Origin of the sequence: Pseudomonas sp. GM60, assembly GCF_000282415.1 — a bacterium.
Taxonomy (GTDB): Bacteria; Pseudomonadota; Gammaproteobacteria; order Pseudomonadales; family Pseudomonadaceae; genus Aquipseudomonas; species Aquipseudomonas migulae.
Map to the genome: position 1 here is coordinate 1 of NZ_AKJI01000078.1, position 55,290 is coordinate 55,290.

Below are 55,290 nucleotides of genomic sequence, written 5' to 3' on the forward strand. Positions count from 1 at the left end.
AACGAAAGGGGCAAGAGCGCTTTGGTTACTTTGGGGCTTTTCCAAAGTGACTCGCCGTAAGGGCGAAACCAATAGCCGCCGTTACCGCAGAAACGGATATGCCCCCTGAAAAATATCGCAGCCAATTCACGCTCTATCGGTGTCTCTCCCCGAATACCAGAGCGCCAGTGTACAATTACGTTCTTAAACCCCAGTCGATTATGCGAAGGATTTTCCGGATGTTGCCGCGCTTTCCTGCCGTCACCCGCTGCCTGACTCTTGCCGCCCTTTGTGTGGCAGGCCCCGTAGCAGCATTGGAGCTACCCCTGCCACCGCCCGGTGAAGACATCATCGGCCAGGTGCAAGTGATCAAGGCCAAGTACGAAGACACCTTCGCCGACCTTGGCACCACCTACGATCTGGGCTACTCGGAAATGGTCGCGGCCAACCCTGGCGTCGATCCATGGTTGCCGGGTGCCGGCACCGAGATCGTGCTGCCGACGCGCTTCATCCTGCCGCCAGGCCCACGTGAAGGCATCGTCATCAACCTGGCTGAATACCGCCTCTACTACTTCCCGAAAGGCCGAAACGTGGTCTACACCTTCCCGCTGGGTATCGGTCGTGAAGGCTGGGGTTCGCCGATTGCCCACACCAGCATCGTTGCGAAGACGCCGAACCCGACCTGGACGCCTCCAGCGTCGATCAAGGCCGAGCACGCCGCTGACGGCGATCCGCTGCCGAACGTCGTGCCGGCCGGCCCGGACAACCCGCTGGGCCCGTTCAAGTTCACCCTGGGCACACCAGGCTACCTGATCCACGGTTCGAACAAGAAGTTCGGCATCGGCATGCGCACCAGCCACGGCTGCTTCCGCATGTTCAACAACAACGTGCTGCAAATGGCAGGCATGGTGCCGGTCGGCACGTCGGTGCGCATTCTCAACGACCCGTACAAGTTCGGTGTAAGTGGCGGCAAGGTGTATCTGGAAGCGCACACGCCGCTGGACGACAAGGGCAACCCGTCGGTCGTCGACAAGCACACGGCTGTGATCAACGCGATGCTCAAGCGCGAAGACATCACCAACAACCTGCGCATGAACTGGGATGTGGTGCGTGATGTGGTTGCCGCTGAAGATGGCCTGCCGGTGGAAATCGCCGTGCCGAATACTTCTGCGCCGATGGTGACGAGTGCACCGATCGATCCGTTGCAGTAAGGCTTGAACAGAACCCGCCGGCGCTGAGAGCGTCGGCGGGTTTTTTATTGCCTGGACAAACGCCGGGCAATAAAAAAGCCGACCCAAAAAATGGGTCGGCTTGATAACAACCCCGAAGGATTATTACTTGCGGCTAGCTTTTTCCAGCATGCGCAGAGCACGCTCGTTAGCTTCGTCAGCAGTCTGTTGTGCTTTTTGAGCAGCAGCCAGAGCTTCATCAGCTTTACGGTAAGCTTCGTCTGCACGAGCCTGGGAGCGAGCAGCTGCGTCTTCAGTAGCGGTCAGACGTGCTTCGGTTTCTTTCGATACGCTGCTGCAACCGGTAGCCAGAACTGCGGCCAGAGCCAGAGCAGAGAATTTCAGAACGTTGTTCATCGTGTTCCCCTTCAAGGACTTTCTATTAAAGTAGCTGTCTCCTCAGAGTGAGGAAATAGCCGGCGTACATACTACCCATTACTTGTCGTAAGTAAACTGACGTAAAGCAAGAAGCAAAAAAAATTGTAGGCGTTGATTCTTTTTCGAGCAACTTTTACTTGCGATTGATTAAAAAATATCCAGCTGCAAGGCCCGAGCTGAGCGAGTTGGCACGAAAAAGTTCCCGGCGGGCACGACTGTCTTTCCCATCTTGGCTAAAGTCTGTCTAGATGGATTCGTCTACACTTTTGTTCGGAATTTGCGCGGCACCTCTCAAACTCTTTCGCCTAGTTGAGGTGACTTAATAGAGGGACGCTCGTCTTAAGTCTCAACATCCGGCAATGTTCAGGCTATCGACCCGCATAGCGCTTCGGTCGAGCCGTCCCTGCGTAACCCGGAGCAGCACCCGCCCAACCCAGCGTGATGACGAGCGCACCTTGAGCATTTCTGCCAATGGTGCCTACTATTTGATACGTGCTCGGTTGCGCGAGATCGGTGCAGCTCTTCTCGGTGTCCATTCAGGCACGGGGGTGGCGTAGATGTTCCTTCGCCGGAAAAACATCGGTAAGGTAGGGGTCAGAATTCAAGACCCGCAGAGGAGTTGTGATGAGCGAGGCGTTGTCCATCAACCATGACCAGGCAGGTCATCAGTTCGAGACCAATGTGGACGGTCATCGTGCCTACCTGACCTATATGGATCTGGGGAAACAGACTCTGGATATCTATCGCACCTTCGTGCCCAATGCATTGCGTGGTCGCGGCATTGCGGCAGCCTTGACCGAGAAGGCGCTGGAGTACGCCGAGGAAATGGGCTACACCGTGATTCCATCGTGTTCCTACGTGGAGCGCTACATGGAGCGCCACCAGCGGCATGCGGCCAAGCTGAGCCAGTAAAACGAACGCATAAAAAAACGCCGGGTTAAGCCCGGCGTTTTTGTGTGCGCTGAACAGTGATCAGGTGCGATCACGTTTAGGCAGCACATCCTTGAGCTTGGCGTGCATGCTGCGCAAGGTGTTTTCGGTGGCGGACCAGTCGATGCAGGCATCGGTGATCGACACGCCGTATTGCAGGTCGGCGAGGTCTTTCGGGATCGCCTGGCAGCCCCAGTTCAGATGACTTTCGACCATCAGGCCGATGATCGAACGGTTGCCTTCGAGGATCTGGTTGGCGACGTTCTCCATCACCAGCGGTTGCAGGGCCGGGTCCTTGTTGGAGTTGGCGTGGCTGCAATCGACCATGATGTTCGGCTTGATCTTCGCTTTGTTCAGCGCTTGTTCGCACAGTGCGACGCTGACCGAATCGTAGTTCGGCTTGCCGTTGCCGCCGCGCAGCACCACGTGACCGTAGGCATTGCCCTTGGTGGTAACGATCGACACGCCACCTTCCTGGTTGATCCCCAGGAAACGATGCGGGCTGGAAACCGATTGCAGGGCGTTGATCGCCACGGTCAGGCCGCCGTCGGTGCCGTTCTTGAAGCCGACCGCCGAGGACAGGCCGGAAGCCATCTCACGGTGAGTCTGGGATTCGGTGGTGCGCGCGCCGATGGCCGACCAGCTGATCAGGTCCTGCAAATATTGCGGAGAGATCGGGTCAAGGGCTTCGGTCGCGGTCGGCAGGCCCATTTCGGCCAGGTCCAGCAGCAACTGACGACCAATGTGCAGACCGTCCTGAATCTTGAAGGAGTCGTCCAGGTACGGGTCGTTGATCAAGCCTTTCCAGCCGACAGTGGTGCGTGGCTTCTCGAAATACACGCGCATGACCAGATACAGCGTATCGGACACTTCCGCAGCCAGCACTTTCAGGCGCTCGGCGTATTCGTGGGCAGCCTTGATGTCGTGGATCGAGCACGGCCCGATGACGACAAACAGGCGGTGGTCGGTGCCATCAAGAATGTTGCGAATGACTTCGCGACCCTTGGTGACGGTGCGCAGGGCAGCGTCGCTCAGAGGGATATCACGCTTGAGCTGGTCAGGAGTGATCAGCGTCTCGTTGGAGGCGACGTTTAGGTCGTTGATCGGTAAATCAGCCATCGTTTACTCGTCAGGTCACGGGTGCCGGCCGCCAGCGAACCCGCGCGGCGGAGCACAGCAAATTAAGCGCGTCGGGGAGCGGAACCTTAGCGCGTTACACCGTGGCTCGACAATGGGCAGACAGCGGTTTAAGGGCCATTCGCAACGAATTGATGACGTCCCTTAATCCAGCACCGCCTGCGCAAATGCCTTGCGAACCGTGTCGTGGGAGAACTCGTCGGCGTGCTGCTGGACCCATTCGAGGGCCAGCGCCTGGGTTTCCTGCAGGTCGTCGTGGGCGTCATGCAAGCGACAGTAACGCTCGATCTGACACACCTGTTCGCCCATTCGGGCGCTGAACATCATCTGCTCGTCAACAAAGGCAATGCCTACCAGGTAGCCGCGCTTGCGTCGCAAGCACCAAGCCACGTAGCCCAGAAAGCGCATATCGGGGTTCAAGGTCGGCATGCGGACTTCCAGCGCGGTACCGTGACGCCAGGCGCGGTGGTAATTGCAAGCCATGCCCCCGAGGCTGATAGTGTGCAGCTGTTGCCGTGAAATACACTCAGGTTTTAGCAACGTTAATTCGACGGGTACATCGTCAGGATGAGGAATAAAACGTCCCATGAGCACGGACTCCATGTGTCGGCCATCTGACATTGTTTCCCCCAGTATAGTGGTCGAATTGGCACTGACCGATTTCGACGCCGACCAACGGTTGCTGGCGATGAGCGGCGTTTCGCTGGTTGTTTTTACCAGCGTCGGCTGCGCCAGTTGCCGTTTTGCCCGAGAGCATTTGCCCAGGCTCGATCTGGATGTCGATCGCTTGTGCTGGATCGATGCCGGGGACAACGGCGGGGTGGTCGAGCGTTATCAGGTCTTTCATTTGCCGGCGCTGTTTGTGGTGCGCGACGGTGAGTTCTTCGGGGCACTAAGATCACGCCTGACCGCTACCGAGCTGAATGAGGCCGTAGGTCAGGCGTTGACGAGAACAGCAGAGGAGTTGCCATGACGGCTGCAGTTGCCAAACCGACCATCGGTATTATCGGAACCGGTGCGATCGGCGGGTTTTACGGGGTCATGCTGGCGCGTGCCGGCTTCGATGTGCACTTTCTGCTGCGCAGCGAGTTTTCGGCGGTGGCCGAGCACGGACTTCACGTCGACAGTGCACCGCACGGCGCACTGACGTTGAATCCGGTTCAGGCCTATTCGTCGGCCGAAGACATGCCGCCCTGCGACTGGTTGCTGGTGGGCGCCAAGACCACCAGCAATGCCGGTCTGGCGCCGGCGATCATTCAAGCCGCAGCGCCGAATGCCAAGGTACTGCTGCTGCAAAACGGCCTGGACGTCGAAGACAGTCTGCGGGCATTGCTTCCCGATACGCTGCACCTGCTCGGCGGGCTTTGTCTGATCTGCGTGCATCGCTCCGGCCCGGGCGCGATCACCCATCAGGCCCTCGGCGCAGTGAACGTCGGCTACCACAGTGGCCCCGCTGGCGATGAACAGGCGCGCATGGCGATCGTCGAGGAGGGCGCCGGGTTGTTCCGCAGCGCCGGCATCGATTCCCAGGCCATGGCGAACCTGCAACAGGCGCGTTGGCAAAAACTGGTCTGGAATATTCCTTACAACGGCCTTTCGGTTCTGCTTGGGGCGGGCACCACAGCGTTGATGGCCGACGCCGACAGCCGCGAACTGATCAAGGCCTTGATGGCCGAAGTGGTCCGGGGCGCGAAGGCCTGCGGTCACGACATGCCGGCCGGTTATGCCGATTATCTGTTCATGATGACCGAGAAAATGCCGGACTACTGGCCGAGCATGCACCACGACTTTTTGCACAAGCGAGCGCTGGAACTGGCGGCCATTTACGCCCGGCCACTGGCGGTGGCCAAGGCTGCCGGGTGCGAATTGCCGCGAATCGACGCGTTGTATCGCAGTTTGAGTTTTATCGATCGACGCAACACCTGAGTCGATCAACCCGAGGGGGAAGGGCATGGCAAAGACGATTGACGACAAACTGGTACTGGCGATTTCTTCGCGTGCGCTGTTCGACCTGAGCGAAAGCCACAAGGTTTATCTGTCGAGCGGCGTCGAGGCCTATCGGCAATATCAGATCGAACACGAAGACGAAATCCTCGAGCCCGGCGACGCATTCCCTCTCGTTGAAAAACTCCTGAACCTGAATGCCAGCCTCGGCCGGGCCAGGGTCGAGGTGATCCTGGTGTCGCGCAACAGTGCCGACACCGGGCTGCGGGTGTTCAACTCGATTCACCATTACGGGCTGGCGATTTCGCGCGCGGCATTTGTCGGCGGGCGCAGTCCGTATCCGTACCTCAAGGCGTTTGGCTGCGACCTGTTCCTCTCGACCCATGCCGAAGACGTGCGCAGCGCACTGGATGCCGGGTTCGCGGCGGCGACCATTCTGTCGGGCGGCGCCAGCCGTGCGGCCAGCGATGAATTGCGGATTGCATTCGACGGTGACGCCGTGCTGTTTTCCGACGAGTCGGAGCGGGTTTATCAGGCGGGCGGCCTTGAAGCGTTCCAGGCCAGCGAACGCGAAAGCGCCCGCGAGCCCTTGCGCGGTGGGCCGTTCAAGGGCTTTCTCGCGGCGCTCAATCTGTTGCAGCGCGAGTTCCCGGAGGACGACTGTCCGATCCGTACCGCGCTGGTCACCGCGCGTTCCGCACCGGCTCATGAACGGGTGATTCGGACCCTGCGCGAGTGGGATATTCGTCTGGACGAATCGCTGTTTCTGGGTGGCCTGACCAAGTCCGCTTTCCTTGAAGCCTTTGCCGCTGACGTGTTTTTCGACGATCAGGCCGGCCATTGCGAGTTGGCTCGCGAGGTGGTCGCTACCGGCCATGTGCCGCATGGCATAAGCAATGAGCAAAAGGTTTAAGCCCGCCGTTCAACGCGTTACGCGGGACGTCGCACTCGCCAAGGCACTGCTAAGCTGAATCAATCTCCGCCATGTTGGCACTCGAGGAGGTCATATGATTCGTTCGATGCTTTATGCCACTGACCTCGGCCTGTACGCCCCTTTGGTGATGCAGCATGCCCTGGAGCTGGCTCGAACATTCAATGCCGACCTGTATGTGGTGCACGCGGTTGAACCCATGGGGCTGTTTGCCGAATCGGTGCTTCAGAGTTACCTCGATGAGCAGGCGCTGAACGAGTTTCACAGTCAGGGCCTGAACACCGTGATCGCCAATATCGAGCAGCGCGTGCTCGACAGTTTTCGTGAAGAACTGGGGGATGAAGGGGAGCAGGATCTGGAGCGGATACAAGCGGTGCGGGTGCTTCAGGGTGATCCGTCGCAGGTGATTCTCGAACAGGCGCAGAAACTCTCCGTGGATTTGTTGATCGTAGGTAGTCATAGCCATGGTGCTGGCGCGGAAACGCCTTTGGGCCGGACCGCAGCGCGGGTGTTGCAGTTGGCTCGGGTCCCGGTCTATCTGGTGCCGCTGGTGGAACGCCGTCGCCAAGGGGACCGCTAGTCCACGAATAGTGGCAGTTTGATAAAAAAGTTCTAGATTTATTCTTCAAACCATTAATATAGTTATATACCGTCGCTGATGCCCGTGGCGTCTACCTGCTTTGAGGGATTCATATGAAGCTTCAACAATTGCGCTACATCTGGGAAGTGGCGCACCACGACCTCAACGTTTCCGCTACAGCCCAAAGCCTTTACACCTCGCAACCGGGCATCAGCAAGCAGATCCGTCTGCTGGAAGACGAATTGGGCGTCGAGGTTTTTGCTCGCAGCGGCAAGCACCTGACCCGCGTCACCCCGGCCGGCGAGCGCATCATCACCACCGCCGGCGAGATCCTGCGCAAGGTTGAAAGCATCAAGCAGATCGCCCAAGAATTCTCCAACGAGAAGAAAGGCACCCTGTCGATCGCCACCACGCACACCCAGGCGCGTTATGCGTTGCCGCCGGTGATCAGCAATTTCATCAAGCAATACCCGGACGTTGCGCTGCACATGCACCAGGGGTCGCCGATGCAGATCGCCGAAATGGCCGCTGACGGCACCGTCGATTTCGCCATCGCGACTGAAGCGCTGGAGCTGTTCGGTGATCTGGTGATGATGCCGTGCTACCGCTGGAACCGCTGCGTGGTCGTGCCTCAGGGCCACCCGCTGACCAAGCTGTCGAAGCTGACCCTTGAAGCGCTGGCCGAATACCCGATCGTGACTTATGTGTTCGGTTTCACCGGCCGTTCGAAACTCGACGAAGCCTTCAGCCATCGCGGCCTGACGCCGAAAGTGGTGTTCACCGCCGCCGACGCCGACGTGATCAAGACTTACGTTCGCTTGGGGCTGGGCGTGGGTATCGTGGCGAAAATGGCGGTCGATACCAAACTCGATAATGACCTGGTGGTGCTCGATGCCAGCGAATTGTTCGAATCCAGCATCACCAAAATCGGTTTCCGTCGCGGCACCTTCCTGCGTGGCTTCATGTGCGACTTCATCGAGAAGTTCGCCCCGCACCTGACCCGCGAAGTCATGGCCAAAGCCATTCAGTGCCACAACAAGCAGGAACTGGAAGAGCTGTTCGACGGCGTCGAACTGCCGGTTCATTGATCTCCCGCTAAACCACCTCGGTAACAGAAAACTGTTGCCGAGCACCCGCCACCAGAATCTCCACCTCGTCCCCTTCGAACTTGCCCAGCAGGCTTTTGCCCAGCGGCGAGCGAGGGGTGATGACGGTAATCCATTGCCCCACCAGATCGACCTTCAAACCCGCCGCGTCGGGCGCCAGGAACAGCCATTGCTCACGTCCCTTTTCGTCTTCGAGACCGAGCAGGGCGCCGACTTCGATGCCGCGCTGGTCGTCATAAGGCCGCAGCGTCAGGTTCTGGCACAGCGTCAGTGACTGCCTGATTTCCTCCACGCGCTTTGCCTGCCCGGCTGCCAGATATGACGCCTCCAGGCCCAGGGTGTCGTACTTGTTTTCGGCGATGTTTTCTTCGTGGGTCGCCGTTTCGTAAGCGGTTTGCGCGGCACGCTCGGCAATGTCGAGATCGATCCGCAGCTTGTCGATAATCAGTTGGTGGACGGTTTGCTTATTCATGATCAATCGCAGAATTGCAGGACATTGGCGCGGCTTTTTTCGCTCGGTGCGGTGCGGTCCTGTTGCAGCCAGAACTGGCAATTGGGGTTCGACAGATTGCGGTTGCTGCTGCGCGCCTGATCCAGCCGTTGTGCCTGTTCGTTCTTGCGCAGGTTCTCTTCGTATTGCTGGAAAATCGGGCTCTGCGGCGGAATGTCCGGCACCGGTTGCACCACTACCGGCGGCTTGGCCAATTGCTCCACCGCTTGCGCGACGGGCGCCAGTTGCTCGCTGAACAACAGGCGCGAGGCGAGCCAGCAGGTCAGTGCGATCGCGAGGAAACCCAGCCACAATCCGAGGGCAATACTGCCCGTCAGTTGCAGGGCATTGAGCTGGATCGGCAAGCGGCGGCGCGGATTGGGACGGTAGGGCATGACTGCCTCCTGGCGGGTGGTCGCGGGCGAGTGGCGATTGTCGCATGAAGATTAATCGCCGTCGGCTCTTCTGCACGGGGTAATTTATGCGGACAATCGGCGCCTTTGCCAACGGGAGCCTGGAATGCCTGAAATGCCTCAAATGAAAAACCGCAGGCGCTGGGATATTTTTTGCACCGTGGTCGATAACTTTGGCGACATCGGTGTGACCTGGCGCCTGGCCCGCCAATTGGTGGCCGAACATGCGATGGACGTGCGTTTGTGGGTCGATGATTTGCGGGCCTTCGAGCGTTTGTGCCCAGCCATCGATCTCAACCTTTCACAGCAGTGGCAGGAGGGGGTCGAGGTGCGTCAGTGGACGGCCGACTGGCAGCCGACTGACGCGGCCGATGTGGTGATCGCCGCGTTCGCCTGCCAGTTGCCGAGTGCTTACATGGAGGCCATGGCGGCGCGGGAGAAGGCGCCGCTGTGGTTGAACCTCGACTACCTGAGCGCAGAAGACTGGGTCGTTGGCTGCCACGGCTTGCCGTCGGTGAAGTACAAAAACGTGCAGAAATTCTTTTTCTTTCCGGGGTTCCAAAAGGGCACCGGTGGCTTGCTGCGTGAAAGCGGATTGCTGGAACGGCGTCGGCAATTTCAGCAAGATCCCGAGGCTCAGCGCGCATTCCTGCAAGGTTTAGGGATTGATCGTGCGCAAGGCGCGCAGCTGATTTCGCTGTTCGCCTACGAAAATGCCGGCCTGGCCAGTTGGCTGGATGTCCTGACCGCAGATTCCGTGCCCACGCATCTGCTGGTGCCCGAAGGGCGGATTCTCGGTGATGTCGAACGTTGGCTCGGTGTCGAGGGTTTGGCGGCGGGCGCGGTGCATGTGCGCGAGTCATTGACCGTGCAGGTGCTGCCGTTCGTCCGACAGGATCAATACGATCACCTGCTTTGGTGCTGCGATTTCAACGCCGTGCGCGGCGAAGATTCGTTTGTCCGCGCGCAATGGGCAGGGCGGCCGCTGCTCTGGCACATCTATCGGCAGGACGAAGACATTCACCTGGACAAGCTCGAAGCCTTCCTCACGCTCTACACAAAAGGCCTGTCTGCGCCTGCCCGCGAGGCGATCAGCGGTCTTTGGCGAGAGTGGAATGCCGGGCATGATATGTCCGACCATTGGGCTACGACCCGTAAACACTGGCCAGAACTGCAAAAACACGCCGAAGCGTGGTGTCTGGAACAGGCTTTGCAGGCTGATCTTGCCGCAGCGCTGGTACAGTTTTACCTAAATTGGATATGATACGCGGCCTAGATTTTTGTAAATCCCATCCAAATTCGGATATTCGCAATGAAAACTGGTAAAGAACTGAAACCCGGTACCGTGATCCGTCTCGAAAACGATCCATGGTTGGTTCAGAAAGCTGAATTCACCAAATCCGGTCGTAACAGCGCGATCATGAAGACCAAGCTGAAAAACCTGCTGACCGGTTACAAGACCGAGATCGTTTACAGCGCTGACGACAAACTGGACGACGTAATCCTCGACCGCAAAGAAGCGACCCTGTCCTTCATCAGCGGCGACACCTACACGTTCATGGACACCACCGACTACACCATGTACGAACTGAACGCTGAAGACATCGAAGCCGTTCTGCCTTTCGTTGAAGAAGGCATGACCGATGTTTGCGAAGCGATCTTCTTCGAAGAGCGTCTGGTTTCCGTAGAACTGCCGACCACTATCGTGCGTCAGGTTGACTACACCGAAGGTTCCGCTCGCGGCGACACTTCCGGCAAGGTAATGAAGCCTGCCAAACTGAAGAACGGTACCGAGCTGTCGGTTGCTGACTTCATCGAAATCGGCGACATGATCGAGATCGATACCCGCGAAGGCGGTTCCTACAAAGGCCGTGCTAAATAAGCACTGCTTCAGGAATGAAAAAGCCCGACCATTGAGTCGGGCTTTTTTGTGCCTGCCAGAAACACGCTGACTGGAACATGACGCGGACCTTGTAGGAGCCGGCTTGCCGGCGATGGCGACCTCAAGATCACTATCGCCGGCAAGCCGGCTCCTACAGGGTGAGCGGTGTTATTTCTTCAGGTGTTGTTTCAGTTCTTCGGACGCTTGCAGCATTGCGGAGCGCACCGCTGGCACCTGGCTCACTACGTTCAGCAAACCGTAATCGTGAATCATGCCGTTGTAACGCACCGCCGTGACCGGCACACCCGCCTCATCCAGTTTGCGCGCATAGGCTTCACCCTCGTCGCGCAGCACATCAGCACCGGCCGTCTGCACCAGCGCAGGTGGCAAGCCCTTGAGTTGTGCGGTGGTCGCCCGCAGCGGTGAAGCGTAGATCTCGTTACGTTGCTTGGCGTCGGTGGTGTAGTTGTCCCAGAACCACTTCATCATGTTTTTGGTGAGGAAGTGTCCCTCGGCAAACTGGTTGTAAGACGCCGTTTCAAAGCTGGCGTCGGTCACCGGCCACAACAGCACCTGGAACTTGATCGCCGGGGTGCCTTTGTCTTTGGCCATCAGCGCAACCACGGCCGCCATGTTGCCGCCGACACTGTTACCGGCCACGGCCAGTCGCTTGCCATCGACGTTGATCTCTTTGCCGTGCTCGGCCACCCATTTAGTGGCCGCGTAAGCCTGGTTGATCGCCACCGGGTAATGCGCTTCCGGCGACGGGGTGTAATTGACGAACACCGCCGCTGCCCCCGAACCCGTGACCAGATCCCGAACCAGCCGCTCGTGGGTCGGGAAGTCCCCCAGCACCCAGCCGCCACCGTGGAAGAACATGAACACCGGCAGCTCGCCTTTGACCCCGGCCGGCCGGACGATGGTCAGGCTGAGCGGTTGGCCGTCGACTTGAATGGTCTTCTGGCTGACGTCTGCTTTTGGCAACGTCAGTTTCACCCCGGCTTGCGCGCCGACCAAAATGGCCCGGGCATCTTTCGGTGAAAGCTGTTCCATCGGTTTGCCGGTGCCGGCATTCAGGACATCGAGGAACGCCTGGGTGTTGTGTTCAACCCCGTCGCCCGCGAATGCGCTGTGGATGGACAGGGCGAGAAGGGTGCCGGTCAAGACTTTGCTGAAAGTGTTCATGTTCGTTTCCTGTTCGGTCTTGGAGTCGACGGTTAGACGGTCACGTGCAGGCGCACTTCGACGTTGCCGCGGGTGGCGTTGGAGTACGGGCAGACCTGGTGGGCCGCGTCGACCAGGGTTTGCGCATCGGCTTGTTCAAGACCCGGCAGGCTGATGTGCAGGTCGATGTCCAGACCGAAGCCGCCAGGAATCTGGCCGATGCCGACGTGGGCAGTGATCGAGGCGTCGGCCGGGATGCTGCGTTTGGTCTGGCTGGCAACGAACTTCAGTGCGCCGATGAAGCAGGCCGAGTAACCGGCAGCGAACAGTTGTTCCGGGTTGGTGGCCGCGCCGCCAGCACCGCCGAGTTCTTTTGGAGTGGCGAGTTTGACGTCGAGGATGTTGTCGCTGGAAACCGCACGACCGTCACGGCCGCCAGTGGAGGTTGCGATTGCGGTGTAGAGAGTTTGCATGATGTAGGCCTCGTTTCAGGTTTGGATGACTTGCGCTAAATGTTTGCGCGCTAAGTAAGTGCGAGATGAATGTATCGCGCTAATATTTAGCGCGCAAGATAAATTTTTAAAAAAGTCGCAAGAAAGGGAAAGAACCGTGGAGGGAGTATTAGCGAAAGAGTTGATCTAGAGCTGTCGAAGCAGTTTTTTTCGACGAAGATTTTTTTCAGGAGGGGCGAAGGCGAGCTAAGGCTGCAAGAACACCGCAACCCTGTAGGAGCAAGCTTGCTCGCGATAGCAGCCTGTCAGTCAACCTCACCGCTGAATGACACACCGCAATCGCGAGCAAGCTTGCTCCTACAGGGATCTTCGGTGTCTGGGAGGTTAGAGGCTGTCCTGCAGATTGCTGCGCAGCACTTGCAACTCCGCTTGCAGTTTTTGCAACCGCTCAAGCGTCATGCCGCTGGCGCCGAGGATGCACTGGGGCACGCCCCGCGCCTTGTCCCGCAACGCGCGACCCTGTTCAGTCAGCTCGACAATCACCACTCGCTCGTCCTCGCGGCTGCGAGTGCGGCTGAGCAAACCTTCGACTTCCAGGCGCTTGAGCAACGGGGTCAACGAGCCGGGATCGGTCAGCAAGCGCGTGCTGATTTCGCCTACGGTCAAACCGTCCCGTTCCCACAACACCATCATCGCCAGGTACTGCGGATAGGTCAGGCCCAGCGCTTGCAGCAGCGGCTTGTAGACCTTGGTCATCAGCAGTGAAGTGGAATGCAGGGCGAAGCAGGCCTGATTGTCCAGCAGCAGGTCGTCGCAGTTATCCGTGGTGTCGCGTTCGGTGTTCATCTCAAAGCCTTGATCAGTGATCTTCATGAATCTAGCGGGCGAATCTTTAATGCGCCAGATAATTCTGACCTAGTGCCGGTCCAGATTGGTTCGCAGCGCCAGATCCCATGGCGGTACAGGGCTGAAGCGGACTTTCAGGTACTCCAGCAATAAACGACTCCTCGGGTTGGGTTGCTGCTCCAGACGCAACGCATAGATGCCGGTGGTTTCCGGCGGTGGCAGGCCGTGTTCACAGAACAGCGGCAGCAGTTCACCGCGCAACAGGTATTCACTGGTCAGCCAGGTCGGCAAGTGCGCGATACCGAGCCCGGCCAGCGCACCGCAGACCAGCGCCTCGGCATTGTTGGCGCTCATGCGGATGCGCCCGGGACGATGCAAATGCATTTCTGCGTTTTGCTCGAAACGCCAGGCAAATGGCGGCGCCAGGCCATCCCAGTCGAGGCCGTCGTGATCACTCAACTGCGCCGGGTCGGTCGGCACGCCACGGCGTTGCAGGTACGCAGGGCTGGCGCAGGCGATGCGCACCATGCTCGCCAGCGGCGTGGCCACCAGCCGGGTATCGGCCATTTGCCCGGCGCGCAGCACCAGATCGACCTTGCCCAGATTCAAACCCTGCATGTCGACAAAACTGTCGATCAGGTGCAGTTGCACGTCGAGGCCGGGGTAGAGCATCAGAAAATCAGCGATCACTGGCGCCAGATGCCGTCGGCCGAACGCGGCTGGCGCGTCGATCCGGATCAACCCTTCCGGCGCGCTGCTCAGGGACACTGCCTCGGCGCGGGCCAGTTGCAATTCCGCCACGATCCGCCGCGCACGCTCGGCAAACGCCACGCCGGCCGGGGTCGCGCGGACGGCATGGGTGCTGCGAATGAACAGCTGGCTGCCGACCGCGCTTTCCAGGCTATCGATGCGCCGCGCCACGGCCGAAGGGGTCAGTGGATGACGGCGAGAGGCAGCGGAAAAGCTGCCGGTTTCCAGCACGTCGAGGAACAGGCCGAGTTGTTCGGTCAATTGATTAGGGTTCATGGCGTATCAATGCTTATGCGAAGTTGGCACAGCCATTGTGCGTTGCTGTGCGTTTCCCCGCCAGCGCCGACTGCGTAGGATGAATGGCCTGAGATAAAAGGAAATCGCCCGTGATCGAGTTTTTGATGTACCTGGTATTTGGCGCAGCCCTGGGAACCCTCGGCGGCTTGTTTGGCATTGGCGGCGGTCTGATCGCGATTCCGTTGCTTGGCGTGTTGTTCGGTCTCGATCAGCAAATTGCCCAGGGCACTGCGCTGGTGATGGTCGTCCCTAACGTGATGCTGGCGCTATGGCGCTATCACCAGCGCAACAAAATCGAAATGCGCCACGCGCTGCCGTTGGCCTCGATGGGTTTTTGCTTTGCCTGGATCGGCTCCATCTGGGCGGTGGGTATTGATGCGCAAACCATGCGCATCGGATTTGTCGCCTTCCTGATCGCGCTGTCGGCCTACAACCTGTTGCGAATGTTCTACGCCAATGCGCCGGCTTCTTCGCAGATGAATTACGCCTGGCCATGGCTGGGTGTGCTCGGCGCGGCGTCCGGGACCATGGGCGGATTGTTTGGCGTGGGCGGGGCGGTGGTGGCAACACCGGTGCTGACCAGCCTGTTCGGCACCAGCCAAGTGGTGGCCCAAGGGTTGTCGCTGGCACTGGCATTGCCCAGCACGGGCGTCACGCTGGTCACCTATGCCGTGCATCATCAAGTGGACTGGATGATCGGCGTGCCGTTGGCCGTGGGTGGACTGCTGAGCATCAGTTGGGGTGTGAAGATCGCCCATGCCATGCCGGAGCGCCTCCTGCGCGGGTTATTCTGTGGCTTCCTGGTGCTGTGCGCGGTGATGCTCGCGTTTAAAGTTTGAAACCGTCGACGATGTGCTCGGCCAGGCATTCGGTAATCGGTGACGGGTTGTGCAGGTTGCGCACCAGCATGATGCTGGCTTCAGGCAGCAAGGGCAGGTCTTCGGCGTCACCGAGAATGCGCATGTCCGGGGTGATCAGGCTTTCCAGTTGTGCGGTGACGGCCAGGCCGGCGCTGACCACCGCCATGATCGCCGACAGGCTTGAGCTGTTGTAGGCAACGCGATAATCGCGACCCATCGCGTCTAGCGCATTGCAGGCCCATAGCCTGCAGAAACAATCACTGTTGAACATCGCCAGCGGCAACGGTGTCTGCTCGTGGGCGCTGTAGCATTGTGCCTCAGCCCAGACGAAACGTTCCTTGCGCAGCAACTGACCGATCTCGTTGCCCGGCTCGCGGGTAACGATGGATAAATCCAGATCCTGGCGTAGCAGCAATTGTTTTGATGATTCGCAGTGCACCTCGATCTGGATCAGCGGATATGACTGGGCGAATCGCCGCAGAATCCCCGGCAGGAAACGCATCACGTAATCATCCGGCGTGCCGATCCGCACCGTGCCGACCATGTGCGGTTCGCGCAGGGTGTTGAACACCTCGCTGTGCAACTTGAGGATGCGCCGGGCGTAACCCAGCAGCACCTGGCCTTCAGCGGTCAGCCGCACCTGGCGGCCGTCGCGTTGGAACAGTTGGCGCTGCAACACGTCCTCTTCCAGCCGCTTCATCTGCATGCTGACGGCGGATTGTGTGCGGTTGACCAGCTCCCCTGCGCGGGTGAAACCGCCCTGATCGGCGATGGCAACAAAGGTGCGCAGCACTTCGGTGTCGATACTTGGGAAGGCGGACATACATCAATCTCCGAGATGTATTGCATAAGAAACATTCGTTGGATTGATCTTAGCCTTGGCGTGACACTTGAGCCATCCCAAACGGAGGGCAACAAGATGAAAGGTCAAAAAGGTTATGTCGAGGTAGAGAAACATTCCATCCACGTCGTCTCGGATTTACTGCACAAGATCAGTCGCTGGTACGAATTGCACCGTGAACGCGAGTTGTTGGCGGGCATGAGCGACGAAGCGTTGAAGGACATCGGGCTCAGTCGTGCGGATGTCGAGCACGAAACCGTCCGCCCATTCTGGGATGACCCGATGCACAAATGAGTAAGCCACAACTACACAAACCGTCTCCTGGTGAGGTAGGTTGCGAGCAGACAAGGAGATGCTCATGCCCGCAACGCTGTCCTTTTCCATCAAACAGGCTCGACGCCTGGCGCTGGCCGCCCAAGGATTCAACGGGCGCCAGCCGCCAGCGGCGATCAAAGCGGTGCAGCTCAATCGCCTGATCGAGCGGCTGGGCATCTTGCAGATCGATTCGGTCAATGCTTTGGTGCGTTCGCACTACCTTCCCTTGTTTTCCCGCCTCGGCAATTACTCATCCGACTTGCTCGACCAGGCTGCCTGGAGTTCGGGCCGGCGACGTACGCTGTTCGAATATTGGGGTCATGAAGCGTCGTTGCTGCCGCTGTCGATGTACCCGTTGATGCGCTGGCGCATGCAGCGCGCGAGTCGTGGCGAAGATATCTATCAGCAACTGGCACGTTTCGGGCGTGAGCAACAGGACACCGTCCGGCGGGTGCTGGCCTCGGTTGAAGAGCTCGGCGCGCTGGGTGCCGGCAGCCTTTCGACCCGTCAGGAGCGGGCAGGGCCGTGGTGGGACTGGAGCGCGGAAAAGCATGCGCTGGAATGGTTGTTCGCCGCCGGGGAAGTGACCGTGGCTGGGCGGCGTGGGTTCGAGCGGCTCTATGATTTGCCCGAGCGGGTGATTCCTGCGGCGATTCTGCAGCAGCCGTTGCTCGCGGAGGACGAGGCCCAGCGCGGGCTGCTGTTGCACGCCGCGAATGCCTTGGGTGTGGCGACGGAAAAGGACCTGCGCGATTACTTCCGGCTCAGCCCGGGTGATGCGCGTCCGCGCCTTGCGGAGCTGGTGGAAGCCGGGGAGCTGCTGACCTGTGAAGTCCAGGGTTGGCGGCAACCGGGCTTTTGTTTGTCAGAGCCGAAAGTGCCGCGCAAGGTCGAGGCCAGTGCCTTGCTGTCACCCTTCGATTCGCTGATCTGGGAGCGCAGTCGTACCGAGCGTTTGTTCGATTTTCGCTATCGGCTGGAGATTTATACGCCGCCGGACAAGCGGGTCTACGGCTATTACGTGTTGCCGTTTTTATACAACGAGCGGATTGCTGCGCGGGTGGATTTGCGTGCGGAGCGGGCGTTGGGGCGGTTGGCGGTGCATGCCGTGCATGAGGAAGAGCCGGGGCTGGATGAGGAGGGGATGCTGGCGTTGGCGGTGAATTTGCGGCGAATGGCGGATTGGCTGGGGTTGGAGCGGGTGCAATTGAATTGCCCGCGGGAGAGTGCGGGGCGGTTGCGGGTGGCATTGGCCGGTATTGGTGGTGTCTGAACTGATGCCATCGCGAGCAGGCTCGCTCCCACAGTTGACCGAGTTGTCCTGTCGGACACGGTCCAATGTGGGAGCGAGCCTGCTCGCGATGGGCGCAACACGGTTTACCGACGGACTTGCTTCAGGGTTTCGGCAATCAAAAACGCCAACTCCAGCGACTGATCCGCATTCATCCGCGGGTCGCAATGGGTGTGATACCGATCCGACAACCCGTCCTCGGTGATCGGTCGCGCACCACCAATGCACTCGGTGACATTCTGCCCGGTCATCTCGATGTGAATGCCGCCGGCATAGGTGCCTTCCGCTTCGTGCACCTGGAAGAACTGCTTCACCTCGCCAAGAATCTGCGCAAAGTCGCGGGTCTTGTAGCCGCTGCTGGCCTTGATGGTGTTGCCGTGCATCGGATCGGAACTCCAAAGCACTTGCTTGCCTTCACGCTGCACCGCGCGGATCAGTTGCGGCAAATGATCGCCAACCTTGTTCGCGCCCATCCGTGCGATCAGGTTCAGGCGACCTGGATCGTTGTCCGGGTTGAGCACGTCGATCAGGCGAATCAAGTCTTCCGGGTTCATGCTCGGGCCAACCTTGACCCCGATAGGGTTGTTCACCCCGCGCAGGAATTCGACGTGAGCGCCGTCGAGCTGACGGGTGCGGTCGCCGATCCACAGCATGTGCGCCGAGCAATCGTAGTAATCGTTGGTCAGGCTGTCGCGACGCACGAAGGCTTCTTCGTAGTTCAGCAGCAGCGCTTCGTGGGCGGTGAAAAAACTGGTTTCGCGCAGTTGTGGCGAGCTGTCCATGCCGCAGGCGCGCATGAACGCCAGGGTTTCATCGATGCGATCGGCGAGGTGGCTGTATTTTTCCGCCAGCGCCGAGTTGGCGATGAAGTCCAGGTTCCACTTGTGCACCTGATGCAGGTCGGCAAAGCCGCCCTGGGCGAAGGCACGCAACAGGTTCAGGGTCGCGGTGGACTGGTGATAGGACTGGAGCAGACGCTCCGGGTCCGGCACACGGCTTTTTTCGTCGAAGCCGATGCCGTTGACGATGTCGCCACGGTAGGCGGGCAGGGTCACGCCGTCGATGGTTTCGTCGTTGGCCGAACGCGGTTTGGCGAACTGACCGGCCATGCGCCCGACCTTGACCACCGGGCAGCCGGCGGCGAAGGTCATGACGATCGCCATTTGCAGCAGCACTTTAAAGGTGTCGCGGATTTTCGCGGCAGAGAACTCGGCGAAGCTTTCGGCGCAATCGCCGCCCTGCAACAGAAATGCGCGGCCCTGGGTCACTTCGGCAAACTGACGTCGCAACTCCCGGGCTTCACCGGCAAACACCAGCGGCGGATAACTCGCCAGGGTTTGCTCGACGTGCAGCAAATGCGCCGCGTCGGGGTAGTGGGGTTGTTGCTGGATCGGCAGGGCGCGCCAGCTGTCAGGGCTCCAGGGTTGGCTCATCACGGTCTCGGTTGTTTTACGCTCGGACGTTTATGTTATCAGCAAATTAGTGCGTGACCTGTTCCCGTCGCTTCGCGGACAATCGCGCCTTTGCCGCCTGATGTTGCGGTGCATTGCGTTGCCGGGCCCGGTGACGATCTGGAGACGAAATGACTGAGGAGCGCGTCGAGCATCTGCTCGCCGAGGTACAGGACGAGTTCGGCGTGATTCGCGTGCTGGAAGTGGCCGATTACCGTTTTCTCGAGTTCGGTGATGCCATCGAACAGAGCTGCGTGTTCACCGCCGACCCGAGCTGGCTCGAATACGATTACACCCGTGCCATGCTGATCGGCGCGTTGTGCCACGAGCAACCGGAAAGCGCGCTGTTCCTCGGCCTCGGTGCCGGCACGCTGACCCAGGCTTGCCTGAAGTTCTTGCCGCTGGAAGATGTCGAAGCCATCGAGCTGCGGCCCGATGTGCCGCGTCTGGCCATCGAATACCTGGGGCTGGATGATGATCCGCGGCTGTACATCCGTGTCGGCGATGCGCTGGAACTGCTCGATACCGCCGAACCGGCCGACCTGATTTTCGTCGACCTCTATACCGATGTCGGGCCGGGCGTCGGGCATCTGGCCTGGAGTTTTCTGGAAAACTGTCAGAAACGCCTGAATCCGGGCGGCTGGCTGGTGATCAACCAGTGGGCCACCGATGATGGCAAGCCGTTGGGCGCTGCGCTGTTGCGTGGGCTCTATCACCGGCATTACTGGGAGCTGCCGGTGAAGGAGGGCAACGTGATTCTGCTCGTGCCGTCGGAGCTGGATCAGGAGCTGGACATGGAAGGGGTGGTTGCGCGGGCCGAAGGGCTGGCGCCACGGTTGGGGTATTCGTTGCAGTCGTTGATCAAGGCGATTCGCCCGGCTACTTGATGTGTCGTCAGTGATGGCCCCTTCGCGAGCAAGCCCGCTCCCACATTTGGAACGCGTTCCCCTGTGGGAGCGGGCTTGCTCGCGAAGGGGCCCTTAAAATCACTACAAATCTCAAACCCCTTTGAAAATGCCGGGCCGCTTCTCAACCATCGACCGCACGCCTTCCTTCGCATCCTCACTCGCCAACAACTTCTTCACCAGCGGCGGCAACCCCAGCGCCGCTGCTGTTTCTCCCTCATAACGCGCCTGCCGCGCCGACATCAACGTCGCCTGAACCCCCAGCGGCGCCTGCCGGGCAATCCGCTCCGCCAGCTCAATCGCCCGGGGCAGCAAATCCTCGCTGGCCATGACTTCCTGCACCAACCCCAGATGCAACGCGTCATGCGCATCGAATTCATCCCCGGTCAGCAGCCAGCGCATCGCATTGCCCCAGCCAGCGACTTGATGCAGGCGCAATGTGGCCCCGCCGAACGGGAAAATCCCGCGCTGCACTTCTTTCTGGGCAAACCGGGTGTTACTGGCGCAGAGGTTGATGTCGGCGGCGAGCATCAGCTCGATACCGATGGTCAGGCAATAACCTTGCGCGGCGACGATCACCGGTTTGCTGACTCGCGGACCCGCGAACACGCCCCACGGATCGCAACCGCCAGGCGGTGCCTGCCAGCCCTCGGCCAGGGCCGAACTGGCGCTGACCAGATCAAGCCCGGCGGTGAAATGCTCGCCATGGCCGAACACCACCGCCACCCGCGCTTCGCTGTCAGCCTCGAACTCACCGTAGGCCAGGCTGAGTGCGTTGAGCAGGTCGAGGTCGAAGGCATTGCGCTTGGCCACCCGATCCAGGCCTATCAACAGGACATGGCCGCGCCTTTCGCAGGTCACACGGCTGGTAACAGGTTGATTCATCGAACAATTCCTCGGACGGGAAGGGGTTTTAAGGGGGAGGCGAGGCCGCAGGTCCGAGTCACAACGGTGAACCGTTTTAGCGCCATCCCCAGCAGGGCCGGGCCTTTGAAAAATAGACCGTCGCACGATTATCCGCAAAGCCTGTGACACAACGGTGTATCCGTCAGTTTTCCGACAAATAATGCTCCCTTTTTGGGCGAATTCCGGTATAGTGCGCGCCGGCCTTTAACCGGGCCGCGTTTAGGTAGCGCAATTCCCCGAAGTCAGCTTCGGCTGCACGTCCGCACAGCGGACTCTCCCTTGACGAATCTTTTTCATTCATTCGTTTTCGCAAATCCCCGCCGACAAAGCAGCCAGGGCGACTCTTGAGTCTTACACGGCATGCGCAGCTTTGGAGCATGGGTCTTTGCGGATGCACTTAGAGGCAGACCCATGACCCAGGAAACCGGCGGCTTCGCCGCTTTTAATCTTAATCCGAATATCCTTGCAGCCGTCATTGCGACTGGCTACGAAGAGCCTTCGGCTATTCAGCAGCAATCGATCCCGATCATCATGGCCGGCCAGGACATGATTGGTCAGGCGCAAACCGGTACGGGTAAAACCGCTGCGTTCGCCCTGCCTATCCTGCACTGCATCGATCCTGCCAAGCGCGAGCCGCAAGCCCTGATCCTGGCGCCAACCCGTGAGTTGGCGCTGCAAGTAGCAACCGCTTTCGAAACCTACGCCAAGCAAATGCCAGGCGTTACTGTTGTGGCCGTTTACGGCGGCGCCCCTATGGGTCCACAACTGAAAGCAATCCGTAATGGCGCACAGATCGTTGTCGCCACTCCGGGCCGTCTGTGCGACCACCTGCGTCGTGACGAAAAAGTCCTGTCGACCGTGAACCACCTGGTTCTCGACGAAGCCGACGAAATGCTCAAACTGGGCTTCATGGACGACCTCGAAGTCATCTTCAAGGCCTTGCCTCCAACCCGTCAGACCGTACTGTTCTCGGCCACCCTGCCACAGTCGATCCGTGCCATTGCCGAACGCCACCTGCGCGATCCGCAACACGTGAAGATCCAGACCAAGACTCAGACCGTTACCGCGATCGAACAGGCTCACCTGTTGGTTCACGCTGACCAGAAGACCTCGGCTGTATTGAGCCTGCTGGAAGTCGAAGACTTCGACGCCCTGATCATGTTCGTGCGCACCAAGCAAGCGACCCTGGACCTGGCCAGCGCCCTGGAAGCCAAAGGCTACAAAGCCGCTGCGCTGAACGGTGACATTGCCCAGAACCAGCGTGAGCGCGTTATCGACTCCCTCAAGGATGGCCGTCTGGACATCGTTGTGGCGACCGACGTTGCCGCTCGTGGCCTGGACGTTCCGCGCATCACTCACGTGTTCAACGTTGACATGCCGTACGATCCGGAATCCTACGTTCACCGTATCGGCCGTACTGGCCGTGCCGGTCGCGAAGGTCGTGCACTGCTGCTGGTGACTCCGCGTGAGCGCCGCATGCTGCAAGTGATCGAGCGTGTAACCGGTCAGAAAGTTGCCGAAGTTCGCCTGCCGGACGCTCAGGCTGTTCTCGATGCCCGCATCAAGAAACTGACCAACAGCCTGTCGCCGCTGGTTGGCGATGCCGAATCGACTCACGGTGATCTGCTGGATCGCCTGACTGCCGATATCGGTTGCACGCCGCGTGCACTGGCTGCTGCCCTGCTGCGCAAGGCGACCAACGCTCAGGCGCTGACCCTGGCTGCAATCGAGAAAGAACGTCCACTGGTGCCGAACAACGCACCGCGTGGCGATCGTCCAGAGCGCACCGGTGATCGTCCGGACCGTGGTGATCGTGAGCGTCGCGCTCCGGTTCCATTGGCCGAAGGTCGTGCCCGTTGCCGTACCGCGCTGGGCGCGCGTGACGGTATCGCGGCGAAAAACCTGCTGGGCGCCATCCTCAACGAAGGTGGTCTGGCGCGTGAAGCCATCGGTCGCATCCAGGTGCGTGACAGCTTCAGCCTCGTCGAGCTGCCGGAAGATGGTCTGGAGCGTCTGCTGACCAAGCTGAAGGACACTCGCGTTGCCGGTAAGCAGTTGAAGCTGCGTCGCTATCGCGAAGATTGATCCGCCCCCGGGCTGATTGATCGAACATAAAAAATCCCCGACTGGTTCGGGGATTTTTTTATGCCTGCGATTTGTTAAATACCGCCGGTCTTGGGCCGCAGATCCTGTGGGAGCGAGCCTGCTCGCGATGGTCGTGAACGATTACGTGTGCTGTCTGAATGAGCGCGGTGCCTGTGCGTCCATCGCGAGCAGGCTCGCTCCCACAGGTGGCCAAGGGTTAATCGGCTATTGGGCCGCCACCCGCCGTGACCACTTGCACACTCATGCGCGGTGTCGCCAGATCAAGCCCGGCTTCATCCAGGTGCCGTTTCAAGGACAGGTTGAACGCGCGAGACACCTCCCACTGCTTGATCGGCGCGGTTTTGAAGCGGGCCCGCAGAATCGCGTTGCCTGACTCGAAACTCTCGACCCCTTGAATCTCCAGCGGCGACCAGATGTTGCGTCGTTGCAGTGGATCGGCGCGCATCTTCTGGCCGACGTCGCGCATCAGTTTGATCGCGTTATCGATGTCCATGTTCGAGGGGATCGCCACGCGAAAGATCGCGTAGCCGAATTCCCGCGAGTAGTTCTTGATGCTTTTGATTTCACTGAACGGGATGGTGTGGACGATGCCGTCGATGTCCCGCAGGCGCACGGTGCGAATGGTTAGGCCTTCGACAGTGCCGAGGTGACCGCCGACATCCACGTAGTCGTCGATGGCCAGGGAGTCCTCAATGATGATGAACAGCCCGGTGATCAGGTCCGCGACCAACGATTGTGCGCCGAAACCGATGGCCAGGCCGATCACGCCGGCACCGGCCAGCAGCGGCGTGACGTTCATGCCCATGTTCGCCAGGGCGACGATCAGCGCAACGATGAATATCGCCACGAACAGCACGTTGCGGATCAGCGGCATCATCGTTTGCGCACGCGCGTTGGCCTGGCCTTTACGAGAGCGGGTGAGGGCGTGGTGCACCGCCGTGTCGCTGAGAATCCAGATCAGCCAGGCAAAAATCAGCGTGCCGCCGAGGCTGAACAGTTTGACGCTGACTTCATGGCCTTCGCCTTCGGTGAACGCAATCAGCGACATGCCCCAGACCCGCAGGCCAAGTTCGATGAACGCCAGCCACACCAGCAAGTGGGCGAGGGTATAGAAGAAGCTTTTCAGGCGTTCGGAATACAGAGCATGACGCTTCACGCCACGTTGCGGTTTCAGTGCGTGTCGGCGCACCAGCCCGTTGATAACCATGCACAACACCAGCAGCACGGTGCAGATCAGCGATTGGCGCAACGCGGTGCTGGTGTCGCCGGCGGAAACGAACGTGGCGAACAGCGAAATCGCCACCAGCACCAGCGCTGGCATGTACCAGAAGGTGCCGAGAATTTCGATGGTGTCGCTGAGTGCGCGGCGGGTCAGGCGCCGTGACAGCGGTTGGTTGCGGATTAAGTGGGCGATGGGGCGTCGGAAGCGCAGGATGAACAGCCCGGTAGACAGCGCGGCCAGCACGTTGGCGATGGTGGCGGCGGTGTGCGCCAAATGGCTGCCGAGGCTGGCGACCAGTCGCGGGTCGTTCAAGGCTTCGCCGAACGCGGCAAAACTGCCGATCAGCCACAGCGGCCGAAAGGCCTGATGCCGCAGGATGTACAAGGCGCGGTGGCGGTGTGGCCCGTCGAGCAAGGAAAAGGCGATCACGCAGATCGCCGAAAAACACGTGCCGACCACTAGCGCATAGGCCAGCACCATCGCCAGGCTTTTGCCCAATGACGAGGGCAGTGCGTAGGTCATGTAGACGGTCATCACCAGGGCGATCAGCCAAGGCCCGAGTTTGCGCAGGGCAAAGCGCAGCATGTCGAGGGCCTTGGGATGCTGCGGCAATTCTTCGGTCAGGCCAAAGCGCATCCGTACCCGGTGACCGAGCCAGATCAGCGCGGCGGCCAGCAGGCTCCAGACCATCAAAATCATGGCGAAGCCAAAGATGATCGGCAGCCATTCATTGGCCGGCAACACCAACCCCGCCAGTTCTTCCTTGGCCAGATCAAACTCGTCGGACCAGCGTGTGAGCGGGCTGTCAGCGCCGGAGAATTGTTTTTCAAAATTGGCCAGCGTGCCGCCAATCAGGCCCAACACGCCTTCTTCGGCAGCCGGTTGGGCTTTTTTGGTGGCGTCGCGCAGCTTCTTCAAGTCGGCCAGCAATTTGCTGCGTTGCTGATCGTTCTCCAGTGACTTGATGACTTCGTCGAGGGATTGCCCGAGGGGTTCTTGCGCCTCGGGCTGGGTTTTCGCCGAGCTGTTGAGCAAGCTCGGTAAACCGACGGCCTGGGCCGGCATGATCGGCAGCAGCGCCATCAGGCAGACGAGGAAAAGGCTGGGCAGGGCAAAAAGACGAGCGAACACTAGGCGGTCAACCTTGAAAAGAGCAGATCGACCGAGTGTACGAGCCCGCCAAAATCAATGCGAGCCGAGGGCGAGGATTTATTCGTTGAGTTTGGCGAGGATCTTGAAGACCACGGTAGCGAGGATGGTCAGCATGCCGATCCACATAGCGAACACGCCGGCATTCTTGTCGCGGAAGTTGAAGCCGATCGCCAGCAGGATCATCCCGGCAAGAATCGGGATCAGCATGGCGTGAAATGAAGACATCGAGATCATGAGCGACTGCCTTGTCGAAAGGGATGATTTAAGTCTAGCGGTTTTAACACGTGTAGGAGCCGGCTTGCTGGCGATAGGATCAGCGCGGTGCGTCAGTTACACCGCGTCGCCTGGATCGCCAGCAAGCCGGCTCCTACAGGGATTACGGCAGCTCTTGGCTGGCGTAGAACGCGCTCAGCACTTTCACCAGGTGCGCCAGATCATGACTGCCGCACAGCTCGCGGATCGAGTGCATGGCGAATGTCGGCAGGCCGATGTCCACGGTGCGCACGCCCAGGTGGCTGGCGGTGATCGGGCCGATGGTCGAGCCGCAGCCCATGTCGCTGCGCACCACGAAGCTTTGCACCGGCACTTCTTCGGCCATGCACAGATGGCGGAAGAACCCGGCGGTTTCGCTGTTGGTGGCGTAACGCTGGTTGCTGTTGACCTTGATCACCGGGCCGGCGTTGAGTTTCGGGCCGTGGTTGGCGTCGTGCTTGTCGGCGTAGTTGGGATGTACGCCGTGGGCATTGTCGGCCGAGACCAGCAGGGATTTCTGAATGGTGCGTACGAATTCATCACCTTCAGGCAGCAAACGACGCAGCGTCTGCTCCAGCATCGGGCCGTCAGCGCCACAGGCCGAGCAGGAGCCGACTTCCTCGTGGTCATTGGCGACTAGTACGCAGGTTTCGTCGGTTTCAGCCGTCAGCAACGCTTGCAGGCCGGCGTAGCAGGACAGCAGGTTGTCGAGGCGCGCACCGGCGATGAAGTCGCCATGCAGGCCGATGACCGCAGCGCTCTGGGTGTCGTAGAAGCTCAGCTCGTAGTCGAGCACCACGTCGGCGTTCAGGCCATGTTCGAGAGCAAGTTGATTGGTGAGCACGGCGCGGAAGTCCACGCGCTCGTCACCGGCGAACTGCGCGAGGATCGGCGGCAATTCGGTCTGGGCGTTGATCGCCCAACCCATGTTGGCTTCACGATTGAGGTGAATGGCCAGGTTCGGAATGATCGCAATCGGCGTCTTGAAGTCGATCAGCTGGCTCTCGACCTTGCCGTCGCGGCGGAAGGTCACGCGGCCTGCCAGGGACAGATCGCGGTCGAACCACGGAGCCAGCAGCGCGCCGCCATACACTTCGACACCCAGTTGCCAGAAACCCTGGCGTTGCAGTTCCGGCTGGGGTTTGACCCGCAGGCACGGGCTGTCGGTATGGGCGCCGACCAGGCGGATACCGCCGTGCAGGGGAGAGTTACGGCCCATTTTGACGGCGACAATCGAAGAGTCGTTACGGGTGACGTAGTAACGGCCGTTGGCTTCAGTGGTCCAGGGCTCGCGTTCGTCGAGACGCTGATAACCCGCCGCTTCCAGGCGCTGAACAAGGCTGGCGGTGGCATGAAACGGGGTAGGGGAGGCCTTGAGGAAATCGATCAGGCCTTGGTTCAACTCTTCGCGCATAAGTAGCTCCAGACAGCAATGGCGCAAGTTTACCGTATTGGCTGGAGAATTGGCGGCGGGCTGCTGATGGAGTGGCCCCCCAATTGACTCGGAGTAGATCCTCTGTAGGAGCGAGGCTTGCCCGCGAAAGCGGACTGTCAATCAAAGTTGATGTCGATTGGCACTCCGCTTTCGCGGGCAAGCCTCGCTCCTACAGATTCGGCTTTTTCCGCTTAGAACGGTGCCGGGCACTCGAAACGCAGGCGTTCACCGGTCTGCGGATGAGTGAAGCTGAGCATGCTCGCGTGCAGGCACAGCCGTGGCCAGGCGGCCAGCGCCTGTTCGTGGGCATAGAGCCCGTCACCCAGCAGCGGGTGGCCGATGGAGAGCATGTGCACGCGCAACTGATGGGAGCGGCCGGTGATCGGCGTCAGTTCAACGCGGCACCAGTCGCCGCATCGTTCCAGCACGCGCCAGAATGTCAGGGCGTTTTTGCCGAACTCGAAATCCACCACATGGCGCGGCTTGGTCGGCGGGTCGTAGCGCAGTGGCAGGTCGATGCTGCCGCTGTCCAGTTCCGGCTGGCCCCAGCAAAGTGCGGTGTAGGCCTTTTCGGTTTCACGGTCGTGAAATTGCCGAGACAATTCGCGATGGGTGTCCGGGTCACGGGCCAGCAGAATGATGCCGGAGGTTTCCCAGTCCAGGCGATGGACGATGCGGGCTTCGGGGTAGCCGTTTTCTTGCAGGCGGGTGATCAGGCAATCCTTGTTGTCATCGGCCCGGCCGGGGACGGAAAGCAACAGGGTTGGTTTATTCACCACCAGTACGGCGGCGTCCTGATGGATGATGTGGACGTTGGACAGCGGCATTAAACAGCCTCGTAACAAACGCCAACGGCGACTCAGGCTTTCAGGGCTCTTGTAGGAGCGAAGCTTGCTCGCGAAGGTGTGTCAGCAACGTTAATGTCGACTGACACACCTTCGCGAGCAAGCTTCGCTCCTACAAGGAGCTGCAAAAGCCTGAGCCGCCGTGGCTCCCGACGGATCGACTCAGCGATCCGGCAGGGTGATATTGAGTTCCAGAATCGAGCAGCTACCCTGGTTTTCCAGGGCGACATGCACGTCATCGGACCCGATATTGACGTACTTGCGGATGACTTCGACCAGCTCTTTCTGCAAGGCTGGCAAGTAATCCGGCGTACTGCGTTGGCCGCGTTCATGCGCCACGATGATCTGTAGACGCTCTTTCGCTACCGACGCAGTACTTGGCTTCTTGTTGGCGCGAAAGAAGTCAAAAATGTTCATTACCGACCTCCAAACAAACTCGCAAAGAATCCTTTCTTCTGCACATCGAGGAATCGATGTTCTACGGTTTTACCCAGCAGACGTTCGACTGCATCGCTGTACGCCTGACCGGCGTCGCTCTGGTCGTCAAGAATTACGGGTACACCGGAGTTGGAAGCCTTGAGTACCGCTTGGGATTCCGGAATGACGCCCAGCAGGGTCACGGCCAGAATCTCTTTCACGTCTTCGACGCCGAGCATCTCGCCATCACTGACGCGTTGCGGGTTGTAACGGGTCAACAGCAAGTGTTCCTTGATCGGGTCTTCGCCGTTTTCGGCGCGACGCGATTTGCTGGCCAGCAGGCCCAGCATGCGGTCCGAGTCACGAACCGAGGAGACTTCCGGGTTGGTCACGACGATCGCTTCATCGGCGAAGTACATGGCCAGGTGAGCACCCTTCTCGATGCCGGCCGGGGAGTCGCAGACCACGAATTCGAAGTCTTCTTTCAACGCCATCAGGACTTTTTCCACGCCTTCGACGGTCAGCGCGTCTTTGTCGCGGGTCTGACTGGCGGCCAGTACGTAGAGGTTTTCCAGGCGTTTGTCTTTGATCAGGGCCTGTTGCAGGTTGGCTTCGCCGTTAACCACGTTGACGAAGTCATACACGACGCGACGCTCGCAACCCATGATCAGGTCGAGGTTACGCAAGCCGACGTCGAAGTCGACGATAACTGTTTTGTGACCGCGCAGTGCGAGGCCGGTACCGATAGCAGCACTGGTGGTGGTCTTACCCACACCACCCTTGCCGGATGTAACCACGAGAATCTTGGCCAAGGTGTTTCACCCCTAAGGAAAAAGGACATTTAGCCCCTGAAAAACATCTCTGGAAAAACGACTGCAGTCGGACAGCTTGGCTGGAATCCGGTCATGAACCGCGCTTACCCCCGGTAAACACTGCTTTAGGCCTTTTTCCTACTTCGTTTGAGCCGTTTTCGCTACGTTTTAGAGATGCTTGGAAAATGCGGCAGTATCCGTTAAAGCCGAATGATGTTCAACACATCGCCCGACAGGCTGACCTGTACACCCGCGCCCCACAAAGGGTCGCGACGCAGATCTTCCGAAACCTTGTAGTGGCCGGCGATGGAGACCAGTTCAGCGCTCATTTGCTGACAGAAAATCCTGGCTTTCGTGTCGCCTTTGACCCCGGCCAATACACGACCGCGCATCGGCCCGTATACATGGATGTTGCCGTCGGCGAGAAGTTCCGCCCCCGGGCTGACCGAGGAGATCACGACGAGGTCGCAACCCTGGGCATAAATCTGCTGGCCGCCGCGTACCGGCGAGGTGATGATTTTCGTCGGTTTTATCGTCGGTTCAGCGGGTTTTTCCGGTTTCTTCGCCACGGTGCCTTCAAGCGGGTCCAGTGGACGCTCGCGGGCGCCGGAGGGCGGCAGCACCGGCAGGTCGACCGCGATGGCGGCGGCGATGTCTTCGATGCGGCTGGCACGGATCGCCAGGGTGCGCAGGCCGTGCTGGCGGCAGACGCGCATCAAGCCTGGCAGATCGACCGCGCCTTCGCTGGCCGGAAGCTTGTCCAGCGCCAGTACCAGCGGCGCGTTGCTGAAAAAGCCGGGCGCCTGGGCGACCTTGGCGGCCAATTGCCGATCAAGGCTTTCGAGGTCGTTGCGGGCCAGCTCCAGCACGGTAATGGCGAGCATGCTGCCCTTCAACTGGAACACGGGATCCTGGTCTTGCGGTTCGATTTGGCTCATGGTCGGCATACAACGGCTTGTCACTAAAAGTGCCGAGACTTATAACGAGAACGCTCGCGAGCCGCAAGCCGGGTCGAACGATGTAGAATGCGCGGCCATTGTCTTTCCGGAACCTTTAATGGATCGCCCGCGTTTTCAAAAAACATTTCTGATGCCGCGTTTCTGGCCGCTGTGGTGCGGCTTGGGGCTGTTGTGGCTGATCGTTCAGTTGCCTTACCCGGCGCTGCTGTTTATTGGTCGTGCCCTCGGTGCATTGATGTATCGCGCGGCGGGCGACCGACGGCGCATCGCCAAGCGCAACCTGGAGCTGTGCTTCCCGGAAAAATCCGCTGCCGAGCGCAAGCGCCTGCTTAAGGAAAACTTTGCCTCCACTGGCATCGCGTTCTTTGAAATGGCCATGAGCTGGTGGTGGTCGCGGGAGCGCCTGGCCAGGTTGGCGCATGTCGAAGGGCTGGAGCACCTGAAAAAAGCCCAGCGCGAAGGCAAGGGCGTGATTCTGATGGCCGTGCATTTCACCACGCTGGAAATCGGCGCGGCATTGCTCGGCCAGCAACACACCATCGACGGCATGTACCGCGAGCACAAGAACCCGCTGTTCGATTACATCCAGCGCAATGGCCGTGAGCGACACAACCTCGACTCGCTGGCCGTGGAGCGTGAAGACGTGCGCGGCATGCTCAAACTGCTGCGGGCCGGCCGGGCGATCTGGTACGCACCGGATCAGGACTACGGCGCCAAGCAAAGCATCTTCGTGCCGCTGTTCGGGATTCAGGCCGCGACCGTCACTGCCACCAGCAAGTTTGCTCGGCTGGGCAAGGCGCTGGTGGTGCCGTTCACGCAAGAGCGTCTGGCGGACGGCAGCGGTTATCGCTTGGTGATCCATGCGCCGCTCGAAGGTTTCCCTGGCGAGACCGAAGAAGCCGATTGCCTGCGGATCAACCAATGGATCGAAGGCGTGCTGCGTGATTGTCCGGAGCAATACCTCTGGGCCCATCGCCGCTTCAAGAGTCGTCCGCCGGGCGAACCCAAGTTGTACGCAAAACGCGGTTGAACCACGATCCCCTGTGTAGGAGCGAGCTTGCTCGCGATGGTGGTCAACGCTAACGCGGGGAACCTGATACCCCGCGGCGTCCTTATGACCATCGCGAGCAAGCTCGCTCCTACAGGTACAGGGGAATGGAAAATTCCAACTAGCACCATGGAGAGTTGTGCATGAGTCCAGGCGAACCGGTTACAGGGTTGATTCTTTCCGGCGGCGGGGCTCGGGCGGCCTATCAGGTCGGCGTGCTGGCAGCGATTGCCGAATTGCTGCCGGTAGGGGCAAACAATCCGTTCCCGGTGATCGTCGGCACCTCGGCCGGGGCGATCAATGCGGTCAGCCTCGCCAGTGGGGCGATGGACTTTCGCAATGCCATCGAACGCCTGACCGCTTTCTGGCAAGGGTTCCGTAGCCATCTGGTTTTGCGCAGCGACTGGCCGGGCGTGATCCGTCAGGCCAGCCGGTTTGTCAGCCACAGTCTGCTCGGCATCGGCGCTCAGGTGCCGGTGGCCCTGCTCAACAGCTCGCCGCTGCGCCGGTTGCTCAACGACAAATTGCACATGACCGGCATCGCCGAAGCCATCGCGCAGAAGCAGTTGAAGGCCGTGGCGGTCACCGCGTTCGGTTACGAATCGGGTCAGGCAGTCACCTTCTATCAGGGTGGCGGCACCATCGACGCCTGGTTACGCCATCGACGCATCGGCGTTCCTGCGCAGTTGACCGTCGAGCACCTGCTCGCCAGCTCCGCCATCCCGCTGCTGTTCGCCCCGGTAAAAATCGGCGAGGAATATTTCGGTGACGGCGCGGTGCGCCAATCGGCACCGATCAGCCCGGCCCTGCACCTGGGTGCCAGCCGCGTGCTGGTGGTGGGCGTCAGCGGCAACCCGCGCGGTGTCGACCCGGAACGACCGCTGCAACGGGCCTATACCGGGCAGCAACCGACGCTCGCGCAGATCGGCGGTCACATGCTCAACAGTACGTTCATTGACAGCCTGGAAAGTGACATCGAACTGCTGCAGCGCTTGAATCAGTTCAGCCATCTGATGCCCGCCGGCACGCCGACCCGCACGCTCGGCGTAGCGCCGGTGGAGGTGCTGGTAATTTCGCCGAGCCAGCCGATTGATGAGATTGCTGCGCGACATCGCCAGGAGTTGCCGGCAGCGCTGCGTCTGTTTTTGCGCGGGCCGGGGGCGACCAAGACCAGCGGGGCGGGGGTGTTGAGTTACCTGCTGTTCGAGGCGGGGTATTGCAGCGAGTTGATAGATCTGGGGCGGCGTGATGCGTTGGCCAAGAAGGATGAGTTGTGTCGGTTTCTTGGGTTGTTGCAGCCGGTGGTAGCTGCTTGAAATCGGCGGTGCGGCCTTCGCGGGCAAGCCATGCTCCTACAGGTTTTGTGTCGTTCACATAATGGGCGAACGGCACAAAACCTGTAGGAGCATGGCTTGCCCGCGAAGGCGTCCTCACAGACGCCGCTGGATCAGAAGTGGAACTTCACCAGGAAGCTCGTCGTGCTCTGATCAGTCTTGAAGTACTGGCTATCCTTAATCCCGTACTTGTCCGACCAATAGTCATACTCCACACCCACATACAGCTGCTTCTCGCCAAAATTCAGCGCTTTACCCAAGTCATATTTAACTTGCGGGTTGAAGTGTAGGTTGGCGTGGTAATCGCCTTTGGAGTTGGAGTCGTTGTCGACTACCCAGTCCATGAAACCGTCGATCAGGATGCTCGAATCGCCGACCGGGATGGTGTAGGACCAGACCGGGGTGATCTGCCAGACGTTGTCGCCCGCACGGCTGCCTTCGGTATGACGCTGGTAGAAGTTCAGCTGGAAGTAGTCGAAACCGGGAATCGCCAGGTCGAAACCCGGGCCGATCAGATAGGACTCGGTATCGCCTTCACCAAACTCGTACGTCATGGCCAGCAACACGTCTTTGACCGGGCCGAATTCGATTTTCTGGTCGAGGACTTTGCCCAGGGAAATACGTGGGCTGAACTCACCGTAATAGGTGTTCGGGCCGACGTTGAAATCCTTTTCGCCGTTGTAGAAGATCTTGTCGACGAAGAAGAAGTTATCCCCATATTTCCAGCCATCGGCGTGTTCGAAGGTCACGGTCTGCTGAATGCGCGGGTTGACCTGGAAGTCTTTGCCATAGAGGTAGGTCAGGCTGTTGTTCTGCCATTGCAGCAAGTCGCCGGCCATGGCCTGGCCCCCGGCCAGCAAGGATCCCGCCAGCATCAGGCTAGTGCACGTACGTTTCATTTGGTTGCTCCCAAAAAGTAGGTGTTTCACGTTGTTTTTTTAAGGTCGGCGCTCTGGTGTGGCGCCTTTTTCCGTAGCGGTAAAAAATCATCCAATCGGTCAGCTTCAGTGCTGTTAGCAAGAGCTGCGCCAAGGCTTTCGAAAAGCAAAAAAACTCCCGTTCGGCGGCTCAAGAGCCGTCGATTGAGAGGGGGGTTGGAATGCCTTGATACCGTCCAGGGCCGGGATAAGTTGGCTTTCTGGTCAGGAATTAAATCCGGGCTTTTTTTTAAAGCGGATTCAGGCGGCCGCGGAGAATACTGACTCCAGGGCCGGGTCTCAAGTGCCCCGCAACAGCGCACCGACGACAGGTTTTGGGCACCGTTGCGGGTCATCTTAAAAGTGCACCTTCACCAGCAGGCTGGTGGTGTTTTCATTGGTGTCGAGGCGGGCGTTGTTTTCCACGCCGTACTTGTCTTTCCAGTAGCTGTACTCGACGCCGACATACACCTGTTTCTCCCGCCAGCCCAAGGCCTTGCCCAGGTCGTATTTGATCTGCGGGTTGAAATGCAGGTTGGCGTGATAGGTGCCGCGCGCGTTCTGGTCGTTGTCCACGACCCAGTCGAGGTAGCCGTCGATCAACAGGTTCGAATGGCCCAGCGGGACGGTGTAGGACCAGGCCGGTGTGATCTGCCAGACATCATCGCCGGGGCGCGAGCCTTCGGTCTGGCGATAGTAGAAATTCAAGGTGAAAAAGTTGAAGCCCGGTACTGCAAGGTCGAAGCCGGGGCCGATCAGGTAGGCCTCGGTGTCGTCTTCGCCATTCTCGTAGGTCATGGCCAGCAACACGTCCTTGATCGGGCCGAACTCGAAGCGGCGGTCGAGGATTTTGCCGAAGGAGAGGCGTGGGCTGAATTCGCCGTAATAGGCGTGAACGCCTTTGTTCCGGTCTTTCTCGCCGTTGTAGTAGGTGCTGTCGACGAACAGGAAGTTGTCGCCGTACTTCCAGCGGTCGGCGTGTTCGAAGGTGATCGTCTGCTGAATCGACGGGTTGATCGCGAAATCCTTGCCGTACAGATAGCTCAGGCTGTTGGTCTGCCACAGCAGTAAATCGCCGGCCATGGCTTGGCTGGCAGCCAGAAGACCGCTGCCTAACAGCAGGTTTGTCTGTGTCCGAATCATCTGTTGCTCCCTCTTGTTTTTATTTTCAAGGCGCAGGAAACCCCACCCCTGTAGGAGCCGGCTTGCTGGCGATGGTCGTTAACGAGTACGCGTGTTATCTGGATAAACGCGGTGTTTTCGGATTCATCGCGAGCAGGCTCGCTCCTATAGGGGGTTGTGCGTTTCTGTCTTAGTGGGCGTGGCAGTCGTTGATCGCGGCGCGTTCCTTGCCGCCGAGGATGTTGAACAGCAGGTTCAGCGCCAAAGCACTCAACGTTGCCATGGCGATGCCGCTGTGGGTGATCGGGCTCATCCACAACGGCAGGTGGGCGAAGAACTCCGGACGTACCACCGGAATCAGGCCCATGCCGATGCTCACCGCCACCAGCAATTGGTTGCGACGGTCACCGATGTCGGCTTCCTGGAGAATCTTGATCCCGGTGGCGGCGACCATGCCGAACATCGCAATCGCTGCACCGCCAAGCACGGCGGGCGGAATCGAGGCGACCAGGAACGCGGCTTTCGGCAGCAGGCTCAACACGATCAGCAACCCGCCGGCAACGATGGTCACCGAGCGGCAGCGCACGCCGGTCATCTGCACCAGGCCGATGTTCTGCGCGAAAGAGGAGTGGGTGAAGGTGTTGAAGAAACCGGCGAAGAACGACGCACCGGCATCGCACAGCAAGCCGCGACGCAGCATCCGTGGGCAGACTTCCTGGCCAGTGATTTTGCCCAGCGCGAGGAACATCCCGGTGGACTCGACGAAGATGATCACCACGACCAAGCACATCGAAAGAATCGGCGCGAGTTCAAACTTCGGCATGCCGAAGTGCAGTGGGGTGACGAATTGCAGCCAAGGCGCCTGGGCCATGCCGCTGAGGTCGACCATGCCGATCAACCCGCAGATCACGTAACCGAGGCACATGCCGATCAGCACGGAAATGTTGACCCAGAAACCGCGCATGAAACGATGGACCAACAGAATGGTGGCCAGCACCAGTGCGGCGATTGCCAGGTAAATCGGTGAACCGAATTGAGCGGCGCCGGCACCACCGCCCGCCCAATTGACGGCGACGGGGAACAGCGACAAACCGATCGAGGTGATGACCGTGCCGGTCACCAGCGGCGGGAAGAACCGAACGACTTTGGACATGAACGGTGCGATGAGCATGCCGAAGAACCCGGCGGCGATGGTCGCGCCGAAGATTCCTTGCAGGCCGATACCGGGCATGCCGGCCATGGCGACCATGCTGCCGACGGCGGCGAAGCTGGCGCCCATCATCACTGGCATGCGAATGCCCATCGGGCCGATGCCCAGCGACTGGACGATGGTGGCGATGCCGGCCACCAGCAGGTCAGCGTTGATCAGGAAGGCGATTTCTTCACGACTCAGGCCAGCGGCCTGTCCGATGATCAGCGGCACCGCGATGGCTCCGCCGTACATCAGCAAAACATGTTGCAGACCGACCAGAATCAGTTGCAAAAGGGGCAAACGCTGAATGGCGGGTGCGTCGGGGATGCGCGCTTGGGATAGCTCGGACATGCAACACCTCGGATCTTTTTTATTCTTGTGATTTTGTGCATCAGGGAAGACCGCGTTGCGGCCATTCGCGGGCAAGCCTCGCTCCTACAGGTTCTGGGGCGATTTGCATCATTTGTGAACGACGCAAAACCTGTAGGAGCGAGGCTTGCCCGCGAAGCTTTTCAACGGTTAATTGGTCGGGGCTCCCTGAACAATCCACGCGCCGATCAGGTCACGTTCCTGCTGGGTCATCTGGGTGATGTTGCCCAGTGGCATGATCTGGCTGGTGACGGCTTGAGCCTGGATCCGCGCCGCGTTCTGGCGGATCTGCTCGGGGGTATCGAACATCACGCCGGCCGGTGCTGCGCTGAACAACGGGCTGGTCGGCTTGGCCGAGTGGCATACCGCGCAACGTTCCTGGATCACGCTGTGCACTTTGTCGAAACCCGGGCCGGCGTTTGCCGCCTGGACCGGTGCTTCAGCCGGTTTCGCGGCGGCAGGTTTGGCACCACCGCCGAGGGCGGTTTCCGGCAGCGGCTGGTACTCGATGGTGCCAGGTGCCTTGGCCACTTCAGGTGCGCTTGGCATCTGCGCCGGGCCAGTCACGTAAGCCAGGCAGATCATGCCCACGGCTGCGACGGGCAGGGTCCAGGCAAACTTGTGGCTGTCATGACGGGTGTTGAAGTAGTGACGCACCAACACCGCCAGCACCGCGATCCCGGCCAGGATCAGCCAGTTGTACTGGCTGCCATAAGTGCTCGGGAAGTGGTTGCTGATCATGATGAACAGCACCGGCAAGGTGAAGTAGTTGTTGTGACGCGAACGCAGCAGGCCTTTGGCCGGCAGTGCCGGATCGGGCGTGCGGTTCTCGGCAATCGCCGCTACCAGTGCGCGCTGCGCCGGCATGATGATGCGGAACACGTTGCCGACCATGATGGTGCCGATGATCGCGCCGACGTGCAGGTACGCACCACGACCGCTGAACACTTTGCTGAAGCCGTAGGCCGCGCCAATGATCAGCACGAACAGGATGAAGCCGAGCAGGGCAGGGCGTTTGCCCAGGGCCGAGTCGCAGAGGAAGGAGTAGACGAACCAGCCAACGAACAAAGAAGCGATGCCCAGTGCGACCCCTTCAGGGCCGGTCAGGCTGCTGCCCGGTGCCAGCAGGTACAGCGTCGGGTTGGAGTAGAACACCACGCACAGCAGCGCGATCCCCGACATCCAGGTGAAGTAGGCTTCCCACTTGAACCAGTGCAGGTTGTCCGGCATGGTCGGTGGAGCCAGTTTGTATTTTTCCAGGTGATAGATACCGCCGCCGTGGATCGCCCACAAATCACCGGCCAGACCACTTTTCGGGTTGACCCGATTGAGGTTGTTTTCCAGCCAGACGAAATAGAACGACGCACCGATCCAGGCCACGCCAGTAATCATGTGAACCCAGCGCACGCTCAGGTTCAGCCATTCCAACAGATGTGCTTCCACAGTCTTTACCTCTCGCCTGTCACTCTGTTGTCGAGTGATCAGACCTTCTCTTATTGGTGGGGGGCGAGGATCAAACGCTCATCCTCTTTGAAAAAATGCTCATCGCAGTTATTGCCTGTGCCACTGCGATCAACCACCAGGAAGTCATCCCGCTTTTCGATCGTCAGCACCGGGTGGTGCCAGACGCCGCGATGGTAATTAATGCCCTGCCTGCCGTTGGTGACGAAGGCGCGGACCAAGCCTGATACAGGTTCATCGCCAAGTGGCGCGACCACGATCAGAAAGGGGTTGCCGAGCAGCGGAATGAAAGCCTGGCTGCCCAGCGGGTGACGCTCCAGCATGCTGACGGTCAGCGGCATGTCCTGCGCGTCGGCGCGGAAAATGCTGATGATCGCCTTGTCTTCTGGCGTGGCGGTTTCCACCGTCGCCAGTTTATGGAAGCGCATGGTCGAACCGTTGTTGATCATGAAGTGATCGCTGCCGTCGGTTTCGATCACGTCACCGAAAGGGGCGAAGGCTTCTTTGGTCAGCGGTTCAATCGTCAATGTGCGCATGCTGGTCTTCTTATCCGAATTCAATGTTGTTAGATCTATCGCCATCGCGAGCAGGCTCGCTCCCACATTTGGAATGCATTCCCCTGTGGGAGCCAGCCTGCTGGCGATTGGGTTCAGCGCTTATTTAGCGACCTTGCCCAGGACACGCAGGCGGCTCACACCGCCATCCGGGAACACGTTCAGGCGGATGTGGGTGATCGGGCCCAGTGCCTTGATCTGTTCGGCGAAGGTGTGTTCGGCGTGCATTTCCAGTTTCTGCGCCGGCAACAGTTCGCGCCAGAACAGTGATTGGGTTTCGATCTGGCTGTCGGTACCGCCCTTCACAAAGGCGCCCTGGATCGAGCAGGTGTCCGGATAGTTGCCCTTGAAGTGCAGGGTGTCGACGACGACTTTTTCGATCTCGCCGGCATGACCCAGCGCGACGATCACCCAGTCATTGCCCGGCGTGCGACGACGTGCGGTTTCCCAGCCGTCGCCCATGTTGATGCCACGGCCCGGGTTGAGGATGTTGCTCATGCGGCCGAAGTGTTCGTCGGAGCAGGCGAGGGCGCGGCCACCGTTCAGGGCGGCGGCCAGGTCCACTTGTTCATTGTCGCCGACAGCGGACCAGTCGCGGAACGGAATGCCGTAGACACGCAGACGGGCCACGCCGCCATCCGGGTAGATGTTGAAGCGCAGGTGGCTGAAGGCCTGGTCGTTGCTGATTTCGTGGTAGTGGTGGCTGTTGCCTTGCAGCTCGACGGCCGACAGCACTTCAGTCCACTGGGTGTTGTCGTCCGGCTCGCCAGACGCGAGGAAGCAGGCTTCCAGCGAGGCCGATGGCGGGAAGTTGCCGGTGAAGAATGAAGTGTCGATGTCCACGCCTTTGATCGAACCCGGCACGCCCAGGCGGATGACCGCGCTGTCGTAGCCTTCGAAGCGTTTGCGGCGCGATTCCCAGCCGTCCATCCACTTGCCGTTGTCATCGAACACGCCCTCCTTCCACACGGCCGGGGTCGGTTGGAACAGACGGTTGGCGTCTGCGAACCAGTCATCGGTGACCGAAATGATTTTGGTGCCCAGGCGGGCGTCGGCCAGGTTGACGAACTTCTCGAAAGGTACGGCGTAAGCTTTCATTCTTCTTGTCTGCCTTTAATAAGTTGGCTTGGGATGCTTGCAGTGCCCTGGGCGATGTTTGCGTCCAATGTCGCTCGGGCAAGGCTCGCTATAGGGTCAGTAATCGGAACAGGGCGATCTTGTTGATCTCCGCCAGCGCGCACTTGAACTCGGTATCTGCCGGGTTGTGAATGCGCGTTTCGAACGCCGCGAGGATCTGATGCCGGTTGCTGCCTTTTACCGCCATGATGAAGGGAAACTTGAACTTGGCTTTATAAGCGTCGTTCAGCTCGGTGAAGCGAGAAAACTCTTCGGCCGTGCATTGGTGAATACCGGCGCCAGCCTGTTCATTGGTGCTGGCTTCGGTCAACTGGCCCTGGACGGCGGCTTTGCCGGCCAGGTCCGGGTGAGCGTTGATCAGGGCCAACTGGCTTTCGTGATCAGCGCTCAACAGGATGTCGCTCATGCGCTGGTGCAGGGTTTCGATCTCGTCGATCGAAGCGTCCTGGCCCAGGTCGAAGGCCTTTTCGGCCACCCATGGCGAATGTTCGTAGATGTCGGCGAAAGCGGCGACGAACGCGTCGCGGCTCAGGGTCGAGGGTTTCAGGGTTTGAAAGGTGCTCATTGGGCAGCCCCTTGGTACGGGTGGGTTTCGTGCCAGTGGCGAGCGATGTCGACGCGGCGGCTGAACCACACCTGTTCATGACTTTTAGCGTATTCGATAAAGCGCTTGAGCGAAGCCAGACGCGCCGGACGGCCGATCAGCCGGCAGTGCAGACCGATCGAGAGCATTTTCGGCGCTTCGGCACCTTCGGCGTACAGCACATCGAAAGCGTCTTTCAGGTATTCAAAAAAGTCGTCGCCCTTGTTGAAGCCCTGGACCTGGGTGAAGCGCATGTCGTTGGTGTCCAGGGTGTACGGGATCACCAGGTGCGGCTTGCCGGTCGGGTTGTTCGGTTCCCAGTAGGGCAGGTCGTCGTCGTAGGTGTCGCAGTCGTAGAGAAAGCCGCCTTCTTCCATCACCAGCCGGCGGGTGTTCGGGCCGGTGCGGCCGGTGTACCAGCCCAACGGGCGTTCGCCGGTGATTTCGGTGAGGACGCGGATCGCTTCGAGCATGTGCTCGCGTTCCTGCGCTTCGTCCATGTACTGGTAGTCGATCCAGCGATAGCCGTGGCTGCAGATCTCGTGACCGGCATCGACCATCGCGCGGATCACGTCCGGGTGGCGCTGGGCGGCCATGGCCACGGCGAAGATGGTCAGCGGAATGTCGAATTCCTTGAACAGTTTCAGAATCCGCCAGACGCCGGCGCGGCTGCCATACTCGTAAAGGGATTCCATGCTCATGTTGCGCGCGCCTTGCAGCGGCTGCGCCGAGACCATTTCCGAAAGGAAGGCTTCGGACTCTTTATCGCCGTGCAGGATGTTGCGCTCGCCGCCTTCTTCGTAATTGAGCACGAAAGACAGGGCGATGCGCGCATTGCCCGGCCAGTGTGGGTGAGGAGGGTTACTGCCGTAACCGATCAGGTCGCGTGGGTAGTCAGCGCTCACTGCAGTCTTCCTTCTTATTCGTTGACAGGTTGTGTGGCGGCCTGGCGATGGGATGACAGGCTGGCGTCACAGCGATGGGCTGATTGTATACAACTTTATATCCACTTTGTAAGCCTGAATTTTCGCATTTTTCATCTGCTGTCATCTTGGAGTGCTACTGCAAGAAACCTGCCCAGTTGGTCAGCTAATGGATAGAAGGTCCGCTGCTCGCATGGTTTGGCGTCAGATTGACTGCGAATCCTTGAATGGCGGTGCTGGCTGCAAAAATGTCGTTTTTATTGTGTACAATTTTTATGAAAAGTGTCTTAATCAGTCGCTCGCCGCAGCTTTTCGTGCTCCGAATCGGTGCGGTCTCCTTTTCAACTGACTTCGGGAGGCGCGAGGTCTGACTGCTCTACGCAGGCAGGCGCGCAGAATCAATGGGACGTTTGACTACACACGTTTTGGACGCTGCACACGGTTGCCCGGGCAGCTCGATCAAGGTCGAGTTGTACCGCGTTGAAGGCTCGCAGCTGGAATTGGTCGCCAGTGCAATCACCAACAGCGACGGCCGCGTCGATGCACCGCTGCTGCAGGGCGATGACTACCGCACCGGGGTCTATCAGGTGCAGTTTCATGCGGGCGATTACTACCGCGCCCGTGGCGTTCAGCTGCCGGAGCCTGCGTTCCTGGATGTGGTGGTGCTGCGGTTTGGCATCTCTGCGGAACAGGATCACTACCATGTGCCGCTGCTGATTTCGCCTTATAGCTATTCCACGTACCGCGGCAGCTGATCCCCCAAGCAGCTGTCGCCTCCGAGAAGCGACTGCGCATATAGCTTCTTTGGTCTTTCGCCCGCTCACACTGCGGGCTTTTTTTCGCCTTCAGGAATGTGGTGCCTGTTCTGACGCTATCGCCGGCAAGCCGGCTCCTACAAGGACTGCGCAAATCCTTGTAGGAGCCGGCTTGCCGGCGATGCTTTTAACGGCTCAACAGCGACGCTGCGCCGGCACCGCTAAACAGTCCGGCACTCACGCGGTTAAACCAGCTCTGCCCCTTGCCACTGCGCAGATACCGCGCCGCACCATGGGCGCCTAACCCGTAAGCCAATTTGCACAGCAGATCCAACACCGTCCACGTGGCAATCATCACCAGCAACTGCGGCAGGAACGGTTGCCCGGCGCTCAAGAACTGCGGCAGGAACGCGGCGAAGAACAGGATGTCTTTCGGATTGCTCGCACCCAGCACAAATGCGCGCCCGAACAGGGCACGGAAACGTGGCACTGGCGCAGCCTGGGGCACTTCAGCGCCGACCGATGGCTGGCGCGATTGCTGCCAGCTCTGCCAGGCGAGGTAGAACAGGTACAGCGCACCGACGATTTTCAATGCGCTGAACAGCTGTTCCGAAGCCAGCAACAACGCCCCCAATCCCAACGCGGAAGCGCTGAGCAAGCAGATCGACGCAATCACGCCACCCAAAAACGCCGGGTAAGAACGACGCAAACCGTAATTCAAACTGTTGCTGATCATCAGCAACGACAGTGGCCCCGGGATCAGGATCACCACCAGCGCAGCGCCGCTGAACAGCAGCCAGGTTTCCAGACTCATCACTTTCCTCCATTTGCACAAAAGCCTCACCCGACGGGGTGAGGCTGTTTTCAAGCGAGTACCTGTGTTTACAAGAAGATGAACTTGGCGATGAAGATCGCGCAGAGCACCCACAGGCTCACGGAAATTTCCTTGTATTTACCGGTGCCGGCTTTCAACGCCACATAGGTGATGAAGCCCAGCGCAATACCGTCGGCGACCGAGAAGGTCAGCGGCATCATGATCGCGGTGACGATCGCCGGAATGCTGTCGGTCGCTTCGTCCCATTCGATGTGCGCCATGCCGCCCATCATCAGCATCGCCACGTAAATCAGCGCACCGGCTGTTGCATAAGCGGGGATCATGCCAGCCAGCGGTGCGAAAAACATGGCTGCAATAAATAACACACCTACGGTAACAGCGGTAAGACCAGTCCGACCACCAGCGGCTACACCCGCGGCACTTTCCACGTAGCTTGTTACCGGAGGAACACCCACCACGGCACCGAATACGCTGGAGGCACTGTCGGCTTTCATGGCGCGAGAGAGGTTTTCGATGCGGCCGTCCGCGTTCACCAGGTTGGCGCGCTGGGCGACGCCCATCAAAGTGCCGGCGGTGTCGAACATGTGCACGAAGAGGAAGGCCAGCACTACGCTGATCATGCTGACGTTGAATACGCCGGCGACGTTCATGGCCATCCAGGTCGGTGCCAGGCTCGGCGGTGCCGACATGATCCCTTCGTAATGCACCAGGCCCAGACCCCAGCCGGCCAGCGTCACGGTGATGATGCTGATGAGAATCGCACCGAACACCTTGTGGTAACTGAGCACGGCGATCATCAGGAAGCAGATCGCGGCGAGCAGCGGGCCGGGTTCACGCAGCGAGCCGAGCTTGATCAGCGTTGCCGGGCTATCGACAACGATACCGGCGGTTTTCAAGCCGATCAGGCCGAGGAACAGACCTACGCCGGCGCCCATCGCAAAGCGCAGGCTCACCGGAATGCTGTTGAGCAGCCATTCGCGGATCTTGGAGAAGGTCAGGATCATGAACAACACACCGGACACGAACACTGCACCGAGTGCGGTTTCCCAGTTGTAGCCCATGGTGCCGACCACGGTGTAGGTGAAGAAGGCGTTGAGGCCCATGCCCGGCGCGAGGCCGACCGGCCAGTTGGCGTACAGGCCCATCAACAGACAACCCAGTGCAGCCGCGATGCACGTTGCAACGAATGCCGCGCCGTGATCGATCCCGGCGTCGGCCATGATGTTGGGGTTGACGAAGATGATGTAAGCCATGGTGATGAAGGTTGTCAGACCGGCAATCAACTCGGTCTTCACCGTGGTGCCATGCAAGCTGAGTTTGAAGATGCGTTCCAGCCAGCCATTGCGTAATGGCGGCGAGAGTTCCAGCGACGGGGCTTCGGATTTGCGGCTTTCCACAGCGAGTACTCCTCAAGAGTTTTATTGTTATTTCCAGGGCCGGACCCATGAGGGTGGCAGCGGCCCTTTGAGGCATTCGCGAATTTGTTGACCGCTTGGTCAGGAACTCGCACGCAGTGGATTATGCTTTTGTATACAAATAATGCAAATAATGTTTTTGATTTTGTAGACGAAAAGTTTGGCAATAGGGATATATCGCCAGAAAGGACGCCTTCGCGGGCAAGCCTCGCTCCTACAAAAGCGGCGCATATCCTGTAGGAGCGAGCGGTGCGGCGATCCGACTTGCCCGCGAAGGCGGTTTCCAGGATTCAGATTTTTTGCTGGTTCTCCCCAAGCGCCAGATTCACCGCCAACCACCCATTCACCGCCGTCTCCCCAGCCTCGGCAAACACCCGCTCCAGCAGTTTCACCTGCTCACGCCGTAACGACTGCTCAAACCGCGCCCCTTCCACGGTCAGTTCCAGCAACCGCTTACGCTTGTCGGTCTCGGACGCAACGCTGTCCACCAGGTGCATTTCCACTAACTGGCGCAGTGGAATGTTCAGTGCTTGCTTGCTCACGCCGAGCAATGCCAGCAACTCCTTGACGCTCAGGTTCGGATAACGGGCGATGAAAAACACGATGCGTTGATGCACCCGGCTCAAGCCGCGACGCTCGAGCATTTCGTCGGCCTTGGCGGTGAACGCCTGGTAGCCGAAGAAAAACGCTTCCATGGCCTGTTGCTGGGAGGCGGGATTTTTAAGGTCAAGCATGTTGACGTATCCGTTCGGGTTGTCGTAATTTCGGTCAACCAGTTTGACTCATTTTCCTCAGGCCTCGCTACCGGTGACCTCCCATGGCTTTTTCCGAACGTGTCTCGCGCCTTAAAAGTTCTTTGATTCGTGAAATCCTCGCCGCCGCCCAGCGCCCGCAAGTGATGTCGTTCGCCGGTGGCTTGCCGGCCGAAGTCATGCTGCCGACCGTCGAATGGGCCGACATGCCGCTGTCCATCGGCCAATACGGCATGAGCGAAGGGGAGCCGGCGTTGCGCGAGGCGCTGGCGGCCGAGGCGCGAGCGTTGGGCGTGCCCTGTGAGTCGAGTCAGGTATTGGTGGTCAGCGGCTCGCAGCAAACCCTCGATCTGGCGGCCAAGCTCTACATCGACAAAGGCACCGAGATCCTGCTCGAAGCGCCGACATACCTGGCGGCGTTGCAGATCTTTCAACTGTTTGGCGCTGATTGCATCACCGTGCCGCTGGAAGCCGATGGCCCTAATCTGCTTGAGCTGCGCACGCGTCTGGAAAAACACCAGCCTGCGTTCATCTACCTGATCCCGACGTTCCAGAACCCGTCGGCGGTGCGCTACAGCGAGGCCAAGCGCGATGCGGTCGCCGCGTTGCTGGATGAGTTCGGCGTCACCCTGATCGAAGACGAGCCGTATCGCGAGCTGACGTTTGATGGCGGCAGTGCCAGGCCAATCGTCAGTCGCTTGAAAAAGACCAGCTGGATCTACACCGGCACCGTGTCGAAAACCCTGTTGCCGGGACTGCGAGTCGGCTACCTGATCGCCAGTCCGGACCTGTTTCCGCATTTGCTGAAGCTCAAGCAGTCCGCCGATCTGCACACCAACCGCGTCGGCCAGTGGCAAGCGCTGCAATGGATCGGCACCGAGAAATTCCAGCAGCACCTGAGTGAGCTGCGGGACTTTTACCGGGTGCGTCGGGATGCGTTTCAGTCGGCACTGGAAACGCATTTTTCTGATTTGGCAGAGTGGAACGTGCCGCAGGGCGGGCTGTTTTTCTGGTTGACGCTGAAACAACCGCTGGACACGCGCACGTTGCTCAAGCCGGCACTGGCGGCGGATGTGGCGTTCATGCCGGGTGAGCCGTTTTTTCCGGAGCCGGACAATCACCCGGGGCATTTACGGCTGAACTTCAGCCACATCGATCCGGCGCGGCTGGATGAAGGGTTGAAGCGATTGGCGGCGGTGGTGCGACAGGCGCAGGCAGCGGAAGCGGCCTGATCGCAGAGATAAAAAAACCGGCTCATGGGCCGGTTTTTTTTTGTTTGAGATTTGTGGTGGTTGATCCGACGCCTTCGCGGGCAAGCCTCGCTCCTACAGAAGATGCATAACCTGTAGGAGCGAGGCTTGCCCGCGAAGAGGCCGTCAGCCACACCACAAACCTCACGCCGCCGCGAAGCGCTTGTCCAGATAATCAATGATCACCTTGGACTCATACATCCAGGTGGTCTGGCCATTCTCTTCAATGCGCAGGCACGGGACCTTGATCTTGCCGCCTTGCTCCAGCAGAGCCTGACGATCCTGCTCGTTGTTCTTCGCATCACGCAACGCCACCGGCACGTTCAGGCGGCGCAGGGTGCGGCGGGTTTTCACGCAGAACGGGCAGGCGTGGAACTGATACAGCGTCAGGTCCTTGGCAGCCGCTTCAACCTGAGCCTGGGCGGCGGCAGGGCGCTGCTTCTTGCCGGGACGGGTGATGAAGTCGATGAAGATGATCAGTTGGCCGAGGCCGACACGAAGCGCTTTAACGAACACGGTACAAGCCTCACGGGGCGAAAGAAGGCGCGCAGCTTACCTGATTTTTCGCAGACGAAAAAAAACCGGCGATGAATGCCGGTTTTCTTCGTTGCTGCGAATTACTTGATCAGGCTGAGAAACTCGCTGCGAGTGGCAGCGTTTTCGCGGAACTCACCCAGCATCACCGAGGTGATCATCGACGAATTCTGCTTTTCCACACCGCGCATCATCATGCACATGTGCTTGGCCTCGATCACCACAGCAACGCCCAAGGCGCCGGTGACCTGCTGGACCGCATCGGCGATCTGGCGGCTGAGGTTTTCCTGGATCTGCAGGCGGCGGGCGTACATATCGACGATCCGCGCGACTTTCGACAGGCCCAGCACTTTGCCGCTCGGGATGTAAGCGACGTGCGCCTTGCCGATGAACGGCAGCAGGTGGTGTTCGCACAACGAGTAGAGCTCGATGTCTTTCACCAGCACCATTTCGCTGTTGTCGGAGCTGAACAAGGCACCGTTGGTGACTTCTTCCAGTGTCTGTTCATAACCGCGGCAGAGGTACTGCATGGCTTTGGCGGCACGTTTTGGCGTGTCGAGCAGGCCCTCGCGGGAGACGTCCTCGCCCAATTGGCCGAGAATCGCGGTGTAATTCTGTTCCAGTGTCACAGGGGCTGATTCCATAAGGGTTTCAGAGGGGTACTGTTTCTGTCTGTACCAATGTTGTACCAATCGAGCTCGTTTCAAACGGCCCGTTCACTCTGGTCGATGCCGGAGTTGATTCGTCGGGCGTGGTCGATAGCAACATCTGAACGCTACGACCGAGCCGAGTGGCAATAAAACGCAGGGTTCATCCCCGACATGAGGCACATGGTAGCGTATGTGTGACGGCAGTTGTATTGCCAGCGGGCGCGAAGCCCAAAATCGGTCGTTGCGGCCTGCAAGTGTTTGTCGGTCGCGCAGGCCTGCCGGATTTTATCCGCATCCCGCTACAGCCTGTCGCCAGGCTGCAGCAGTGATGTTCCCCTGAAACCTGTTTTGCTCATCAGGCCGGGCAGGTCTATCAGGCGTGAGTGATCGACAGATCGCTGATGATGCAGACGGAACCGTCTAGCGGGTCGGTGGTGTCGGAGTAATCGATCTGGTTGTACACGCCTCCGTGAAAGGCAAGCGTTTTCGTGTCCCAGGTGTTGTCGAGGCGCATGATCGCGGAAGTGGATTTGACGCCGTTACAGCTGGCCGATACAGAAACGGCGCCGCTCGAGTTGGCGTGAATGTTTATTTTGAAAAGTGCACCGAGTGGTACGTTCTCCAACACCGTCGAGTTGACCGGATCGTCCTGGAGGTAGCTTGACCGGAACCCCATGGTGATTTTTCCTTTGTTCCAGAACACCTTTACCGGAGGTCGTTCTGAACCCTTCACATGAATTTGGCCAATCACGACTTTCTGCAGCGAGTTGACTTTGGTCAGTCGCATTTCCTGGCGGTTCCAGTGGTCCGCTGCGCTGGAGAACAGCCAGTAACCTGGCTCCTTCCACTCACAGCGAGTTCGTAGCGTGCTCTTGCTGGACGCTCCAAGCGTCGGCGCCGTCATCTGCAGCGAACCATCTTCAAGCATTGAGATGACGTCGGGGCATTCGACCAGTGCGCGCCAGCCGATGAGCTCAAGCGCAATCGGGTTGGTGTCGGAGATTGGAAGCGGGGTAGCGATGGTGAAGTTGCTGATGTCTACAGTCATGGTTTTTACCTCAGTCCATTGATGTCGCTTTTTGCTCTGGTGAGCCTTGCGTTTGATGCAGGCCTACATCCCACTGCCCACTCAATGAATGGGCAGAAGTGATAGTTGGCAGCTTCCGATCGATTTCCCGTTGGCTTGAATACGAATATAGGCGTTCCCATATTTCGTGTAAACGGGTATTCCCATATTTTATTCTGCACCTGTATTTCAGGTGCAAAAAAAAAAGCCCGCGCTTGGCGGGCTCCTCTTGGATATGCGTCGGTTTGTTGTATTGCACGTCATGGCACTGGACGTTCACGAATCACCGCAACTCGGTTCACCGCGAATACATTGCCCACCAAAAGACATGACCCAGGATCGCAATCTGCTGCTCCTGGATCTCGGCGAAGGTGTAGTCCTCGTCCGGATGCTCGTCACGGTTGAAGCTGCGTAGCCGGATCCCGCTGGGCAGTCGGTAGACTTGTTTCACACGGAGCTGGCCGTTGTGGTTGATCGCGTACATGTCGCCGTCCACGATGTCGCCCAGCGAATTCTTGCCAATGTTCATGCCGACGGTGGCGCCGTCGCGCAGTACCGGGAACATGCTGTTCCCGCTCACCCGCACGCACCTGGCGTTGTTGAACTGCACGTTATTGTGACGCAGGTCTTTTTTGAAGAAACGCAGCCTGGCGCTGTCGTTTTCTGCGATCACGAAACGGCCTGAACCCGCCGCCAGCTCAACTTCACGCAGGAAGGGGACATAAACCTCATCGTCATCCAGAGGGGTGCTGTCGTCCCAAGGCTGGATGTCTGACATTGAAATGTCTGGAGGGGGGGAGACCCCTTTAAGCATGTCGCCGACACCTTCAGCCAGCCACATCGGTGAAACGCCACACACTGAAGCAATCTGGGCAACAAAGGCTGTCGCTTTCGATTTCCCGCGCTCGAGGTCGGAGATTGAGGTTTGAGTCAGCCCCGCGCGCTCGGCAAGCTCGGTCTGATTGAGCTTGGCGTGTTGGCGGGCTGTTTTGAGTCTTTCTTTAAATTCCATCTGCGAAGTATTACGGGAGCTCCCATATCATTGCAAGTCGGTATGCCTGCGCTGAGTGGTCAGTCAGTAGCCAGATCGGTGTGGCGGATACGACGCTGCAAGCGCGGCGCAACAGCTTTACTCGTCGCGACCTTCCATCATGGTGCGTTTGAGCATCACATAAACCGCTCCGGCACCACCATGTTTCGCCTGGCACGAGGTGAAGCCAAGTACCTGTGAATGCTGGCGCAGCCAGGTGTTGACGTGGCTTTTGATCATCGGCCGCTTGCCGTCCAGGCGCACAGCTTTGCCGTGGGTGACGCGCACGCAGCGGATTTCGAATTTGGTTGCTTCCGCCAGGAACGCCCAGAGGGTTTCCCGGGCCTTTTCCACACTCATGCCGTGCAGGTCGAGGCTGCCTTCGAAGGGGATTTGCCCGATCTTGAGCTTGCGCATCTGGCTTTCCTGCACGCCGTCGCGCGCCCACATCAGCTCGTCTTCCGGGCCGACGTCGATCACGAACTGATCGGACAGGCCGTCAACGGTGGTGGCATCGGTGCGCACGGTGGCGGCTTGACGCAGCTTGGCGATCTGCGCGCGGTCAGCCTTGGGTTTGCCGGTTTCGGCGCGATCGTGCTTGATCGGCTTGACGCCTTGGATCGCGCTTTTGAACAGGGAAAAATCGTTGTCTTGCATATCAGCCTCCGCGAAGGGCGGCCAGTTTACCCAAGTCGAGACACGACCGATAACAATTGGGGCCCGGTAAACGTCAGGCCGTCAATTCAGTCGTGTTTTTTCATCAGATGCGGGGACATGTTCAGCTCTTGCGACTGGCGCGCACGGCGACGGCAACGCCGCCACAGCCAAACGCCCAGGTAGAGCAGGAACAGACCGACCGCCAGAATGATTGCCGAGCCCAGCGGGCTGGCATTCAGCTCGCCGAGTGCCGGCGGGTGGCCCAGCAGGCTGGCGGCGCCGGCCATCGCCAGCAACACACCGCACGTTGCCAGCAAGGCAGCAAAGGCTGCGCCGAATCGAAAACGCCAGTTGCTTTGGCCTTTGGGCCGCAAGCGGCGTGCGTCAAAACCATCGGATAACTTCATTCCGACCTTCCTCAATGGGTATCGGCCCTTCGACCGGGAGTTGACCGGGATGTTCCTGAGGCTATGACATTTACAGCGAACGAGAGGCTTTTGCGGATGAGCGGCGACATGAGCCGCTCATCAAGCGTCGATCAGATCAGATCGTGGGTCAGGGCGAGGGTGGCGAAGTTGTCCGCCATGATCGCCATTTCGGTCTGTTGAACGTGGTCAGCGCTCAACACGCCACCCTTGTAGGGCAAATCGCGCGTTGCACAGGCGTCTTCAACGAGGGTGCAGCGAAAGCCCAGGTTTTTCGCGGCGCGCACGGTGGTGCTGACGCTGGAGTGACTCATGAAACCGCATACGATCAGGTCCAGGGAGCCGAGATTTTGCAGGCGGTCCAGCAGTTCGGTGCCGTGAAACGCACTCGGCAGCAACTTGCCGATGATGGTTTCGTCGCTCTGTGGTTCGAGGCCCGGGATGAATTCACCGCGCTCGCCTTGCGGATCGAACAGCCCGCCGACGGTGCCAAGGTGGCGCACATGCACGATAGGACGGCCGGCTGCGCGGGCAGCGCTCACCAGCTGCTTGATGTTCGCGACGGCAGCATCCATGCCGACCAGGGCCAGGGGGCCGCTGAGGTATTCTTTCTGGGCATCGATGATGACAAGGGTCGCATGGCTCAGATTGGCGGCGGCATAACCGCGACCGCTGAGTTGAAACATCGTTTTTGGAACGGACATTCTGGGGCTCCTTGGAGTGGGGCTTTTGCGACATTGTCCTCTGGCTGAGCGCTTCTGTGAATCGCTACCATCGTAGGCGCCGTCGTTACTGGCCTGCAGCCTTGTCAATATCCTCGTTTTGTTCAATAGCCAGCGATAAAAATGGATATGTCCTACATCTGAGCCGGTGTTTTTCCTGCGTCGTCGTAACGCGTTTTGGCTGTTAGAATCGCCAGTCGTTTTTTCTGGAGTTTACCCCGTGATCACTTCCCGACTTCGTACCCTGCGTGACCATATCCGTTGGGCCGTCAGCCGCTTCCATGGGGAGGATCTGTTTTTCGGCCATGGGACCGACAACGCCTGGGACGAAGCCCGTCAACTGGTGTTGGGTGCCTTGCACTTGCCGTGGGAAATTGCTGACAGCTACCTCGACTGCAATCTGGAAGACGATGAGCTGGTCAAGCTGCAGCGTTTGCTCAAGCGGCGCATCGAAGAACGCATTCCCACCGCTTACCTGTTGGGTGAAGCATGGTTCTGCGGCATGTCGTTCATCGTCGATGAGCGTGTATTGATTCCGCGTTCGCCGATCGGTGAGCTGATTGAAAAGGGTTTCGCACCGTGGCTGGGCGCCGCGCCTGCGCGGATTCTTGACCTGTGCACCGGTTCCGGTTGCATCGGTATTGCCTGCGCCTATGAATTCCAGGACGCCGAAGTCGTGTTGGCGGATCTGTCGTTCGAAGCGCTGGAAGTGGCCAACCAGAATATCGAGCGCCATGGTGTCGATGAGCGGGTCTACACCGTGCAGGGCGATGGTTTCGATGGCTTGCCGGGCCAGCGTTTCGACCTGATCGTGTCGAACCCGCCTTACGTCGATGCGGAAGATTTCGCCGACATGCCGCAGGAATATCAGCATGAACCCGAGCTGGGCCTGGCCTGTGGCGACGATGGCTTGAACCTGGTACGACGGATGCTCGCCGAAGCGGCGGATCATCTGACCGAGAAGGGTTTGCTGATTGTCGAAGTGGGCAACAGCCAGGTTCACGTTGACGCGTTGTACCCGGAAGTCGACTTTGCCTGGCTCGATTTCGAGCGCGGCGGGCATGGCGTGTTCATGTTGACGGCGCAGCAGTGCCGGGAGCATCAGGCGTTGTTCGCTTCACGCGTCTGACCTGAGGACGCTATCCCCTGTAGGAGCGAGCCTGCTCGCGATGGTCGTTAACGATGACGCGTGTTTGCTGGAAACACGCGTCGCCCTTAAGTCCATCGCGAGCAGGCTCGCTCCTACAGGGAGTGGGCAGCCTTCAACGGTGTGTGGCAATCCAGATCAACAACCCCGCCTGAAACACCGCAAACGCCACCAGGCACGTAATGGTGAACCGCAGCCCCGCGTCTTCGCGTTTGTACTTGCTGACCTTTTCTTCGTGTTTCTTCAGCTTCACTTCCTGCTCGGCCAGGTTCTGCTCGGCCTGCTGCAGCATCTGCGCCGCTTCGAGAATTTCCACCTGCTGCAGCTTCTCGGTGTTCCAGTCGGCCAACAGGTCGCCGACCTGCACCTCTTTGACGCTGCCCTTCAAATGCTGGGCGTCGGCGTACGCCACCTCAAAACCATGCGCTTTCAAAAAGCGATCACGGCGCAGGCGCGTGTCTTCGTTCAGCGCGTCCTTGTTGTTCAGGTCGGTGCCGTCGACGGTGTAGCCGGGCCAGCGCTTTTTCGCCCAGGTAATGCCCTGTGCTGCCATGTAGCGGCCGATGCCACGGTTCATCGGTTCGATCTGCAAACCGCTGTCCGGCCCGAAATGCACGCGTTTTGTGGTGTGGTCGACCCACACGTCGAGGTGGTTCTGTTCCTTGCGCACGCGCTGGCCGGGCAGGGAAATGGTCATGCGCAACAGACTGTGTTTCTTGTCGTTGCGTTCGGCATAACCGAATTCGACAAAGCGCAGTGGCCGCCCGCCGGTGTTGCGGTCGGTCTGCAACGGCGCCAGGCGGAGCATCTTGTGGTGCTCGACGTGGACGTCCGCCCACGGCAGCTCGACCGCTGGCGGTGCGTCTTTTTCAGCGGTGGTGTCGGGTGAAGTCGGGGTATCAGTCATAACGGCGAGATCCTGTCCAAGCTCAGCTTGTCGCCAGTCATAACGCTGGCGACAAAGGCTTATCGGCCGTTTTTTTCAGGACTGGAGGGAAAAAGCGCTTAAAAAAGCGCTCAACTGGAGCGAAGTCCGTCAATAAACCCGAGGATTCGCGCGCCCAGCTCGGCTGCCAGCGGCAATTGCGGATCTTTGTAAGAGGCCAATTGCCGTTTGACGTCGTTGGGCACGATGCGCATGACGTGGTTCATGCCCTCGATCAACGCCAGTTCGGCGTCCGGTTTGGCGGCCTGCAACAACCTGGCGTCGCCGACACCGACCTGGATGTCGTTGCTGCCTTGAATGATCAGTGCCGGCATTTTCAGTTTGGCGAATGCGGCGGCGGGGTCCTGGCGGAACAGTGAGATCAGGTACGGCTGCACGCTCGGGCGGAATATCACCTGAAGTTGCGGCGGTACGTTGTCATCGGTGCGGCCGGCCTTGAGGCTGTCGAGCAGTTCATTGCTGCGCAGCATCAGCGGAGGAGGCAAGCGATTGCTCAGTTGCTGACGCAGCACCTGATCGATCGGCCGTGCGCTGCCGGACAGGGAAATCACCCCGGCGGCATCGACGCTCGGCGCCGCGAGGCTGGCGATCAATGCGCCTTCGCTGTGGCCCAGCAGAATCAACTGGCCAAAGCGCGGATCGCTTTTGAGCTTGTGGCCCCAGGCCTCGGCGTCGGCCACATAGGCTTCCACCGTCAGATTGCGTTCGTCCGGGGTCGCCGCGAGGCTCGCCGCCACGCCGCGTTTGTCGTAACGCACGCTGGCAATGTTGTGTTTGGCCAGCACCCAGGCGAGGCGCTTGAGGCTGTCGTTGCGTCCACCGTCTGGGTTATTGCCGTCACGGTCTGTAGGACCGGAGCCGGAAATGATCAGGACAACCGGTACGGGTTTGTCGGATTTTGGCAGCAACAACGAGCCGAAAAGCTCCCCGGTGCCGGTATCCAATGTGATCGGCCGTTGCAGGACGGTGGCCTGTACAAAGCCGGTAAACAAGGTAAGGCTCAAGGCTAAAACTCGCAGCATCATCACGCCATCATGAACAAGATGCCGGTTGGACTCGCAGGCACCCATAAGGTTCGAGGATGAACTAGTTGGGTAGCCTGCGTATACTGGCGCGCATTACGTATTCAGGTTCATTTCACGGAGCGTCCTGCATGTCCGGCAATACCTACGGCAAGCTGTTCACTGTCACCACCGCGGGCGAAAGCCATGGTCCGGCGTTGGTCGCCATTGTCGACGGCTGCCCGCCGGGGCTGGAAATTTCCCTGGAAGATTTGCAGCGCGACCTCGATCGCCGCAAACCCGGCACCAGCCGCCACACCACCCAACGCCAGGAAGCCGACGAAGTCGAAATCCTCTCCGGCATTTTCGAAGGTCGCACCACGGGCTGCTCTATCGGCCTGTTGATCCGCAACACCGACCAGAAGTCCAAGGATTACTCGGCAATCAAGGACCTGTTCCGCCCGGCCCACGCCGACTACACCTATCACCACAAGTACGGCGAACGCGATTACCGCGGTGGCGGCCGCAGCTCGGCGCGGGAAACCGCCATGCGTGTGGCGGCTGGCGCGATTGCCAAGAAATACCTGGCCACCCAGGGCATCGTCATTCGCGGTTACATGAGCCAGCTCGGCCCGATCGAAATCCCGTTCAAGACCTGGGATTCGGTGGAAGAAAACGCCTTTTTCAGCCCTGATCCGGACAAGGTGCCAGAACTGGAAGCCTATATGGACCAGTTGCGCCGCGACCAGGATTCGGTTGGCGCGAAGATCACCGTCGTCGCCGAAGGCGTGATGCCAGGCCTCGGCGAGCCGATCTTCGACCGTCTCGACGCCGAACTGGCCCACGCGCTGATGAGCATCAACGCGGTCAAAGGCGTGGAAATCGGCGCCGGTTTCGCCAGTGTTTCCCAGCGCGGCACCGAGCATCGCGATGAAATGACCCCGGAAGGATTCCTCAGCAACAACGCTGGCGGCATCCTCGGCGGCATTTCCTCCGGCCAGCCAATCGTGGCGCATTTGGCGTTGAAACCGACGTCGAGCATCACCACGCCGGGCCGTTCCATCGACATCAATGGCAACCCGGTGGAGGTCATCACCAAGGGCCGTCACGACCCGTGCGTCGGCATCCGTGCCACGCCGATTGCCGAAGCGATGATGGCCATCGTGCTGATGGATCACCTGTTGCGTC

59 protein-coding genes and 1 pseudogene (1 of these 60 only partly in view) are annotated in these 55,290 nt (G+C 59.5%); 20 read left to right on the top strand and 40 right to left on the bottom strand.

Annotation, left to right across the window (positions count from 1 at the left end; translation table 11 throughout):
* Positions 1-218: 218 nt before the first annotated feature.
* The gene (locus tag PMI32_RS09980; protein ID WP_008031383.1) at positions 219-1,190 is read left to right on the top strand and encodes a L,D-transpeptidase family protein; all 972 of its coding nucleotides are present in this window, start codon (positions 219-221) and stop codon (positions 1,188-1,190) included.
* Positions 1,191-1,313: 123 nt separating this feature from the next.
* Here the strand turns inward: PMI32_RS09980 and oprI are convergent, their stop codons facing one another.
* On the bottom strand, positions 1,314-1,565 hold the full coding sequence (oprI, locus tag PMI32_RS09975) for an outer membrane lipoprotei OprI (RefSeq protein WP_003172710.1): 252 nt from the start codon (positions 1,563-1,565) through the stop codon (positions 1,314-1,316).
* 645 nt (positions 1,566-2,210) lie between these two features.
* Here oprI and PMI32_RS09970 point away from each other — a divergent pair.
* Entirely contained in the window at positions 2,211-2,498 is a 288-nt protein-coding gene (locus PMI32_RS09970; protein WP_008031384.1) for a GNAT family N-acetyltransferase, read from the top strand.
* 60 nt (positions 2,499-2,558) lie between these two features.
* On the opposite strand, the gene PMI32_RS09965 is transcribed toward PMI32_RS09970, so the two are convergent.
* On the bottom strand, positions 2,559-3,635 hold the full coding sequence (locus tag PMI32_RS09965) for a 3-deoxy-7-phosphoheptulonate synthase (RefSeq protein WP_008031386.1): 1,077 nt from the start codon (positions 3,633-3,635) through the stop codon (positions 2,559-2,561).
* 162 nt (positions 3,636-3,797) lie between these two features.
* The gene (locus PMI32_RS09960; protein ID WP_008031388.1) at positions 3,798-4,241 is read right to left on the bottom strand and encodes a PilZ domain-containing protein; all 444 of its coding nucleotides are present in this window, start codon (positions 4,239-4,241) and stop codon (positions 3,798-3,800) included.
* Here PMI32_RS09960 and PMI32_RS09955 point away from each other — a divergent pair.
* The 5 genes from PMI32_RS09955 (at position 4,240) to cysB (ending at position 8,196) form a co-directional block, all read left to right on the top strand.
* Positions 4,240-4,626: a thioredoxin family protein gene (locus PMI32_RS09955; RefSeq protein WP_032828914.1), complete on the top strand. Its 387-nt coding sequence runs from the start codon at positions 4,240-4,242 to the stop codon at positions 4,624-4,626. The two genes, PMI32_RS09960 and PMI32_RS09955, sit on opposite strands and share 2 nt — an antisense overlap.
* On the top strand, positions 4,623-5,579 hold the full coding sequence (locus PMI32_RS09950; RefSeq protein ID WP_008031391.1) for a putative 2-dehydropantoate 2-reductase: 957 nt from the start codon (positions 4,623-4,625) through the stop codon (positions 5,577-5,579). Before PMI32_RS09955 ends, PMI32_RS09950 begins: the two co-directional genes overlap by 4 nt.
* Before the next feature lie 25 nt (positions 5,580-5,604).
* Positions 5,605-6,510 (top strand): 5'-nucleotidase, encoded by a 906-nt coding sequence (locus PMI32_RS09945; protein WP_008031392.1) that lies wholly within the window; start codon positions 5,605-5,607, stop codon positions 6,508-6,510.
* A 94-nt stretch (positions 6,511-6,604) separates the two neighbouring features.
* Positions 6,605-7,108: a universal stress protein gene (locus PMI32_RS09940; RefSeq protein ID WP_008031396.1), complete on the top strand. Its 504-nt coding sequence runs from the start codon at positions 6,605-6,607 to the stop codon at positions 7,106-7,108.
* 113 nt (positions 7,109-7,221) lie between these two features.
* Positions 7,222-8,196 (top strand): HTH-type transcriptional regulator CysB, encoded by a 975-nt coding sequence (gene cysB / locus PMI32_RS09935; protein ID WP_008031398.1) that lies wholly within the window; start codon positions 7,222-7,224, stop codon positions 8,194-8,196.
* 7 nt (positions 8,197-8,203) lie between these two features.
* Here the strand turns inward: cysB and PMI32_RS09930 are convergent, their stop codons facing one another.
* Both PMI32_RS09930 and PMI32_RS09925 read right to left on the bottom strand, forming a co-directional pair.
* A complete protein-coding gene (locus tag PMI32_RS09930; protein WP_008031400.1) occupies positions 8,204-8,686 on the bottom strand; it encodes a GreA/GreB family elongation factor in 483 nt (160 codons plus the stop codon).
* Between the two features lie 2 nt (positions 8,687-8,688).
* Positions 8,689-9,099 (bottom strand): hypothetical protein, encoded by a 411-nt coding sequence (locus tag PMI32_RS09925; protein WP_008031402.1) that lies wholly within the window; start codon positions 9,097-9,099, stop codon positions 8,689-8,691.
* Between the two features lie 124 nt (positions 9,100-9,223).
* Here PMI32_RS09925 and earP point away from each other — a divergent pair, with 124 nt between their 5' ends.
* Positions 9,224-10,381, top strand: a complete 1,158-nt coding sequence (earP, locus tag PMI32_RS09920) for an elongation factor P maturation arginine rhamnosyltransferase EarP (protein ID WP_008031403.1) — start codon at positions 9,224-9,226, stop codon at positions 10,379-10,381.
* Positions 10,382-10,429: 48 nt separating this feature from the next.
* Positions 10,430-10,999, top strand: a complete 570-nt coding sequence (locus tag PMI32_RS09915; RefSeq protein ID WP_007943632.1) for an elongation factor P — start codon at positions 10,430-10,432, stop codon at positions 10,997-10,999.
* A gap of 168 nt (positions 11,000-11,167) precedes the next feature.
* Here PMI32_RS09915 and PMI32_RS09910 read toward each other — a convergent pair whose 3' ends face one another.
* From PMI32_RS09910 to PMI32_RS09895, 4 genes are all read right to left on the bottom strand, one after another.
* Entirely contained in the window at positions 11,168-12,184 is a 1,017-nt protein-coding gene (locus PMI32_RS09910) for an alpha/beta hydrolase (protein ID WP_008031407.1), read from the bottom strand.
* A gap of 32 nt (positions 12,185-12,216) precedes the next feature.
* Entirely contained in the window at positions 12,217-12,636 is a 420-nt protein-coding gene (locus tag PMI32_RS09905; protein ID WP_008031409.1) for an organic hydroperoxide resistance protein, read from the bottom strand.
* Between the two features lie 363 nt (positions 12,637-12,999).
* Positions 13,000-13,461, bottom strand: coding sequence for a MarR family winged helix-turn-helix transcriptional regulator (locus PMI32_RS09900; RefSeq protein ID WP_008031411.1), 462 nt, complete (start codon positions 13,459-13,461; stop codon positions 13,000-13,002).
* Between the two features lie 69 nt (positions 13,462-13,530).
* Positions 13,531-14,487 (bottom strand): LysR family transcriptional regulator, encoded by a 957-nt coding sequence (locus PMI32_RS09895; RefSeq protein WP_008031414.1) that lies wholly within the window; start codon positions 14,485-14,487, stop codon positions 13,531-13,533.
* Between the two features lie 110 nt (positions 14,488-14,597).
* Between PMI32_RS09895 and PMI32_RS09890 the strand changes: the two genes are divergently transcribed.
* Positions 14,598-15,347 carry a sulfite exporter TauE/SafE family protein gene (locus PMI32_RS09890; RefSeq protein ID WP_032828915.1) on the top strand — a complete coding sequence of 250 codons (750 nt, stop codon included), beginning with the start codon at positions 14,598-14,600 and terminating at the stop codon, positions 15,345-15,347.
* On the opposite strand, the gene PMI32_RS09885 is transcribed toward PMI32_RS09890, so the two are convergent.
* On the bottom strand, positions 15,337-16,191 hold the full coding sequence (locus PMI32_RS09885; protein ID WP_008031417.1) for a LysR substrate-binding domain-containing protein: 855 nt from the start codon (positions 16,189-16,191) through the stop codon (positions 15,337-15,339). The two genes, PMI32_RS09890 and PMI32_RS09885, sit on opposite strands and share 11 nt — an antisense overlap.
* Positions 16,192-16,287: 96 nt before the next feature.
* On the opposite strand from PMI32_RS09885, the gene PMI32_RS09880 reads away from it, so the two are divergent.
* Positions 16,288-16,503 carry a DUF1127 domain-containing protein gene (locus PMI32_RS09880; RefSeq protein ID WP_008031420.1) on the top strand — a complete coding sequence of 72 codons (216 nt, stop codon included), beginning with the start codon at positions 16,288-16,290 and terminating at the stop codon, positions 16,501-16,503.
* Positions 16,504-16,567: 64 nt separating this feature from the next.
* Positions 16,568-17,797, top strand: a complete 1,230-nt coding sequence (locus tag PMI32_RS09875; RefSeq protein ID WP_008031422.1) for a winged helix-turn-helix domain-containing protein — start codon at positions 16,568-16,570, stop codon at positions 17,795-17,797.
* Between the two features lie 104 nt (positions 17,798-17,901).
* Here the strand turns inward: PMI32_RS09875 and PMI32_RS09870 are convergent, their stop codons facing one another.
* The gene (locus PMI32_RS09870; RefSeq protein WP_008031425.1) at positions 17,902-19,248 is read right to left on the bottom strand and encodes a class II 3-deoxy-7-phosphoheptulonate synthase; all 1,347 of its coding nucleotides are present in this window, start codon (positions 19,246-19,248) and stop codon (positions 17,902-17,904) included.
* Between the two features lie 149 nt (positions 19,249-19,397).
* Between PMI32_RS09870 and PMI32_RS09865 the strand changes: the two genes are divergently transcribed.
* Positions 19,398-20,153 carry a spermidine synthase gene (locus PMI32_RS09865; protein ID WP_008031427.1) on the top strand — a complete coding sequence of 252 codons (756 nt, stop codon included), beginning with the start codon at positions 19,398-19,400 and terminating at the stop codon, positions 20,151-20,153.
* Between the two features lie 111 nt (positions 20,154-20,264).
* Here the strand turns inward: PMI32_RS09865 and PMI32_RS09860 are convergent, their stop codons facing one another.
* Positions 20,265-21,056 carry a crotonase/enoyl-CoA hydratase family protein gene (locus tag PMI32_RS09860; protein WP_008031430.1) on the bottom strand — a complete coding sequence of 264 codons (792 nt, stop codon included), beginning with the start codon at positions 21,054-21,056 and terminating at the stop codon, positions 20,265-20,267.
* A 432-nt stretch (positions 21,057-21,488) separates the two neighbouring features.
* Here PMI32_RS09860 and PMI32_RS09855 point away from each other — a divergent pair, with 432 nt between their 5' ends.
* A complete protein-coding gene (locus PMI32_RS09855) occupies positions 21,489-23,162 on the top strand; it encodes a DEAD/DEAH box helicase (protein WP_008031432.1) in 1,674 nt (557 codons plus the stop codon).
* Between the two features lie 217 nt (positions 23,163-23,379).
* Here the strand turns inward: PMI32_RS09855 and PMI32_RS09850 are convergent, their stop codons facing one another.
* The 7 genes from PMI32_RS09850 to minC all read right to left on the bottom strand — a co-directional run bounded on the left by PMI32_RS09850 (position 23,380) and on the right by minC (position 30,256).
* Positions 23,380-25,536 (bottom strand): mechanosensitive ion channel family protein, encoded by a 2,157-nt coding sequence (locus PMI32_RS09850; protein WP_008031434.1) that lies wholly within the window; start codon positions 25,534-25,536, stop codon positions 23,380-23,382.
* 78 nt (positions 25,537-25,614) lie between these two features.
* Positions 25,615-25,782: a hypothetical protein gene (locus tag PMI32_RS30410; protein ID WP_162130712.1), complete on the bottom strand. Its 168-nt coding sequence runs from the start codon at positions 25,780-25,782 to the stop codon at positions 25,615-25,617.
* A gap of 151 nt (positions 25,783-25,933) precedes the next feature.
* Complete coding sequence (locus tag PMI32_RS09845; protein WP_008031440.1) at positions 25,934-27,223, bottom strand: M18 family aminopeptidase; 1,290 nt, start codon at positions 27,221-27,223, stop codon at positions 25,934-25,936.
* A 212-nt stretch (positions 27,224-27,435) separates the two neighbouring features.
* Complete coding sequence (locus tag PMI32_RS09840; protein ID WP_008031443.1) at positions 27,436-28,071, bottom strand: RluA family pseudouridine synthase; 636 nt, start codon at positions 28,069-28,071, stop codon at positions 27,436-27,438.
* Between the two features lie 180 nt (positions 28,072-28,251).
* On the bottom strand, positions 28,252-28,506 hold the full coding sequence (gene minE, locus PMI32_RS09835; RefSeq protein WP_007944431.1) for a cell division topological specificity factor MinE: 255 nt from the start codon (positions 28,504-28,506) through the stop codon (positions 28,252-28,254).
* A complete protein-coding gene (gene minD / locus PMI32_RS09830; protein ID WP_008031445.1) occupies positions 28,506-29,318 on the bottom strand; it encodes a septum site-determining protein MinD in 813 nt (270 codons plus the stop codon). The genes minE and minD overlap by 1 nt, the downstream gene beginning before the upstream one ends.
* Positions 29,319-29,518: 200 nt before the next feature.
* Positions 29,519-30,256 (bottom strand): septum site-determining protein MinC, encoded by a 738-nt coding sequence (minC, locus tag PMI32_RS09825; protein ID WP_032828916.1) that lies wholly within the window; start codon positions 30,254-30,256, stop codon positions 29,519-29,521.
* Positions 30,257-30,374: 118 nt separating this feature from the next.
* Here minC and PMI32_RS09820 point away from each other — a divergent pair, with 118 nt between their 5' ends.
* On the top strand, positions 30,375-31,307 hold the full coding sequence (locus tag PMI32_RS09820) for a lipid A biosynthesis lauroyl acyltransferase (protein WP_008031451.1): 933 nt from the start codon (positions 30,375-30,377) through the stop codon (positions 31,305-31,307).
* Positions 31,308-31,468: 161 nt separating this feature from the next.
* Positions 31,469-32,641, top strand: a complete 1,173-nt coding sequence (locus PMI32_RS09815; RefSeq protein ID WP_008031453.1) for a patatin-like phospholipase family protein — start codon at positions 31,469-31,471, stop codon at positions 32,639-32,641.
* A gap of 131 nt (positions 32,642-32,772) precedes the next feature.
* Here the strand turns inward: PMI32_RS09815 and PMI32_RS09810 are convergent, their stop codons facing one another.
* From PMI32_RS09810 to puuE, 8 genes are all read right to left on the bottom strand, one after another.
* The gene (locus PMI32_RS09810) at positions 32,773-33,558 is read right to left on the bottom strand and encodes an outer membrane protein OmpK (protein WP_008031454.1); all 786 of its coding nucleotides are present in this window, start codon (positions 33,556-33,558) and stop codon (positions 32,773-32,775) included.
* A 375-nt stretch (positions 33,559-33,933) separates the two neighbouring features.
* On the bottom strand, positions 33,934-34,719 hold the full coding sequence (locus tag PMI32_RS09805) for an outer membrane protein OmpK (protein WP_008031455.1): 786 nt from the start codon (positions 34,717-34,719) through the stop codon (positions 33,934-33,936).
* 169 nt (positions 34,720-34,888) lie between these two features.
* Positions 34,889-36,241 (bottom strand): nucleobase:cation symporter-2 family protein, encoded by a 1,353-nt coding sequence (locus PMI32_RS09800; RefSeq protein WP_008031456.1) that lies wholly within the window; start codon positions 36,239-36,241, stop codon positions 34,889-34,891.
* A 168-nt stretch (positions 36,242-36,409) separates the two neighbouring features.
* A complete protein-coding gene (locus PMI32_RS09795) occupies positions 36,410-37,702 on the bottom strand; it encodes a urate hydroxylase PuuD (protein ID WP_008031457.1) in 1,293 nt (430 codons plus the stop codon).
* Positions 37,703-37,752: 50 nt separating this feature from the next.
* The gene (locus tag PMI32_RS09790; RefSeq protein WP_007988150.1) at positions 37,753-38,256 is read right to left on the bottom strand and encodes an ureidoglycolate lyase; all 504 of its coding nucleotides are present in this window, start codon (positions 38,254-38,256) and stop codon (positions 37,753-37,755) included.
* 120 nt (positions 38,257-38,376) lie between these two features.
* Positions 38,377-39,372: an allantoicase gene (gene alc / locus PMI32_RS09785; protein WP_008031459.1), complete on the bottom strand. Its 996-nt coding sequence runs from the start codon at positions 39,370-39,372 to the stop codon at positions 38,377-38,379.
* 88 nt (positions 39,373-39,460) lie between these two features.
* Positions 39,461-39,976 (bottom strand): 2-oxo-4-hydroxy-4-carboxy-5-ureidoimidazoline decarboxylase, encoded by a 516-nt coding sequence (gene uraD, locus PMI32_RS09780; RefSeq protein ID WP_008031460.1) that lies wholly within the window; start codon positions 39,974-39,976, stop codon positions 39,461-39,463.
* Positions 39,973-40,899 (bottom strand): allantoinase PuuE, encoded by a 927-nt coding sequence (puuE, locus tag PMI32_RS09775; RefSeq protein WP_008031461.1) that lies wholly within the window; start codon positions 40,897-40,899, stop codon positions 39,973-39,975. Before puuE ends, uraD begins: the two co-directional genes overlap by 4 nt.
* Positions 40,900-41,318: 419 nt before the next feature.
* On the opposite strand from puuE, the gene uraH reads away from it, so the two are divergent.
* Positions 41,319-41,672 (top strand): hydroxyisourate hydrolase, encoded by a 354-nt coding sequence (uraH, locus tag PMI32_RS09770; protein WP_008031462.1) that lies wholly within the window; start codon positions 41,319-41,321, stop codon positions 41,670-41,672.
* Between the two features lie 187 nt (positions 41,673-41,859).
* Here uraH and PMI32_RS09765 read toward each other — a convergent pair whose 3' ends face one another.
* The 3 genes from PMI32_RS09765 to PMI32_RS09755 form a co-directional block, all read right to left on the bottom strand.
* Entirely contained in the window at positions 41,860-42,486 is a 627-nt protein-coding gene (locus PMI32_RS09765) for a LysE family translocator (RefSeq protein WP_008031463.1), read from the bottom strand.
* A gap of 68 nt (positions 42,487-42,554) precedes the next feature.
* Positions 42,555-43,904: an NCS2 family permease gene (locus PMI32_RS09760; protein ID WP_008031464.1), complete on the bottom strand. Its 1,350-nt coding sequence runs from the start codon at positions 43,902-43,904 to the stop codon at positions 42,555-42,557.
* 308 nt (positions 43,905-44,212) lie between these two features.
* On the bottom strand, positions 44,213-44,656 hold the full coding sequence (locus PMI32_RS09755) for a MarR family winged helix-turn-helix transcriptional regulator (protein WP_008031465.1): 444 nt from the start codon (positions 44,654-44,656) through the stop codon (positions 44,213-44,215).
* 83 nt (positions 44,657-44,739) lie between these two features.
* Here PMI32_RS09755 and PMI32_RS09750 point away from each other — a divergent pair, with 83 nt between their 5' ends.
* Positions 44,740-45,906, top strand: a complete 1,167-nt coding sequence (locus PMI32_RS09750; RefSeq protein ID WP_008031466.1) for an aminotransferase-like domain-containing protein — start codon at positions 44,740-44,742, stop codon at positions 45,904-45,906.
* Between the two features lie 162 nt (positions 45,907-46,068).
* Here PMI32_RS09750 and PMI32_RS09745 read toward each other — a convergent pair whose 3' ends face one another.
* The 8 genes and pseudogenes from PMI32_RS09745 to PMI32_RS09715 form a co-directional block, all read right to left on the bottom strand.
* Positions 46,069-46,440, bottom strand: coding sequence for a glutathione S-transferase N-terminal domain-containing protein (locus tag PMI32_RS09745; protein ID WP_008031468.1), 372 nt, complete (start codon positions 46,438-46,440; stop codon positions 46,069-46,071).
* A gap of 101 nt (positions 46,441-46,541) precedes the next feature.
* Positions 46,542-47,087 (bottom strand): GTP cyclohydrolase I FolE, encoded by a 546-nt coding sequence (folE, locus tag PMI32_RS09740; protein ID WP_010456659.1) that lies wholly within the window; start codon positions 47,085-47,087, stop codon positions 46,542-46,544.
* Positions 47,088-47,161: 74 nt separating this feature from the next.
* Positions 47,162-47,338: pseudogene (locus PMI32_RS31125) on the bottom strand (site-specific integrase); the annotation flags it as partial.
* 143 nt (positions 47,339-47,481) lie between these two features.
* Positions 47,482-48,156 (bottom strand): polysaccharide lyase family 7 protein, encoded by a 675-nt coding sequence (locus tag PMI32_RS09735; RefSeq protein WP_008031474.1) that lies wholly within the window; start codon positions 48,154-48,156, stop codon positions 47,482-47,484.
* Between the two features lie 316 nt (positions 48,157-48,472).
* Positions 48,473-49,186, bottom strand: a complete 714-nt coding sequence (locus PMI32_RS09730; RefSeq protein ID WP_008031477.1) for an XRE family transcriptional regulator — start codon at positions 49,184-49,186, stop codon at positions 48,473-48,475.
* Between the two features lie 117 nt (positions 49,187-49,303).
* Entirely contained in the window at positions 49,304-49,861 is a 558-nt protein-coding gene (locus tag PMI32_RS09725; RefSeq protein ID WP_008031481.1) for a Smr/MutS family protein, read from the bottom strand.
* Positions 49,862-49,947: 86 nt separating this feature from the next.
* Complete coding sequence (locus tag PMI32_RS09720; RefSeq protein ID WP_008031483.1) at positions 49,948-50,268, bottom strand: hypothetical protein; 321 nt, start codon at positions 50,266-50,268, stop codon at positions 49,948-49,950.
* A 131-nt stretch (positions 50,269-50,399) separates the two neighbouring features.
* Positions 50,400-50,990, bottom strand: coding sequence for a cysteine hydrolase family protein (locus tag PMI32_RS09715; RefSeq protein ID WP_008031485.1), 591 nt, complete (start codon positions 50,988-50,990; stop codon positions 50,400-50,402).
* 238 nt (positions 50,991-51,228) lie between these two features.
* On the opposite strand from PMI32_RS09715, the gene prmB reads away from it, so the two are divergent.
* A complete protein-coding gene (prmB, locus tag PMI32_RS09710) occupies positions 51,229-52,137 on the top strand; it encodes a 50S ribosomal protein L3 N(5)-glutamine methyltransferase (protein WP_008031486.1) in 909 nt (302 codons plus the stop codon).
* Between the two features lie 133 nt (positions 52,138-52,270).
* Here the strand turns inward: prmB and PMI32_RS09705 are convergent, their stop codons facing one another.
* Together PMI32_RS09705 and PMI32_RS09700 are read right to left on the bottom strand one after the other, a co-directional pair.
* Entirely contained in the window at positions 52,271-53,062 is a 792-nt protein-coding gene (locus tag PMI32_RS09705) for a hypothetical protein (RefSeq protein ID WP_008031488.1), read from the bottom strand.
* A gap of 110 nt (positions 53,063-53,172) precedes the next feature.
* Positions 53,173-54,171: an alpha/beta hydrolase gene (locus tag PMI32_RS09700; protein ID WP_008031490.1), complete on the bottom strand. Its 999-nt coding sequence runs from the start codon at positions 54,169-54,171 to the stop codon at positions 53,173-53,175.
* Positions 54,172-54,254: 83 nt separating this feature from the next.
* On the opposite strand from PMI32_RS09700, the gene aroC reads away from it, so the two are divergent.
* Positions 54,255-55,290: the 5' portion of a chorismate synthase gene (gene aroC, locus PMI32_RS09695; RefSeq protein WP_008031492.1), read on the top strand. Its footprint extends 56 nt past the window's final position; 1,036 of the gene's 1,092 nt are visible here — the first part of the coding sequence; the start codon lies at positions 54,255-54,257; the stop codon falls past the right edge of the window.

Bases quoted from the DNA above. Each gene is read 5' to 3' on its own strand.
- PMI32_RS09980 (WP_008031383.1), top strand. From the start codon at position 219: ATGTTGCCGCGCTTTCCTGCCGTCACCCGCTGCCTGACTCTTGCCGCC.
- oprI (WP_003172710.1), bottom strand. From the start codon at position 1,565: ATGAACAACGTTCTGAAATTCTCTGCTCTGGCTCTGGCCGCAGTTCTG.
- PMI32_RS09970 (WP_008031384.1), top strand. From the start codon at position 2,211: ATGAGCGAGGCGTTGTCCATCAACCATGACCAGGCAGGTCATCAGTTC.
- PMI32_RS09965 (WP_008031386.1), bottom strand. From the start codon at position 3,635: ATGGCTGATTTACCGATCAACGACCTAAACGTCGCCTCCAACGAGACG.
- PMI32_RS09955 (WP_032828914.1), top strand. From the start codon at position 4,240: ATGAGCACGGACTCCATGTGTCGGCCATCTGACATTGTTTCCCCCAGT.
- PMI32_RS09960 (WP_008031388.1), bottom strand. From the start codon at position 4,241: ATGGGACGTTTTATTCCTCATCCTGACGATGTACCCGTCGAATTAACG.
- PMI32_RS09950 (WP_008031391.1), top strand. From the start codon at position 4,623: ATGACGGCTGCAGTTGCCAAACCGACCATCGGTATTATCGGAACCGGT.
- PMI32_RS09945 (WP_008031392.1), top strand. From the start codon at position 5,605: ATGGCAAAGACGATTGACGACAAACTGGTACTGGCGATTTCTTCGCGT.
- PMI32_RS09940 (WP_008031396.1), top strand. From the start codon at position 6,605: ATGATTCGTTCGATGCTTTATGCCACTGACCTCGGCCTGTACGCCCCT.
- cysB (WP_008031398.1), top strand. From the start codon at position 7,222: ATGAAGCTTCAACAATTGCGCTACATCTGGGAAGTGGCGCACCACGAC.
- PMI32_RS09930 (WP_008031400.1), bottom strand. From the start codon at position 8,686: ATGAATAAGCAAACCGTCCACCAACTGATTATCGACAAGCTGCGGATC.
- PMI32_RS09925 (WP_008031402.1), bottom strand. From the start codon at position 9,099: ATGCCCTACCGTCCCAATCCGCGCCGCCGCTTGCCGATCCAGCTCAAT.
- earP (WP_008031403.1), top strand. From the start codon at position 9,224: ATGCCTGAAATGCCTCAAATGAAAAACCGCAGGCGCTGGGATATTTTT.
- PMI32_RS09915 (WP_007943632.1), top strand. From the start codon at position 10,430: ATGAAAACTGGTAAAGAACTGAAACCCGGTACCGTGATCCGTCTCGAA.
- PMI32_RS09910 (WP_008031407.1), bottom strand. From the start codon at position 12,184: ATGAACACTTTCAGCAAAGTCTTGACCGGCACCCTTCTCGCCCTGTCC.
- PMI32_RS09905 (WP_008031409.1), bottom strand. From the start codon at position 12,636: ATGCAAACTCTCTACACCGCAATCGCAACCTCCACTGGCGGCCGTGAC.
- PMI32_RS09900 (WP_008031411.1), bottom strand. From the start codon at position 13,461: ATGAACACCGAACGCGACACCACGGATAACTGCGACGACCTGCTGCTG.
- PMI32_RS09895 (WP_008031414.1), bottom strand. From the start codon at position 14,487: ATGAACCCTAATCAATTGACCGAACAACTCGGCCTGTTCCTCGACGTG.
- PMI32_RS09885 (WP_008031417.1), bottom strand. From the start codon at position 16,191: ATGTCCGCCTTCCCAAGTATCGACACCGAAGTGCTGCGCACCTTTGTT.
- PMI32_RS09880 (WP_008031420.1), top strand. From the start codon at position 16,288: ATGAAAGGTCAAAAAGGTTATGTCGAGGTAGAGAAACATTCCATCCAC.
- PMI32_RS09875 (WP_008031422.1), top strand. From the start codon at position 16,568: ATGCCCGCAACGCTGTCCTTTTCCATCAAACAGGCTCGACGCCTGGCG.
- PMI32_RS09870 (WP_008031425.1), bottom strand. From the start codon at position 19,248: ATGAGCCAACCCTGGAGCCCTGACAGCTGGCGCGCCCTGCCGATCCAG.
- PMI32_RS09865 (WP_008031427.1), top strand. From the start codon at position 19,398: ATGACTGAGGAGCGCGTCGAGCATCTGCTCGCCGAGGTACAGGACGAG.
- PMI32_RS09860 (WP_008031430.1), bottom strand. From the start codon at position 21,056: ATGAATCAACCTGTTACCAGCCGTGTGACCTGCGAAAGGCGCGGCCAT.
- PMI32_RS09855 (WP_008031432.1), top strand. From the start codon at position 21,489: ATGACCCAGGAAACCGGCGGCTTCGCCGCTTTTAATCTTAATCCGAAT.
- PMI32_RS30410 (WP_162130712.1), bottom strand. From the start codon at position 25,782: ATGTCTTCATTTCACGCCATGCTGATCCCGATTCTTGCCGGGATGATC.
- PMI32_RS09845 (WP_008031440.1), bottom strand. From the start codon at position 27,223: ATGCGCGAAGAGTTGAACCAAGGCCTGATCGATTTCCTCAAGGCCTCC.
- PMI32_RS09840 (WP_008031443.1), bottom strand. From the start codon at position 28,071: ATGCCGCTGTCCAACGTCCACATCATCCATCAGGACGCCGCCGTACTG.
- minE (WP_007944431.1), bottom strand. From the start codon at position 28,506: ATGAACATTTTTGACTTCTTTCGCGCCAACAAGAAGCCAAGTACTGCG.
- minC (WP_032828916.1), bottom strand. From the start codon at position 30,256: ATGAGCCAAATCGAACCGCAAGACCAGGATCCCGTGTTCCAGTTGAAG.
- PMI32_RS09820 (WP_008031451.1), top strand. From the start codon at position 30,375: ATGGATCGCCCGCGTTTTCAAAAAACATTTCTGATGCCGCGTTTCTGG.
- PMI32_RS09815 (WP_008031453.1), top strand. From the start codon at position 31,469: ATGAGTCCAGGCGAACCGGTTACAGGGTTGATTCTTTCCGGCGGCGGG.
- PMI32_RS09810 (WP_008031454.1), bottom strand. From the start codon at position 33,558: ATGAAACGTACGTGCACTAGCCTGATGCTGGCGGGATCCTTGCTGGCC.
- PMI32_RS09805 (WP_008031455.1), bottom strand. From the start codon at position 34,719: ATGATTCGGACACAGACAAACCTGCTGTTAGGCAGCGGTCTTCTGGCT.
- PMI32_RS09800 (WP_008031456.1), bottom strand. From the start codon at position 36,241: ATGTCCGAGCTATCCCAAGCGCGCATCCCCGACGCACCCGCCATTCAG.
- PMI32_RS09790 (WP_007988150.1), bottom strand. From the start codon at position 38,256: ATGCGCACATTGACGATTGAACCGCTGACCAAAGAAGCCTTCGCCCCT.
- alc (WP_008031459.1), bottom strand. From the start codon at position 39,372: ATGAAAGCTTACGCCGTACCTTTCGAGAAGTTCGTCAACCTGGCCGAC.
- uraD (WP_008031460.1), bottom strand. From the start codon at position 39,976: ATGAGCACCTTTCAAACCCTGAAACCCTCGACCCTGAGCCGCGACGCG.
- uraH (WP_008031462.1), top strand. From the start codon at position 41,319: ATGGGACGTTTGACTACACACGTTTTGGACGCTGCACACGGTTGCCCG.
- PMI32_RS09765 (WP_008031463.1), bottom strand. From the start codon at position 42,486: ATGAGTCTGGAAACCTGGCTGCTGTTCAGCGGCGCTGCGCTGGTGGTG.
- PMI32_RS09755 (WP_008031465.1), bottom strand. From the start codon at position 44,656: ATGCTTGACCTTAAAAATCCCGCCTCCCAGCAACAGGCCATGGAAGCG.
- PMI32_RS09750 (WP_008031466.1), top strand. From the start codon at position 44,740: ATGGCTTTTTCCGAACGTGTCTCGCGCCTTAAAAGTTCTTTGATTCGT.
- PMI32_RS09735 (WP_008031474.1), bottom strand. From the start codon at position 48,156: ATGACTGTAGACATCAGCAACTTCACCATCGCTACCCCGCTTCCAATC.
- PMI32_RS09730 (WP_008031477.1), bottom strand. From the start codon at position 49,186: ATGGAATTTAAAGAAAGACTCAAAACAGCCCGCCAACACGCCAAGCTC.
- PMI32_RS09725 (WP_008031481.1), bottom strand. From the start codon at position 49,861: ATGCAAGACAACGATTTTTCCCTGTTCAAAAGCGCGATCCAAGGCGTC.
- PMI32_RS09720 (WP_008031483.1), bottom strand. From the start codon at position 50,268: ATGAAGTTATCCGATGGTTTTGACGCACGCCGCTTGCGGCCCAAAGGC.
- PMI32_RS09715 (WP_008031485.1), bottom strand. From the start codon at position 50,990: ATGTCCGTTCCAAAAACGATGTTTCAACTCAGCGGTCGCGGTTATGCC.
- PMI32_RS09705 (WP_008031488.1), bottom strand. From the start codon at position 53,062: ATGACTGATACCCCGACTTCACCCGACACCACCGCTGAAAAAGACGCA.
- PMI32_RS09700 (WP_008031490.1), bottom strand. From the start codon at position 54,171: ATGGGTGCCTGCGAGTCCAACCGGCATCTTGTTCATGATGGCGTGATG.